Annotated in this window: 44 protein-coding genes and 5 pseudogenes (2 of these 49 cut by a window edge); 19 read left to right on the top strand and 30 right to left on the bottom strand. The window is 70.3% G+C overall.

What is annotated here, in order from left to right; genetic code table 11:
• Together ACIBEA_RS07105 and ACIBEA_RS07100 are read left to right on the top strand one after the other, a co-directional pair.
• On the top strand, positions 1 to 1568 hold the 3' portion of the coding sequence (locus tag ACIBEA_RS07105; protein ID WP_399258793.1) for a hypothetical protein. The gene continues 169 nt to the left of window position 1, outside the view; only the last 1568 of its 1737 coding nucleotides appear in the window; its start codon lies off the left edge, out of view; it ends in the stop codon at positions 1566 to 1568.
• Positions 1565 to 3148 (top strand): hypothetical protein, encoded by a 1584-nt coding sequence (locus ACIBEA_RS07100; protein ID WP_399258792.1) that lies wholly within the window; start codon positions 1565 to 1567, stop codon positions 3146 to 3148. The genes ACIBEA_RS07105 and ACIBEA_RS07100 overlap by 4 nt, the downstream gene beginning before the upstream one ends.
• An 81-nt stretch (positions 3149 to 3229) precedes the next feature.
• On the opposite strand, the gene rfbB is transcribed toward ACIBEA_RS07100, so the two are convergent.
• From rfbB to ACIBEA_RS07060, 8 genes are all read right to left on the bottom strand, one after another.
• Entirely contained in the window at positions 3230 to 4204 is a 975-nt protein-coding gene (rfbB, locus tag ACIBEA_RS07095) for a dTDP-glucose 4,6-dehydratase (protein WP_399258791.1), read from the bottom strand.
• A 10-nt stretch (positions 4205 to 4214) separates the two neighbouring features.
• Positions 4215 to 5084, bottom strand: a complete 870-nt coding sequence (gene rfbA / locus ACIBEA_RS07090) for a glucose-1-phosphate thymidylyltransferase RfbA (protein WP_399258790.1) — start codon at positions 5082 to 5084, stop codon at positions 4215 to 4217.
• A 656-nt stretch (positions 5085 to 5740) separates the two neighbouring features.
• Positions 5741 to 5893: a hypothetical protein gene (locus ACIBEA_RS07085; protein ID WP_399259082.1), complete on the bottom strand. Its 153-nt coding sequence runs from the start codon at positions 5891 to 5893 to the stop codon at positions 5741 to 5743.
• Complete coding sequence (locus ACIBEA_RS07080) at positions 5893 to 7038, bottom strand: substrate-binding domain-containing protein (protein WP_399258789.1); 1146 nt, start codon at positions 7036 to 7038, stop codon at positions 5893 to 5895. The genes ACIBEA_RS07085 and ACIBEA_RS07080 overlap by 1 nt, the downstream gene beginning before the upstream one ends.
• Before the next feature lie 31 nt (positions 7039 to 7069).
• Positions 7070 to 8116 (bottom strand): ABC transporter permease, encoded by a 1047-nt coding sequence (locus ACIBEA_RS07075; RefSeq protein WP_399258788.1) that lies wholly within the window; start codon positions 8114 to 8116, stop codon positions 7070 to 7072.
• Positions 8113 to 9678, bottom strand: coding sequence for a sugar ABC transporter ATP-binding protein (locus ACIBEA_RS07070; protein ID WP_399258787.1), 1566 nt, complete (start codon positions 9676 to 9678; stop codon positions 8113 to 8115). Before ACIBEA_RS07070 ends, ACIBEA_RS07075 begins: the two co-directional genes overlap by 4 nt.
• 97 nt (positions 9679 to 9775) lie before the next feature.
• Entirely contained in the window at positions 9776 to 12583 is a 2808-nt protein-coding gene (locus ACIBEA_RS07065) for a SpoIIE family protein phosphatase (protein WP_399258786.1), read from the bottom strand.
• Positions 12584 to 12682: 99 nt separating this feature from the next.
• Positions 12683 to 13618, bottom strand: coding sequence for a cyclase family protein (locus tag ACIBEA_RS07060; protein ID WP_399258785.1), 936 nt, complete (start codon positions 13616 to 13618; stop codon positions 12683 to 12685).
• A 675-nt stretch (positions 13619 to 14293) separates the two neighbouring features.
• On the opposite strand from ACIBEA_RS07060, the gene ACIBEA_RS07055 reads away from it, so the two are divergent.
• On the top strand, positions 14294 to 16402 hold the full coding sequence (locus ACIBEA_RS07055) for a SpoIIE family protein phosphatase (RefSeq protein ID WP_399258784.1): 2109 nt from the start codon (positions 14294 to 14296) through the stop codon (positions 16400 to 16402).
• A gap of 112 nt (positions 16403 to 16514) precedes the next feature.
• Positions 16515 to 16793 (top strand): annotated as a pseudogene (locus ACIBEA_RS07050) (integrase core domain-containing protein); the annotation flags it as partial.
• Between the two features lie 292 nt (positions 16794 to 17085).
• Here the strand turns inward: ACIBEA_RS07050 and ACIBEA_RS07045 are convergent.
• The 4 genes from ACIBEA_RS07045 to ACIBEA_RS07030 form a co-directional block, all read right to left on the bottom strand.
• A complete protein-coding gene (locus tag ACIBEA_RS07045) occupies positions 17086 to 17514 on the bottom strand; it encodes a hypothetical protein (protein WP_399258783.1) in 429 nt (142 codons plus the stop codon).
• 274 nt (positions 17515 to 17788) lie between these two features.
• Complete coding sequence (locus ACIBEA_RS07040) at positions 17789 to 19018, bottom strand: GNAT family N-acetyltransferase (protein ID WP_399258782.1); 1230 nt, start codon at positions 19016 to 19018, stop codon at positions 17789 to 17791.
• 373 nt (positions 19019 to 19391) lie between these two features.
• A complete protein-coding gene (locus ACIBEA_RS07035; protein WP_399258781.1) occupies positions 19392 to 20018 on the bottom strand; it encodes a hypothetical protein in 627 nt (208 codons plus the stop codon).
• Positions 20012 to 21523 carry a hypothetical protein gene (locus ACIBEA_RS07030; protein WP_399258780.1) on the bottom strand — a complete coding sequence of 504 codons (1512 nt, stop codon included), beginning with the start codon at positions 21521 to 21523 and terminating at the stop codon, positions 20012 to 20014. The genes ACIBEA_RS07035 and ACIBEA_RS07030 overlap by 7 nt, the downstream gene beginning before the upstream one ends.
• Before the next feature lie 523 nt (positions 21524 to 22046).
• Between ACIBEA_RS07030 and ACIBEA_RS07025 the strand changes: the two genes are divergently transcribed.
• From ACIBEA_RS07025 to ACIBEA_RS07005, 5 genes and pseudogenes are all read left to right on the top strand, one after another.
• A complete protein-coding gene (locus tag ACIBEA_RS07025; RefSeq protein WP_399258779.1) occupies positions 22047 to 23291 on the top strand; it encodes a sensor histidine kinase in 1245 nt (414 codons plus the stop codon).
• Positions 23288 to 23856, top strand: a pseudogene (locus ACIBEA_RS07020) (response regulator transcription factor). The gene ACIBEA_RS07025 and the pseudogene ACIBEA_RS07020 overlap by 4 nt, the downstream one beginning before the upstream one ends.
• Before the next feature lie 235 nt (positions 23857 to 24091).
• Entirely contained in the window at positions 24092 to 25306 is a 1215-nt protein-coding gene (locus ACIBEA_RS07015) for an alpha/beta hydrolase (protein ID WP_399258778.1), read from the top strand.
• A 1214-nt stretch (positions 25307 to 26520) separates the two neighbouring features.
• Positions 26521 to 27720 (top strand): NAD(P)/FAD-dependent oxidoreductase, encoded by a 1200-nt coding sequence (locus tag ACIBEA_RS07010; RefSeq protein WP_399258777.1) that lies wholly within the window; start codon positions 26521 to 26523, stop codon positions 27718 to 27720.
• A 19-nt stretch (positions 27721 to 27739) separates the two neighbouring features.
• On the top strand, positions 27740 to 28693 hold the full coding sequence (locus ACIBEA_RS07005) for a sigma-70 family RNA polymerase sigma factor (RefSeq protein ID WP_399258776.1): 954 nt from the start codon (positions 27740 to 27742) through the stop codon (positions 28691 to 28693).
• Here the strand turns inward: ACIBEA_RS07005 and ACIBEA_RS07000 are convergent.
• Positions 28677 to 30080, bottom strand: a complete 1404-nt coding sequence (locus ACIBEA_RS07000; RefSeq protein WP_399258775.1) for a glycosyltransferase 87 family protein — start codon at positions 30078 to 30080, stop codon at positions 28677 to 28679. The two genes, ACIBEA_RS07005 and ACIBEA_RS07000, sit on opposite strands and share 17 nt — an antisense overlap.
• A 114-nt stretch (positions 30081 to 30194) precedes the next feature.
• Here ACIBEA_RS07000 and ACIBEA_RS06995 point away from each other — a divergent pair.
• Positions 30195 to 30383, top strand: a pseudogene (locus ACIBEA_RS06995) (molybdopterin-binding protein); the annotation flags it as partial.
• Between the two features lie 297 nt (positions 30384 to 30680).
• Entirely contained in the window at positions 30681 to 31292 is a 612-nt protein-coding gene (locus ACIBEA_RS06990; RefSeq protein WP_399258773.1) for a zinc-binding dehydrogenase, read from the top strand.
• 120 nt (positions 31293 to 31412) lie between these two features.
• Here ACIBEA_RS06990 and ACIBEA_RS06985 read toward each other — a convergent pair whose 3' ends face one another.
• Genes ACIBEA_RS06985 through ACIBEA_RS06975 form a run of 3 tightly spaced genes read right to left on the bottom strand, consistent with a single transcriptional unit; the run spans position 31413 to position 33402 of the window.
• Positions 31413 to 32072 carry a methyltransferase domain-containing protein gene (locus ACIBEA_RS06985; protein ID WP_399258772.1) on the bottom strand — a complete coding sequence of 220 codons (660 nt, stop codon included), beginning with the start codon at positions 32070 to 32072 and terminating at the stop codon, positions 31413 to 31415.
• The gene (locus tag ACIBEA_RS06980; protein ID WP_399258771.1) at positions 32069 to 32689 is read right to left on the bottom strand and encodes a DUF2064 domain-containing protein; all 621 of its coding nucleotides are present in this window, start codon (positions 32687 to 32689) and stop codon (positions 32069 to 32071) included. The genes ACIBEA_RS06985 and ACIBEA_RS06980 overlap by 4 nt, the downstream gene beginning before the upstream one ends.
• Positions 32686 to 33402: a glycosyltransferase family 2 protein gene (locus tag ACIBEA_RS06975; RefSeq protein ID WP_399258770.1), complete on the bottom strand. Its 717-nt coding sequence runs from the start codon at positions 33400 to 33402 to the stop codon at positions 32686 to 32688. Before ACIBEA_RS06975 ends, ACIBEA_RS06980 begins: the two co-directional genes overlap by 4 nt.
• Positions 33403 to 33509: 107 nt before the next feature.
• Between ACIBEA_RS06975 and ACIBEA_RS06970 the strand changes: the two genes are divergently transcribed.
• Together ACIBEA_RS06970 and ACIBEA_RS06965 are read left to right on the top strand one after the other, a co-directional pair.
• Complete coding sequence (locus tag ACIBEA_RS06970) at positions 33510 to 33911, top strand: sensor histidine kinase (RefSeq protein WP_399258769.1); 402 nt, start codon at positions 33510 to 33512, stop codon at positions 33909 to 33911.
• 170 nt (positions 33912 to 34081) lie between these two features.
• The gene (locus tag ACIBEA_RS06965) at positions 34082 to 34654 is read left to right on the top strand and encodes a dihydrofolate reductase family protein (RefSeq protein ID WP_399258768.1); all 573 of its coding nucleotides are present in this window, start codon (positions 34082 to 34084) and stop codon (positions 34652 to 34654) included.
• A 61-nt stretch (positions 34655 to 34715) separates the two neighbouring features.
• On the opposite strand, the gene ACIBEA_RS06960 is transcribed toward ACIBEA_RS06965, so the two are convergent.
• The 4 genes from ACIBEA_RS06960 to ACIBEA_RS06945 all read right to left on the bottom strand — a co-directional run bounded on the left by ACIBEA_RS06960 (position 34716) and on the right by ACIBEA_RS06945 (position 37899).
• Positions 34716 to 35780, bottom strand: a complete 1065-nt coding sequence (locus ACIBEA_RS06960; protein WP_399258767.1) for an NAD-dependent epimerase/dehydratase family protein — start codon at positions 35778 to 35780, stop codon at positions 34716 to 34718.
• A gap of 125 nt (positions 35781 to 35905) precedes the next feature.
• A complete protein-coding gene (locus ACIBEA_RS06955; protein WP_399258766.1) occupies positions 35906 to 36316 on the bottom strand; it encodes a nuclear transport factor 2 family protein in 411 nt (136 codons plus the stop codon).
• 5 nt (positions 36317 to 36321) lie between these two features.
• The gene (locus tag ACIBEA_RS06950; RefSeq protein ID WP_399258765.1) at positions 36322 to 37254 is read right to left on the bottom strand and encodes a pyridoxamine 5'-phosphate oxidase family protein; all 933 of its coding nucleotides are present in this window, start codon (positions 37252 to 37254) and stop codon (positions 36322 to 36324) included.
• A gap of 93 nt (positions 37255 to 37347) precedes the next feature.
• Entirely contained in the window at positions 37348 to 37899 is a 552-nt protein-coding gene (locus tag ACIBEA_RS06945) for a carboxymuconolactone decarboxylase family protein (protein WP_399258764.1), read from the bottom strand.
• Between the two features lie 155 nt (positions 37900 to 38054).
• Here ACIBEA_RS06945 and ACIBEA_RS06940 point away from each other — a divergent pair, with 155 nt between their 5' ends.
• Both ACIBEA_RS06940 and ACIBEA_RS06935 read left to right on the top strand, forming a co-directional pair.
• Positions 38055 to 38711 carry a CGNR zinc finger domain-containing protein gene (locus ACIBEA_RS06940; protein ID WP_399258763.1) on the top strand — a complete coding sequence of 219 codons (657 nt, stop codon included), beginning with the start codon at positions 38055 to 38057 and terminating at the stop codon, positions 38709 to 38711.
• A 15-nt stretch (positions 38712 to 38726) separates the two neighbouring features.
• Positions 38727 to 39170 carry an SRPBCC family protein gene (locus ACIBEA_RS06935; protein ID WP_399258762.1) on the top strand — a complete coding sequence of 148 codons (444 nt, stop codon included), beginning with the start codon at positions 38727 to 38729 and terminating at the stop codon, positions 39168 to 39170.
• A 9-nt stretch (positions 39171 to 39179) separates the two neighbouring features.
• On the opposite strand, the gene ACIBEA_RS06930 is transcribed toward ACIBEA_RS06935, so the two are convergent.
• On the bottom strand, positions 39180 to 39509 hold the full coding sequence (locus ACIBEA_RS06930; protein ID WP_399258761.1) for a TfoX/Sxy family protein: 330 nt from the start codon (positions 39507 to 39509) through the stop codon (positions 39180 to 39182).
• A 91-nt stretch (positions 39510 to 39600) separates the two neighbouring features.
• Here ACIBEA_RS06930 and ACIBEA_RS06925 point away from each other — a divergent pair.
• Positions 39601 to 40712, top strand: a pseudogene (locus ACIBEA_RS06925) (sulfite oxidase).
• Here the strand turns inward: ACIBEA_RS06925 and ACIBEA_RS06920 are convergent.
• From ACIBEA_RS06920 to ACIBEA_RS06910, 3 genes are all read right to left on the bottom strand, one after another.
• On the bottom strand, positions 40713 to 45599 hold the full coding sequence (locus tag ACIBEA_RS06920; protein ID WP_399258760.1) for a DNA repair ATPase: 4887 nt from the start codon (positions 45597 to 45599) through the stop codon (positions 40713 to 40715).
• A gap of 121 nt (positions 45600 to 45720) precedes the next feature.
• A complete protein-coding gene (locus ACIBEA_RS06915; protein ID WP_399258759.1) occupies positions 45721 to 47787 on the bottom strand; it encodes a flotillin family protein in 2067 nt (688 codons plus the stop codon).
• A gap of 73 nt (positions 47788 to 47860) precedes the next feature.
• Positions 47861 to 48472, bottom strand: coding sequence for a hypothetical protein (locus ACIBEA_RS06910; protein WP_399259055.1), 612 nt, complete (start codon positions 48470 to 48472; stop codon positions 47861 to 47863).
• A gap of 566 nt (positions 48473 to 49038) precedes the next feature.
• On the opposite strand from ACIBEA_RS06910, the pseudogene ACIBEA_RS06905 reads away from it, so the two are divergent.
• A pseudogene (locus ACIBEA_RS06905) lies at positions 49039 to 49260 on the top strand (hypothetical protein); the annotation flags it as partial.
• Positions 49261 to 49418: 158 nt separating this feature from the next.
• On the opposite strand, the gene ACIBEA_RS06900 reads toward ACIBEA_RS06905, so the two are convergent.
• From ACIBEA_RS06900 to ACIBEA_RS06875, 6 genes are all read right to left on the bottom strand, one after another.
• Positions 49419 to 49577: a hypothetical protein gene (locus tag ACIBEA_RS06900; RefSeq protein WP_399259081.1), complete on the bottom strand. Its 159-nt coding sequence runs from the start codon at positions 49575 to 49577 to the stop codon at positions 49419 to 49421.
• An 89-nt stretch (positions 49578 to 49666) separates the two neighbouring features.
• The gene (locus ACIBEA_RS06895; RefSeq protein ID WP_399258758.1) at positions 49667 to 49990 is read right to left on the bottom strand and encodes a hypothetical protein; all 324 of its coding nucleotides are present in this window, start codon (positions 49988 to 49990) and stop codon (positions 49667 to 49669) included.
• Positions 49987 to 50553, bottom strand: coding sequence for a hypothetical protein (locus ACIBEA_RS06890; protein ID WP_399258756.1), 567 nt, complete (start codon positions 50551 to 50553; stop codon positions 49987 to 49989). The genes ACIBEA_RS06895 and ACIBEA_RS06890 overlap by 4 nt, the downstream gene beginning before the upstream one ends.
• Positions 50550 to 52748 (bottom strand): DUF6571 family protein, encoded by a 2199-nt coding sequence (locus ACIBEA_RS06885; RefSeq protein ID WP_399258755.1) that lies wholly within the window; start codon positions 52746 to 52748, stop codon positions 50550 to 50552. The genes ACIBEA_RS06890 and ACIBEA_RS06885 overlap by 4 nt, the downstream gene beginning before the upstream one ends.
• A 54-nt stretch (positions 52749 to 52802) precedes the next feature.
• On the bottom strand, positions 52803 to 53264 hold the full coding sequence (locus tag ACIBEA_RS06880; RefSeq protein ID WP_399258753.1) for a hypothetical protein: 462 nt from the start codon (positions 53262 to 53264) through the stop codon (positions 52803 to 52805).
• 635 nt (positions 53265 to 53899) lie between these two features.
• Entirely contained in the window at positions 53900 to 54325 is a 426-nt protein-coding gene (locus tag ACIBEA_RS06875; RefSeq protein ID WP_399258751.1) for a MerR family transcriptional regulator, read from the bottom strand.
• Positions 54326 to 54641: 316 nt separating this feature from the next.
• Here ACIBEA_RS06875 and ACIBEA_RS06870 point away from each other — a divergent pair, with 316 nt between their 5' ends.
• Both ACIBEA_RS06870 and ACIBEA_RS06865 read left to right on the top strand, forming a co-directional pair.
• Positions 54642 to 56129: a SulP family inorganic anion transporter gene (locus ACIBEA_RS06870; protein ID WP_399259054.1), complete on the top strand. Its 1488-nt coding sequence runs from the start codon at positions 54642 to 54644 to the stop codon at positions 56127 to 56129.
• A gap of 742 nt (positions 56130 to 56871) precedes the next feature.
• A protein-coding gene (locus ACIBEA_RS06865; protein ID WP_399258749.1) for a universal stress protein crosses the window boundary here: on the top strand, positions 56872 to 57142 show its 5' portion. 230 nt of this gene lie beyond the right edge of the window; the window shows 271 of its 501 coding nt (coding positions 1–271); the start codon lies at positions 56872 to 56874; the stop codon falls past the right edge of the window.

Here is a 57142-nt window from a genome sequence, read left to right as displayed (position 1 = left end):
CCGCCGCGGCAGTCGTCGGGTTCGTGGCCCAGCTGGTGGGCCGTGTCCTGAGCAAGGAGGCGGGGGCACGCACCCAGGACACACTGCTCCTCGCGGTCACCGGCAGGCTGCGCGGAGCCCGCGCGGCCCGACCGCTGCACGCCGCCTGGAAGGAGCACGGCACCACCCTGGGCCGTGACATCGTCTCCATGGGCGTCATGGTGGGCCGAGCGGGATCGGAACTCCTCTCGGCGGTCCTGGCGTTCGTCCTGTCGATCGGCTACCTGTTCTGGGTCGACTGGTTGATGGCGCTCATCACCCTGGCTCCGATCCTGCTCGGCTTCGCCGTCTTCGGCTTCATCTCCGCGCGCTTCTTCCGCGAGATGGCGAGCGACTACGCGGCGAGCATCAGCGGCATCGACGCGGTACGCCCCACCGTGGGCCTGCCGCGCCGCATCAACCCGGCCGGCACCCGGGCCCGGACCGCCGCCGCGACCCGGCGCTCCGCCGCCCGACTGGCCGACGTCACGGATGAGTTCAGCGAGTTCTTCCGGGTCCGCATCGGCTCGCTGCTGGGCGGCCGGGCGCTGGCCGAGATCGCCTTCTCACCCCTGACCGTGCTCGTCTTCGTCCTGTGCGGGGGAGCCCTGCTGACCCGCTCGGAGTGGCTGGCCCCCGCCGACCTGATCCCGTTCCTGCTGGTCGGCGCGGGACTGGCCGCACCTCTGCTGGCCATCACCTACTTCGTCGAAGAATGGGGGGAGGGCAAGAAGGCCGCGGCACGCCTGAGCCGGTTCGCGTCCGGGAGCGTCCCGCCCGTGGCGGCCCCGGCGGGCTCCGCGGACGAGGCGGGCACGTCCGCCGCCGCGGACGGCGCGGGAACGTCCGACACCGCGGACGGCGTGGCACCGGAGGCCGAGCCGGTCCCGGGCCCCGCCCTGGAACTGCCCGAGCGCGGGGTGCTGACCGTCGTCGCCACCACCGACGCGGGCGCGGACTCGGTCATCGACCGGCTGCTCGCCGATACCCCCGCGGAGCGGCTCGCCGCGGTGGAGGCCGACCCGGCCGTCGTGATCGGCCCCATCGGCGCGTACATCACCGCCGACCGCACGGACGGGCGCACCGCGGAGGCCGAACGCGTCGCACGCATCGCCGGCTGCCACGACACGATCGCCGCACTGCCCCGGGGCTACGACGCGATCGTGGGTTCCGAGGCGCCGCAGTCGTATCCCGAGCTCCAGCGGCTCGCGCTCGCCCGGCTGCTCGCCGCGGACCGCGAGGTCGTCCTGCTCGACGAGCGGGCCTTCCCCGGCTCCCCGGACACCGTCCGGGCAGCGGTCGCCGACCTGCGCGGCCGGGCGGCCGTGGTGGTCGTCTCCACCGGGCCGCCCGCGGTCCTCGACGGCGGGCTCGTGGTGACCGAAGCCGGGAAGGTGGTGGCGTCGGGCACCCACGAGGAGCTGACCGGTCCCGGCAGCCCGTACGCCGGGCTGCTCGACCCGGTCGGGGGGCCGCGCCGCGCCGCGGACCCCGTGGCCCTGTCCACCGGGTCCGCAGGGTCCCCCGCGTTCCAGGAGGTGCCCCGATGAGGGCCGTGCTCGCTCGTTTCTTGCAGGTCTCGGGGAAACAGGGGCTGACGTCGCTGTGCCTGTTCCTGCTCCTGGGCGCCGTCGTCCAGGGCGTCGCCTTCACCTTCGTGGTGCCCATCACGGAGAGCCTGCTCACCCCCGGTGCGGCAGCGCCCTGGGCCTGGATCGTCGCTCTCGCGGTCGTCGGCTTGGTGTACGCGGTGCTCCACTACCGCAGCGTGCCCCTCGGCAACGAGCTGGGCGCCGAACTGGTGACCACCCTGCACAGGGAGGTCGCCGAGCACACGGCGAAACTGCCCAACCGCGCCCTCGGAGTGGCCCGTTCCGACCGGCTGGCAGCGCTCGACGGCACCGCGGTGGTGGTCCTGATGGGACTTCCCGCCCATGTCATGCGGCCGATGGTGGCCGCGGCCGCCACACCACTGACCGTGATCGCCATCAGCGCCTTCGTCAACCTGAAGATCGCTCTGACGCTGGCGGCGGGGCTGATCGTGCTGGCGCTGTGCTCCCTCCTCGTGGCCCGGCTGCTGTCCCGCGGCGAGGAGCCCGACGGGGCGGAGTGGCTCCGCAGGAGTTACGAGCAGCGGGGTGCGGGACGCTCGGGCGGCATCCTGGCGACCGCCACCGGCGAGGTGTTGCTGTGGCGGGCGGTCGAACTCGCCGCGTGCGCCGCTGTCGGCGTCTGCGCGGCGGCCGTCTCCGGCGACGGGCTCTCGGGAACCAGGGGCGTCGCACTGATCGTGTTGTCGGTACTCACGTACCGGCCCATGATGGAAGCCGTCCTGCTGACCAGCACCGTCATGAACGCACGTGAAGTGATGTCCACCATCGGCAAGTTGCTGGACATCGGGGAGTCCGGGTCGCAGGAGGTCCGGCCGGGCGCCGACTGGCCCGACAGCACTGACCTCGTCTTCGACGGCGTCAGCCTGCGGGTGGAGGGCACGACCGTGCTCGACACCGTCTCGTTCGAGATCCCGGGCGGTACGACCACGGCGCTCGTCGGAATCCCCGACGGCACCCGACTGCTGCTCGGCGACCTGCTGACCGGCGACGTCACGCCGACGTCCGGACAGGTGCGCATCGGCGGGGTGGACGTGAGCACCCTCGCCCCGTCCGCCGTGGAGCGGCACATCGCCCGGGTCCGCCCGCAGGACTCGGGGCACACGCGGGAGGAGGCCGGCAGGCTGCTCGACTCCTTCCCCGACCGGCTGGCGGACCGGCCCGGTGTACAGGACGGGCTGAACCGGCTGCGCGCCGCGGTGGCCGCGCAGGACATCGCTTCCGGGCCGCTGACCGAGCCGCTGACCAAGCCGTCGACCGAGCCGCTCTCCTCGGAGGACCGCTGGCGGCTGGCGCTGTTGGGTGCGCTGGCCGGCGATCCTTCCCTGGTGGTGGTGGACGCGACGGCCGGTACGGACCCGTTCGCCGCCGACCTCCAGCTGGCCGCGCTGTTCACCGGGCTCTCCCAGGACCGCACGTGCTGGCTCCTGACGGGCATCGGAGGCGAACCCCCGGCGTGTGACCGGCTGGTGGAGGTCTCGGGTTCCCGGTCCACCGCACGCATCGCAGTGTCGGGCTGAAGGAAAGGAGGGGGCCGGGTCACAGCCATCACGGCTGTGACCCGGCCCCCTCCTCGTGGAAGCGGGGCGAGACCGGCGAGACTATGCGGCGTCGCGCCAGAGGCCTTGGTGCCGGCGGTACCAGTCGACCGTCGCCGCGAGGCCCTCGTCGAACTCCACTGCGGGCCGGTAGCCCAGGGTGTCCGAGATCTTGGAGATGTCCATCGCGTACCGCCGGTCGTGACCCTTGCGGTCGGCCACCCGTTCCACCATCGAGCCGTCCGCGCCGAGCAGTTCGAGCAACCGCTCGGTCAGCGCGCGGTTGGTCAGTTCCGTGCCGCCGCCGACGTTGTAGATTTCCCCGGACTTTCCGCCCGCGGCCACCAGCGCAATGCCCCGGCAGTGGTCGTCGACATGCAGCCAGTCACGAATGTTCTCGCCGTCGCCGTAGAGCGGCACTTTCTGTCCGGCCAACAGGCGGGAAACGAACAGCGGAACAATCTTTTCCGGGTACTGGTACGGGCCGTAGGTGTTGGATCCCCGAGTGAGGCACACCGGCAGCCCGTGGGTGCGGTGAAAGGCCAGCACCATGAGGTCGGCGGACGCTTTCGACGCGGCGTAGGGGGAATTGGGGGCGAGGGGCTCCTCCTCCGTCCACGGCTTTTCGTCGACGTCCAGGGAGCCGTACACCTCGTCGGTCGACACATGGACGAATTTGCCGATCCCGGTGTCCGACGCGGCGGTCAGCAGTGACTCCGTCCCCAGCACATTGGTCCGTACGAATTCCCCGGCCCCGGATATGGAACGGTCGACATGGGACTCGGCGGCGAAGTGCACGACGAGATCCATGCCCCGCATCAATTCCGCCATCAGTCGCGTATCGCAGATGTCGCCTTCGATGAAACGCAGGCCGGGGCTCGCGGACACCGGTGCGAGATTCTCTCTTCTTCCCGCGTAGGTCAGTTTGTCGACCACCGTCACCTCGGATCCGGCCAGCTCCGGGTAATTGTTCTGCATGGTCTGCCGGACGAAGTGCGAGCCGATGAACCCGGCACCTCCGGTGACAAGTATGCGCATGGGCCACCTCTCAGTTGTGGCGGGAAATCTCCATCAGGTACTTCCCGTAGTCCGTCTTCGCCAGCTGACTGCCGAGTTCGTGACACGCCGCGGCGTCGATGAAGCCCATGCGGAAGGCGATCTCCTCCAGGCACGCGATCCGTACTCCCTGGCGCTGTTCCAGCGTCTGGACGAACTGCGAGGCCTGCAGCAGCGAGTCGTGGGTACCGGTGTCCAGCCAGGCGAATCCGCGCCCGAGGTTGACCATCCTGGCCCTGCCCTGCTCCAGGTAGACGCGGTTCACATCGGTGATCTCCAACTCGCCGCGCGGCGAGGGGCGCACGTTCTTGGCCACGTCCACCACGTCGTTGTCGTACACGTACAGACCCGTGACGGCCAGGTCGGACTTGGGCGCGGCCGGCTTCTCCTCCAGGGAGATCAACTGCCCGCCGGCGTCCACCTCGCCGATGCCGTAGCGCTCGGGGTCACCGACGGAATAGCCGAACAGTACACAGCCGTCGAGATTCTGTATCTCCGCCTGGAGCAGTCTGCCGAACCCGGGGCCATGGTAGATATTGTCGCCCAGTACGAGCGTCACCGGATCTGAGCCGATGAAATCTGAGCCGATGAGAAAGGCCTCGGCAATGCCGTTCGGCTCCGCCTGCTCGGCGTACTCGATATTGATCCCGAGCTGGCTGCCATCTCCCAGGAGTTCCCGGAAGGCGCCTATGTGCTGGGGTGAGGAAATAATCAGGATGTCCCGGATCTTTGCCAGCATCAGCACCGAGAGCGGGTAGTAGATCAACGGCTTGTTGTACACCGGAAGTAATTGTTTCGATACGGCGTGTGTTAATGGATATAACCGGGTGCCGGTGCCTCCGGCCAGAACTATGCCCTTCATGCGACCACATTTCCGTAAGTGACTGGAGTAATGGGGTAGGGGAAGTCGGCTCAGGGCGACTTGATCTTTCCGTTGCTTGAACGCGAGCGTAGAGTTCCGGCTCGCCGCTGTCAACGTGATCTTGGCCTCTCTCCGGGCGGCCTGTGCGACGGCAACTCGTCATCTCTCCGGGTAATTTGGCGTCCGGTTTCCACTCCCTGACCTTCCTGCGGTCGGGGTTCGGCAGGACGCGTCCGCGCCCTTCAGGGCAAGCGGTTCACGTCGCGCCGGATTTCTCTCCGACTCCAACTCCAGCCCGGTCAGCGGATACCAACTGTTCATGTCCGCGTCGAGCGGGACGTGCCGACGGCGCCTGACGGGCAAAAGCCCAGATCAGGCGCCGCCTTTTGGGCTCCTAGAAGAAGCCGAGCTTCTTCGGCGAGTACGAGACGAGGAGTTCTTCGTCTGCTGGTGGTACATGGCCCGCATGCCGCTTGACCAGGTCCCATCCCCGTGGCGGGCGCCGTACTGGCCCTGCTGGTCCGTGAATGGCCCGGATCTTGGTGCACCGTGGGGACGGGTCGATGTCCTTCCCGCCGGTGGCGGGGATCGTCCCGGATGCGAATGCGGTGGACCTGGTGGCCGGGGAGGTGGCCTGATGGCGGGGAACGGGGATCTTACACTTCGAGGAAGCCGCCGCCGAGGAAGTGGACCGTTCCCCGCTCGGGGCCGGTGCCGAACTCGCGGTGGACGGCGAGCCCCAGGGGGGTCGCCGTAGAAGGCGCGCGAGCGTCCACGCGGTGCAGTCCGGGGTCGATGACGTAGGCCACTACGACTCCCCGCGCCAGATTTTCTGATACGCCTCCCGGTAGCCCCGCGGGTCCCAGGACGTGGCTCCGCCGCTGTTCTCGGCCGTCACCACATGAACGGGTGCGACGTAGCCACTGGCGGGCCGGTCGGCGAAGGCGCGGTTGAACTCGTCGATGATCTGCCAGCCCTGCTGGGCCAGCGGCTCGGGGACGGTGGCGGCCTGGAACCGCCCGCTGCTGATGCGCTGGAAGGCGGAAGGGTCGCCGTCGCCCGCACCGATGTTGAAGGGCGGCCCCGCGCCGGGGCGCCCGGCGGCACGCAGCGCCGGGGCGGCGTCGGCGAAGTAGAGGTCGTTGATCGCGATCGAATGGGTCCACCGGTCCCCGAAGCGGGACACCAGGGAGGAGACCTGCTGGGGGGTGCGCTGACTCGCGTCCGGGATGGGGATGTTCTCGGTGGCCAGCAGCCTCACCCCGGGGCAGGTGCCCAACTGCCGTTTGATCAGCTCGGACTTGGTCCGGGCGAACGGGATGGAGTCGTCGGTGAAGACGACGACCCCGGCGTCTGCGTCGGACCGGGCGATGACCCAGTCCGCGCTGATCCTCGCGACCTCCTCCACCTTCGTGGTCACGTTGGTGAAGAGCCGGGGACTCGTGCTCGGCCCGGGGGAGTCCACCGCGTGCCAGCCGATCAGCGCAATGCCCGCGGCCTCGGCCCGCGCCGCTTGCTGTGCCGTGAGCCGGGGATCGAAGCCTCCGATGACGATGCCCGAGGGCTTGAGAGTGACCGCCTGGCTGACCGCGGCCTGGATACCCGCGGGGGTGCCCTCCCCGTCGATCACCCGGACCTGCCATCCGATGACCGCCGCTGCCTCCCGAAGGCCCTTGGCGACTCCGGCGACACCAGGGTTGGTCATGGTCTGGGCGACATAGACGATGGTTTTGTCGGGAACCGCCTCGGGGCCGCCCGTGGGACCGCTCCAGGAGAGGTCCGTACGTTCGGCTCCCTCGACGGCCGCCGCCGCCCGCGCGAGTGCGGCCGGGCATCCGGCGGCCGAGGGCGAGGCCGAGGTCTGCGACGAGCCGCCTCCGCAGCCCGCGACGAGGGCGGACGCGGCCGCCCACAGGGCCGCGGCCGCGAGGACGCTGGTGCGGTTCGGGTACACGGTGCTCCTGACCGGGGGTGCGCTGAAGGGTCTACGGGGAGTCGGCTGCCGGCGACGCCGACGGCGCGGGCGGGTCGTCGGGCGGGTGCCGGTCACTCGCGCCGCGCGTGCGCAGCCGCCGCCTGGCCGCGTAGCCGGCCAGGCCGACCGCCATCAGCAGGGTGCCCCCGTTGAACAGCGGGGTGGCCCAGAACTGGGCGCCGAGCTGGCCGATTCCGGCGAGCCCGACGGCGAGCACGCTGACGGCCACGAGGGTTCCGAACGCGTTGGCGCGGCCGGGCTTGATCGTGGTGGAGCCGAGCAGCGCGCCGACGAAGGCGGGGAGCAGATACTCCAGGCCGACGCTCGGGTTGCCGATCTGCTGCTGCGCGGCGAGCAGGACCCCTGCGAAGCCCACGACCAGGCCCGATCCGGCGAAGGCGTAGACGGAGTACCTGTGGGTGGGGATGCCGATGATGCCGGCGGCACGGGGGTTGGAGCCGGCGACGTACAGGTACCGGCCGAACGGCAGCCGCTCCAGCACCACCCACAGGGCGGTGACGGCGGCGAGCACGTAGAAGGCGGGCAGCGGCAGGCCGAGGAACCGGGAGTCGTAGAGGGCCGTGAAGGAAGCCGGCAGGCCGTCCGGACCGGGCACGATCCTGCTGCCCTCGGTGAGCCATCCCGTGACGGCGTACATGATGCTCCCGGTGCCGAGCGTGGCGATGAAGGAGTCGATCCGGGCGAACTCGACGATGACCCCGTTGAGGACGCCGACCAGCGTCCCGCCGAGGACGACGGCGAGACAGGCGAGCGGCCAGGGCGTCCCCTCGTCGACGATGAGGCGCATCACCAGGACGTGCGCCAGCCCCAGCCCGTAGCCGATGGACAGGTCGAACTTGCCGGTGGCGATGGGGACCGTCGCACCGAGTGCGAGGAGGGCGGGGATCGACTGGTTGGAAAGGATCGAGGACACGTTGTCCCGGGTGGGGAAGGTGTCCGGCAGGGCGACGGAGAAGACCAGGAAGAGCAGGACGGTCACGGCCGGCAGGCCGTAGCTCCCGATGAAGTGATGCCCCCTGGGGGACCAGCGCGTCACGGGCCCGCCGTGCTGCCGGTGATCGAGGGCATGGCCGAGGCGGCCCGGGTGAGCTCGGTCGGCGTGAGCGCGGCACCGGCCGGCTCGGCCGTTACCAATCCGCCCACGAAGACCAGCGCACGGTGGCAGAGCCCCACCACCTCCTCGAAGTCGGTGGAGACCAGCAGGACCGCCAGGCCCTCGGCCGCGGCGTCTTCGAGCAGCCGGTGGACCGCCGCCTTGGCGCCGACGTCCACGCTCGCGGTCGGCTCCTCCAGGATCAGCAGCCGCAGCCGCCCGCGGAGCGACCGGCCGAGGATGACCTTTTGCTGATGGCCGCCGGACAGGGTGGCGAGGGGCACCTCGCTGTCGCGGGGACGCACCGAGAACCGTTCGATCAGGGCGGCCGCCTCGCGCCGCTCACGCCGGGGGCTGAGCCAGCGCCACGCCGGCACACCGGCCGCTCGGGGGTTGGCCAGGAAGTTCTCCCGGACGGTCAGATCGGGTGCGCAGCCTTCCTCCTGGCGGTTGGCGGCCACGAAACCGACTCCCCGGCCGAGGGCGGCGGCCACGGAGCGCGGGTGGTACGGACGGCCGTCGAGCAGTGTCCGCCCGCCGAGCAGCGGCAGCGCGCCGGCGAGGGCGCGGCCCAGATGCATATGGCCGGCGCCGGTCCGCCCGACCAGGCCGAGGATCTCCCCGGGCGCCAGTTCGAGGCTGACGGGCCCGGTGCGCTGCGTCCTCACGGCGTCGAGGCTCAGTACGGGAGGACGGCCCGCGGGCACGGCGGGGGCAGGACCGCGCCCCGCCGGTACGCCGCCCGCGATGTCACGGACCAGACGGGCGGGGCCGTACCCTTCGATCGGCCCTCCGCTGACCAGCCGGCCGTCGCGCAGGACGGCGAACGCGTCCGCGACCCGGTACACCTCGTCGAGCCGGTGGCTGACGTACAGAATGCCGTGCCCCCGGTCGCGCAGGGTGTGCAGCACGTCGAAGAGCCGGGCGCAGTCCGCGGCGGGGAGCGTGGCGGTCGGCTCGTCGAGGACGAAGAGCTCCGCGCGGCGCGCGAGGGCCCGGGCGATGGCCACCAGGGAACGCTCGGCGGGCGCGAGGTCCGTGATCCGGGCGTCGGCGCCCAGGTGCCCGGCGACGATCGAGAGGGCCTCGGCGCACTGCTCCCGAGTCCGCCGCCAGGAGATCAGGCCGTGCCGGCGCGGGTAGCCCTTCCCCAGGGCGATGTTCTCGGCGACCGTCATCCACTCGACCAGGCCGAGGTCCTGATGGATGAAGGACATCTTCCCGGAGGCGGCTTCGGAACCGAGCGGGTGCCCGGCCACCGTCACCTGGCCCTCGTCGGCCCGGTGGACGCCGGCGAGCACCTTGATGAGCGTGGACTTCCCGGAGCCGTTGGGGCCGAGGAGGGCGAGCACGCTGCCGCGGTGGATGTCGAGGCTCACGTCGTCCAGCGCGACGGTGCCGCCGAACCGCTTGACGAGGCCGTGTACCCGCACGAGCGGTTCCCTGGCGGAGCGCCGGGGCGGGCGGCTCGTCGAGGTGTCGGAAGTGTCATGGGCGTCATGCACGGACGTCTCCGGGGGCGGCCTCGGATCCCCCTCTCGGGAGGCTGGGACAGGGGGGATGTTACTGGCAGCAAAGGAGCAACACCGTGTATGACGTCGGTTATGCCGAATCCAGGGCGCATTCGGCCCAGATGACCTTGCCGCCGGGTGTGTAGCGGGTGCCCCATGCCCGGGCCAGCTGTGCGACGAGGAACAGGCCCCGGCCGCCCTCGTCCGTGTTGGCCGCCCGCCTCAGGTGCGGGGCGGTGCTGCTGCCGTCGGAGACCTCGCAGATCAGTGCACGGTCGTGGATCAGGCGCACCTGGATCGGCTCGGTGCCGTAGCGGACCGCGTTGGTGGCCAGTTCGCTCAGCAGCAGCTCGGCGGAGAACGCGAGTTCGTCCAGCCCCCAGTGGGCGAGCTGGCGTAGCGCGGCGGCTCGGATGGCGGATACCCGCGCGGGATCGGCAGGCAGGTCCCAGGTCGCGATCCGGTCGGCGGGCAGGACGTGGGTGCGGGCGACGAGCAGCGCGATGTCGTCGGTAGGGTGCTCGGGCGCCATGGCGTCCATGACCGCCTGACAGGTGTCCTCGGGAGTCCGGTCCGGGTGGGCCAGGGTCCGCCGCAGCTGGTCGAGGGTGACGTCGATGTCCCGGTGGCGATCCTCGACGAGCCCGTCGGTGTAGAGGACGAGCGTGCTGTTCTCGGGGAGCTCGATCTCGGCCGTCTCGAAGGGCAGACCGCCCAGGCCCAGCGGGGGCCCCGCGGGCAGGTCGGGGAAAGACGCGGTGCCGTCGGGATGGACCAGCGCCGGTGGGAGGTGGCCGGCCCGGGCCATGGTGCACTGTCGCGAGGTGGGGTCGTAGACGGCGTACAGACATGTGGCGCCGACGATGCCGGTGCTGCCCGTGGGGTGGTCGTCCCCCTCCTCACGGTCCAGGCGCACCAAGAGGTTGTCCAGGTGGGTGAGGAGCTCGTCGGGGACGAGGTCCAGTTCGGCGAAGTTGCGTGCGGCGGTCCGCAGCCGCCCCATCGTGGCGGCTGCGTGCAGCCCGTGGCCGACGACGTCGCCCACGAGGAGGGCGACGCGGGCGCCGGACAGGGGGATGACGTCGAACCAGTCGCCGCCCACGCCGGATTCGGCGGGCAGATAGCGGTGGGCGACCTCGACGGCGCCCTGCTCGGGCAGAACGCGGGGGAGCAGGCTGCGCTGCAGGGCCAGGGCCAGGGTGTGCTCCCGGGTGTAGCGGCGGGCGTTGTCGAGGCACAGGGCGGCGCGGGCCGCGAGTTCCTGGGCCAGCCGGCTGTCGTCGTCCCCGTAGGGGGCGGGGTCCTGCGAGCGGTAGAAGCTCGCGATGCCGAGCAGGACCCCGCGGGCGAGCAGCGGGACGGCGATGAGGGAGTGCACGCCGTGCGCCATGACCCGCCGGGCGCGCTCTGGGTCTTGTGCGATCCAGCCCGGCGCGGACCTCAGCTCGGGTTCCAGGAACGCGTGCCCTTCGCTCAGGCAGCGCATGAGGGGATTTCCGGGGCGGAGCTCCACATGCCGTCCAACCGGGTAGAAGGGGCAGTCGTCGCGGATGCCGTGGACCACCGTCCGGTACAGGTCGGTCCCGGGACCGGCGGGGTCGTCGCCGCGCAGCACGGCGTCGGGCAGGTCGACGGTGACGTAGTCGGCCAGGGCCGGGACCGCCATCTCGGCGAGCTCCCGGGCGGTGCGGCTCACGTCCAGGGTGGTGCCGATGCGGGTGCTGGCCTCGGCCAGCAGCTCCAGGCGCCGCCGCGCCTCGATGGCGTACCTCCCGACTTCGGGCTCGCCCACCAGGACCAGGCCGCGGACCGTGCCGGGTCGGGGCCCGGTGGCGGGCGTTGGTCCTTCGGGTGCTGGTTCGGCGGGCTGCGGTCCCTCGGGCGCCGGTCCGGCGTGGGAGGGGCCGGTGTGGGGCGAGACGGAGAGGTGGTGGACCGGCGGCGTTCCGCTGCTGAGCACGGCCTCGACGACCATTCCCTCCACCCCGGACCGGCTCGTGACCGGGCGGCTCAGCAAGGTGGCCTCCCGGCCGTGGGGGAGTGCCACGTCGACGGCCGCCCGCCGGAACGAGGAGATCAGCTCGGCCGCCCTCTCCTTGAGGATCGTCTGATCGTGCGGGTCCAGCTCGAGATCGACGAGTTCGTCCAGCTGGTCCAGCCCGGCCGACTCGGTCGGGACCGCCCGGACGGTCGGCCCGACGTGGTGCCGGTCCGGAGCGCCTGCGTCCGTCAGAGCGCGCTGTTCGGCATCGACGTACGCCCGCAGCAGCCCGCGCTCGCGCGCCGAGCTCTGCTCCGTCAGCCGCCGTTCGATCGTCTCGGCTGCCCGGCGGAGCAGGACGGGGAGGGCCGGGTGCTCGTAGGCGTGCGGGTACCCGAAGCAGAGCACGCCCGCGATGCGCCCGCTGAGCTGGTCGCGGATGGGTACGGCGCAGCAGGCGTTCGACTGGGCGCGCTCGGCGAAGTGTTCCGCGCCGTAGACCTGGATGGGGCCCCGTTCGGCCAGAGCGAGGCCGATGCCGTTGGTTCCGGCGAACCGCTCGGCGAAGACGAAGCCGGGCACGCTCTGGATGGGGGGCAGGGTCCGGGCAAGGGAGAGCTCGCCGAAACGGCGTTGCAGCACCGTGCCGTTCGCGTCGGCGAGCGAGACGTTCATCCGGCTGCCGGAGAACCGGGACTGCAGCTGGTCGAGGACGGGTCCGGCGGCACGTACGAGCCTGCTGTCCGGATCGAAGTCGTCCCGGTACGGCAGCTCGGTCTCGTCCGGCGATAGTCCCAGCAGCCGGCAGCGCAGCCACGAGTCGAGGATCGGACTCCGGACCCCGGTCTCGACCGAATCGCCCACCAGGAAGCGCTCACGGGAGCGTGCCGGGCCGATCTGCTCTCCCGTGGCCCCCATCTGCATCACTTTCCTTTGCCGGGTGTGCTGATCAGTAGCGATCCGTCCGATGAAAGTTGAAGAAGTGCGTTTTGAGTATATTCCCGGCCATCTGACCCGTCACAGGAGAGCGACCGGATTGACCGGCGATCCCGTCCCGCCGGGGATGTCGAGGGGTGTCACGACGATCATGAACTCGTAGCGCCCCGCTTCCGCGCACGCCGCGGACAACGCCTCCAGGTCCAGGTTGTCCAGCAGGGGCACCCCCATGGCCGCGACGGCGAGGGCGTGGACGGGGGAGTGGAGGCCCTCGACCGGGGATGGCCGAACGTCGCTGTCCCCGTCCGCACCGAGCAGGCTGACCGCGCGCTCGGCCAGCAGCGGCATCGCGTCCACGTGGAAGCCCGCGCTCGCCACGTCGACGTCCCAGGGACCTAGTTCGCGGCGGCGCCGGAACCGGCCGGAGCGCAGCAGCACCGCACATCCGTCGTCGATCGCGACGCCGAGCGCCCGCTCGGCGGCGATGACATCACGGGCACGGACCGCGTGTCCGGGCTCCAGCCAGGCGGCCCCGATGACGGCGGGCAGGTCGAGGAGCACGCCCCTGGTCACGAGCGGGCCCAGCGCCGCCACCGAGCCGAAGCGGGCACCTCCGGAGCTGATGACGTCCTGCGCCGGGTGACCCCCGTAGAGCAGCCCCCGGTAGGCGATGTGGGACAGCGCGTCCAGGTGGGTGACGGCCTTGCCGTGGTAATCGACGGCGAGGAAGTCCTTGTGGGTGGCCGGTTCCGGCGGCTCCACATCGCCGAGGTCGGACATGTAGTGCAGGGCGGGCTTGGTGTTGTCGGGGCCGGGCCGGGTGTTCCAGGGCCGCCCCAGCGGCACCGTCGTACCGTCCCTGACCAAGGCGGCGGCCCGCCGCACGTGGTCGGGGGTGACCCGGTTCCAGGCGCCCCGGTCGGCCGGGGCCCAGCGGCCCCACGTGCGGACCGCGGCGAAGAGGGCGTCGAATTCCTGACGGGAGACCCGGGGAACCTCCGGGGGGTGGGTGCTCATGGCTGCGCGGCCCTCCAGGTGTGCGGGGGCGGCGGCCCGCCCTTTCGCATCCCTGCCCGGTCCTGGCAGCGGTCGGACACCCGAGGGGACGCGTCGACCGGAGTGGTGGCCCTGCTGCGGCCCGTCCGGCCCGGCTGGGCCCCCTAAGGGCGGCTGGCTGACTTCGGAGGTGCCCGAGACGTGGCGGGACGGGGGCCCGAGACGTGGAAGGACCTACGAAACGGGCTCCCTGCGCCGGCATTGTCCGGATCAGGTGATGGGGGTCGCCTTCAGGTCTTCCGACCCTCGGGCCTCTCAGCCCTACCGTCGACGTCGGCCACGGCGGACAACAACAACCTCTGGTTCCGCCTCAGTCGGCTACTCCGGTCGAACTCCCTCGCTCGCCTCGTAGGCCTACCAGCAGCATTGCCCGCCAGTGCCGGAATAAACCCTACTTACCCGCTTTTATTAGGTTCTCTTGTCCGTCGGTTGGGTGGGCCCCCGGCGCGCGGCATCCCTGGCTGCCCGCACGCGTGCAAGGGCGAGGGTAGAGGCATCACGAGTGCCTCCGGATGGTGCGGTCGGTCGTTCCGGGGGGACGATGGAAGCCGAAGCGCCCACAGACGCAGGAGGCAGGCCAGGTCCGGCGTCAGGGGACGGCCCGCGCCATGCCGGCAGGTGAAAGGAGAGCCTGCGATGAGCGCAACCGAGGGGGGTCGGGCCGATTCCGGTCAGCCGGAGGGAAGTGCGTCGCAGCCGAGCGGGCTGATGGATCTCCTCGGTGTCGCGGCGGTGCTGCTGGATGCCGAGGGTCGGATCGTCTTGTGGAGCCCGCAGGCCGAGGAGTTGTACGGCTACCCCGCCGAAGAGGCGTTGGGGCGGTACGCGGCGTCACTGTTCGTACGCGAACAGCACTGGGAACTGATGATCAAGCTGTTCGCCCAGGTCATGGAGACCGGTGAGGGCTGGGCCGGAACGTTCCCCATTCGGCACAAGGACGGCACCACTCGCCTGGTGGAGTTCCGCAACATGCGGCTGTTGGACGACCGCGGTGACTTCTATGCCCTCGGGCTCGGCGCGGACGAGTCGACCTTGCGTGAGCTGGAGCGGGACGTGGCGCTGTCCACCCGGCTGGTCTCCCAGTCCCCCATTGGGCTGGCGATCCTCGACACCGATCTGCGGTACGTGACGGTCAACCCCGCCCTGGAGCGGATGCACGGCATACCCGCGAAGGATCACCTCGGCCGGCACTACCGCGAAATCATGACCGCCGCGAAGTTCGGGGTGCCCGAGGCCGCGATGAAGGAGGTCCTGAAGACCGGGCTGCCCATGGTCGACCAGTCCACCGTGGTCGGCCGCACACCCGGCGACCCGGACGAGCACGCATGGTCGATCTCGCTGTACCGGCTGGAGGACCCCCGTGGGCGGGTTCTCGGGGTCGCCGACCTGGTAGTGGACGTCACGGATCGTTACCAGGCGGCCATGGAGGCTGCCGAGGCCCGGCGGCGCCTGGCCCTGATCGCCGACGGCTCTGCTCGGATCGGCACCAGCTTGGAGGTGGAACAGACCGCCCGGGAGCTGGCCGAGGTAGTCGTCCCCGAGCTGGCCGACGTGGTCGCGGTCGACGTGCTCGACTCCGTCCTGGATGAGCGCCGCCCCGGCCCTGCCCCCAGGGACGGCGGCGCTGCGCTCTTTCGCGCGCTCGCGGTGAGGGCGGCCTACGCGACTGAAGCAGTCCAGGCTGCCGATCCGCCCGGCGAGATCGCTGCCTACGCCGCCGACCGCGTGGCCACCGAGACCGTACGCACCGGCCGCCCGATCCTGATCTCCCACGCGGATGACAACGACCTGGCGCGCATCGCCCGCGACGGCCACGCTGCCGCACTGCTGGCCCGCGCCGGCGTGCACTCCTACATGTCGGTCCCGCTCATCGCACGCGGTGACATCCTCGGCTTCCTGGGGCTCACGCGGGCCCGCAACCCGGTGTCCTTCGGCGAGGACGACCTCGCCCTCGCGGTCGAGCTGGCTTCCCGCGCCGCCGTGTGCATCGACAATGCCCGCACGCACCAGACCATGCGCAACGCCGCCGAGACCCTCCAGCGCAGCCTGCTCCCCAGCCACCCGCCGCACCTTCCCGGCCTGCAGATCGCCTCCCGGTACCGGCCCGCGCAGGCCTCGTACGAGATCGGCGGCGACTGGTACGACGTCCTCCCCCTCGACGGCGACAAGACCGCACTCGTCGTGGGCGACGTCATGGGCAGCGGCATCGACGCCGCCGCCACCATGGGCCGGCTGCGCACGGCCACCAGCGCCTTCGCCGACCTCGATCTCGCCCCCGATCAGGTCCTCCGGCACCTTGACAAGATCACCACAGGGCTGGAGCACTACATCGCCACCTGCGTCTACGCCGTCTACGACCCCCATCGCGCTGAATGCCGGATCGCCAACGCCGGCCACCTACCGCCCGCTCTGGTACGCAGCGGGAAGCGCCCCGAACTCCTCGACCTGCCCACCGGCACACCGCTGGGAGTCGGCGGTGTCCCCTTCGAGACCAAAACCTTCGGCCTCGGCCCCGGCGACCAACTGGTCCTGTACACCGACGGGCTGGTCGAAACCCGCCACGACCCGATCGACGAACGCCTCGGGACCCTCCTCGCCCTGCTCGACGTGCCCGACCGATCTCTGGAAGAGACCTGTGACCGGCTCCTACGCGAACTCCGGCGTCCCGAAGACCCAGACGACGTCGCTCTGCTCGTCTGCCAGACGCAACCCTTCACACTCGGCTCTGAGCCCCGTCAGCGGTGATCCCCGATGCCCCTGCACAAGGTTCCACCGCTAACGGCCGAGCTGGTGCTCAGTCGGCTGATGGCCTCCACACCGAGGCCGGCAACCACCGGCGTTCTGCGGAGTTGGTCCCTGGGCCTACAACAAGAACACCTGGCGCCAGACCTGCCGTGAGCTGGGCATCAGCCCACGATGGACCAGGCTCTGGCGGCCCCGGACCAACGGCAACGTCGAACGCTTCCACCGCACCCTGCTCGCAGCACGAGCCTGCCAGAAGCCCCACACCTCGGACCTGCAACGCCAGGATCCGTTCATCGACTGGCTGCGGTGGTACAACTACCACCGACCCCACACCGGCATCAGGGGCCAGGCACCCGCCAGCCGCGTCACCAACCTGTTCGGACAACACACTCTGCGCTCACTATGGGACATGCGCGCCACCCCGAAGCGGGTCACGGACAGCCGTGAGGCGGGCATCTCTCCAGCATGGGTGGAGTGTTCGGCGTTGAGCCGACGTCGGGTGGAGAGCGACCGCTGAACGCGGTGCATGAGCCGGATGGAGACGGCTCAGCACAAGCGGGCCTGCCCGACAGTCGCGGTGGGCGCAACGGAACAGAGTCCGGCCGTGGTCGCCTCCATCGGAACCTGACCTGGACGACCGCACCCGCGTTCCCGGGCGGGGACGTCCCGCCGGGTGCCTGGCACTACAACTCGGCGCCGGCCGGACCCTTCGCCTCCTGGGCTTCCGGTCCGTCGGCGGCGATGATCCTTCGTAGGGCTTCGTGGTAACCCGGCCAGTCCCTGCTGCGAATCCACCAATCCATATCGACGACGTAACGCAGGTGATTCTGCATGTCCCGAAGCGCCGTCTCCTTCGCCGCAGCCACAAGCTGCCGGCTCTCCTCGCTGTCGGTGGCACCCTCAAGGACGCCACGAAGGGCCCTCTGCCAGTCGTGGACCCATTCCGCATCATCGACCGCCTGGGGGCCGTTCATGTAGTAGCCGATGGCCAACAGATCTGACTGCTGGCGCGTCAGCTCTCCCCCGAGAGCCCAGGAAACAGCGACTGCGGCCGCTTCCTGAACCAACTTCACATCATCAGGACTGTGGTGGCTATAGTCCATCTTGTCCATGATCATCACCCTATCCGGGCCAGGGTCGGTGGCTCGCCGCCCACATCCATGGGCACTTCGTCCGCCAGTGCCATGGAGGCGCAGAAGCCCAGGCCTGGACTTGAGCGCCGGTGCTCCCGGCGCGGTCAGGCAGGGCCCCAGTAGCTGCGCAAGTCCCCGGGCAACGAGCTGCCGCAACGCGGCAAGCGACCCCGGCCCTATCGGCCCCGGACGAGCGGCAAGGTCGAACGCCTCGCTGCTCCTGCTGGAGGAGAACCCAACGGAAAGACGGAGGCTAGTACGGGAGGTAGTAGCTGAGTACGTCGGCGGTGAGTGGAGGGAAAAGCACCTGGAACAGCTCCTCGTCCGCGGAGTAGACGTCGGGGCGGATCCGGGTCAGTCCTTCCATCCCGTGCGGGCCGAACAGCAGGGCGGCCAGATGGTCGGGCGCCACACCGGCGCCTTCCACAGCTCCCGGCGACTGTATCGGGCCGCCGGTGGCGACCTCTCCGAGCCTGTTGGCGAGCACGGGAATCCGGTGGTGGGCGCCGAAGGTGGAGATGACGATGTCTTTGCCGGTGCGGTCGATCCCGGCCGCGGTGAGGCGCTGCCAGAACAGCGGACGCAGCCTGTCGAGGAGCGCTGCGACATCCGGGACGCGGATGTAGTACTGCTCTGCGTTCCGGTGCGGTTCGTGGTCGATGAACTCCTGCCACGCGTTGCCTGTCACGGTGCCTGCCCGGTGGACGATCCGTATCGGGTCACCGGGTGCCAGGGCGGCGACGCCGCTCAGGAGGTCCCGTGCCGCCGCCTCGTCGCGTGCCGCGGCCTCGGCCAGGAGCATTTCCTCACCGGGGGGCGTGGTGCGCGCGGTGGCGATGACCGTGCCGGCGTGCTCGAGAACCCAGAGGTTGCTCGCCTCGTGGTCCAGGAGCCATCGCCAGCACGCCGCCGAGTGCGGCATGGTCACATCGAACCCGCTCTGGGCCGAGGCTTGCAGGGCGGCCATGGAGGGGATGTCGGAGGGCCGGGCGGCACGGAGCGTGGCTGTTCCATCGCCGGGCGGCAGGGCGTTCACCTTCAGAGCCTGCGGTATGTCGATGGCGTACTCGTAGCCGAACAGCCGGTAGAAGTAGGGGATTCCGATCATGGCCTGGACGAGGTGGCCGCGGGCGGCGGAACGCTCGTGGGCCCAGTGCATGAGTGCCCTCACGAGCCCGCGTCCTTCGTATTCGCTGTCGGTGGCGACCAGTTCCACCTGGCCGGCGGGCAGGCGGACGCCTCCGATGCGCACCTCTTCGTCGAGGAGCGTCGCGGTGGACACGACCCGGTCGCCGTCGACGACCACGGCGCAGGAGGACAAGCCCGCGTCGGGGTCGGTGACCACCAGCCGGTGGTCGATGGCGTCGTCCGGCTCACCGCGCTCGGACAGGAGCGCGCCGATCTGGTCGAGATCTGCGGGCCTCGCCTGTCGCAGGGCGAGGCCGTCGAGCAACGAAACAGGTTCGGAATATTCGTTGGTCATGGTCACAGCCAGACTTTGGCATCGCCCAGCCAACCCGTCCAACAAGTTTTTCGCAGCTCGTCGTCAGCGCCGACGGGTACGGGGTGGTCAACCGCGCCGGCTGGCGTCTGCTCGCGGATCTGGCCGACGCCACCCTCGGCTGGATCTGGGCCGACCCGATTGCCGCCCTCGTCGTCCTTGCCATCGCCCTCAAGAAACGCCGCGATGCCCGGCAGGGCGAGGACTGCTGCGCACCGACTGCGCAGGCCGTCTCTCCGACCACCACAGCCAGCGTGATCAATCTCGGTGCCGACCTCGGTTCAAGCGACCCCCGAGGCCGGATGAGGACGGCGCCGCGCTGGGGAAGGCTGTCGTCACGGAGCACGCGGCGCTTCTACGCGCTGCGGAACAGCGGTTTACCCTCCCGCAGTCGGCGGCAGACCCGCTGGTAGCTCGGGCGGCGGAGCTTCGGCGGCCGTCCCTGCCTGGCGCGCCTCGCGCCGCCGTCGTACACCTGCGGGACGAAGATGTAGCGGGCCGCCCGGAGTTGCTCCTTGAGCGGGGAGTAGGACTCCACCTCCACCTCCAGCTCGCCCGCGCGGTAGGAGGCGGACTTGTCGCTCAGCACCAGCGCCCGGGCGTGCACCTTGCCCTCCACCTCGAAGGTGAAGTCGTTGTAGTAGCCGTAGACGATGCCCTCGGCCCGCAGGTCGCCCGCGACGTACACCGAGCCCCAGGAGACCAGGTCGCGCACCACCAGGTCGCCGAGCACCACCAGCATGCCGATGTCGGAGACGTAGTCGTCCAGGAAGCCGTGCACGATCAGGTCGCCGTCGACGACCAGCGCGATGTCGAGGTCGAGGTCCTCCGGAACCACCAGATCGCCCTGGTGGCGGTACCACGCGATGCTCGTGTCCTGGAGGTAGTCGGCCATGCTGGCGTGGGGGCCCAGCCGCTCGGCCACCGCGGAGGTGTCGGCAAGCCGGTCGAACCGGGCCCGCCAGGAGGACATGGTCAGCACGGGGTCTCCGTTCCGGCCCGGAGTGCCCCGACCTCCAGCATGGCGCGGGCCTGCGCGGCGTCCGAGGCGTCCGTGCCCGCCGCGATGGCGGCGAGCACGGGCTCGGGCAGGGCGGGATTCTTCAGCATGCCGTATTGGCGCACGCCCGCCTCGGCCCAGGCCAGCAGAATCTCGACCGGGGTCGCCGGGTTCTTGGCGATGTCGTTGAGGAGGCTGGTGTCCTCGGCGCGGGCGGGGTCGCGGACGAATTCGGCGAGCGCCTCCGGTGGGGTGTGACGGTTGGCGACGGCGCGGCGCAAGTAGTAGATCGGGCTGCGGGCCATGGCGGCGAGCACGTCCCCCAGCGGCTCGGTGTGCCGGGCGTCGTCGATCGTCGCGAAGCTCTCGATTTCCGCCTTGCCCGACACCGTGCCCGCGCAGTACGTCAGCCCGAACTCGACCAGTAGGTCCGCCGGCCAGTTCGGCTGGTCCATCGCGTTCCCGGGGTGGAAGTACGGCCACAGGCCCAGTGCGTGCAGCGCGCGCAGTGACTCGGGCGGGGTGGCGGGGTGCTCCAGTGCCGCATACGCGAGGCGCTGGACGTCCTGCTCCTGCCCGTCCGCGATGCTCTCGCTGTCACCGAACGAGCGCGTGATCGTGTCGACCAGCCGGGCGAGTGTCTCGGGCGGGGCCGTCGTGTTCTGGCTGATGGCGACGAGCACGGCCAGGCTCGGGTCGCCGGCCAGTTCGGTGAGCTGCCGGACGGGGGTGAACGCGTTGGCCGCCGCGGCAGCCCGGACGCACGGTTCGGGGTCGGCCGCGAGTCGGGCCAGCACGGCCGGGGTGCGGTTGTGGTACTGCTGGCCCATCAGCTCCCGGACGCGGGTGTCGGGATCCTGCGCCAGGGCGTCGAGCAGCGGCGCGAGTTCTCCTGCTGAGCGCTTGTTGACGGCGTTGCGGCGCACCCCCGGGTCCGGGTCGGTGAGGTCCGCGTCGCCGGCGTGGCCGAGTGCGGCCACCACCCGACGGACCCGCGCGTCCGGGTCGGTGGCGAGGGCCCACAGGTGCTCCGGCCGGGCGTCGATCCGCCGGACCAGGGTCAGCCGGACTTCGGCGGAAGTGTCGGTGACCAGCAGCGCGGCCGCCTCGCGCGGGAGTTTCTCACGTCCGGCCAGGGCCCGGCGCACCGCTGCCGATCCGTCCCGGGCCAGCGCTTTGAGTGCTGCCTTGGGGGTCGCGCGGTGCACTGCCACCACCCGGCGCACCGACTCCTCCGGGTGGGCGGCGAGCTCGGCCAGCCGCTCGGCCGAGGTGGCCGGGTGGGCGGCGAGCGCGCGCAGCACCCCGAACCAGTCGGGGCCGCCCGCGACGGCCCGAACGGCCACCTCCTCGGCCAGCTCGGCCGGCAGCCCTATCCGGGACGCCACGATCCGGGCCGGCCCCGGAGCCTGAGCTGCCAGCTCCCGCAGCCGTGACAGCGGTGTGGCCGGGCGCCACGCCTCCGCGACGTCGCCGTCGATGTCCATCCGCACCCCTTCTTGACGCGCCGCCCCGGGTGGGTGGCCCGGGCCGGGCGCCAGGCTGCCCCGGGTGCGCCCCGATGGGTCGCATCCGGGGACGGCATCGACGTCACCGACCTGGGGAGGATCCTGACACGGGGCTCTGACAGCGCCTCACACGGTCTGCCCGGATGGTCGGACCGGGCGTTCACACAACCGTCGGTAGCCCGTCGGCAGGCGTTGATCGGCTCCGGGGCGCAGGGCGGCAGCGCGGCGTCACGCCGTAGTCCTGTTCGACGAGCCTCTCGTCCCCCTGAAGAGCTACACGCTGATATGGCTCTCCAGCGGGATGCTGACCAAGGGGCCGGCCCGTAGGTTCGTTTGCGGATCTCGGAATGGAAGACGTCATGAACCAGTGAAACGATCTGCGCAGCTGCGGCGGAGGTTGCCGGCCATCTTCGTCACCGCGCCTGTGTACGTCGGCGCGTTCGCCGAACGCCTCGCTTTCGGACACCCCACCGGAGTACTTGCGATGTCCGATAATGAACACGTGTCCGAGACGACCGCCGCGATGGCGGACCTCCCCAGCCTTCGCATCCTGCGGGCTGACCTCATCACCATACGAGGCTGCCCTATGCCACCTCTGGCCTGGCCCCGTTGGCTACGCTGGCTACCCCACGGCCTCGTGTTGCTCGCAGCCGCTCTGACTGCCGCGGCGGCGGGCGCGACCGCCCCGATCCCGGCCATCGGGCACGCGGCCATGCTGCTGGTGGCCCTGCGCTGGCCGACGTCCGCCTGGTGGCTGTCGATGGCCCTCGTCACCGGTATCACGTTGGAGTATCCGCCCACCCACGACACTCAGATCTACGTGTGGATGGTGCACGCAGGGGTTCTCTTCTTTCTCGCGCTGCGGGTGCGCTTGCTCTCGGCGATCACTGCGGCCGTACTCAGCACCCTGCTGGCTGTTCTGCTGAAGCTGTCCGGCTGTTCCGTCGGCTCATGGAAGATGATCACCGGGGCCCTCGTGCTGTTCGCTCTGGCCGTGCTCATCGGAGCCGTGGTACGCGGCCGACGCGAGGACCACGCACGCCTCACCGAGCAGATCGCCGCCACGGCCCGGGAACGAGCACTGCGCACTGTCCTGGAAGAGCGCACTCGGATCGCACGCGAGCTGCACGACGTCGTGGCCCATCACCTGTCACTCATCTCCATCCAAGCCGATGCCGCGCCCTATCGGGTCCAGGCTCCACCACCAGAACTGGTCACTGAGCTGGCCTCGATCCGCGCCAACGCCTTGGAAGGACTGGCCGAACTGCGCCACATGCTGGGTCTGCTGCGGTCGAACGGCCCCGGCGACAGCACGACCGGCACCAGCCCGCAGCCCTCCCTGGCACAGCTTGACGGGCTGCTCGGCAACGTACGCGCTGCCGGCCTTCCCGCGACCACCCGGATCGAGGGCACTGCCCGCCATCTGCCCCCGGGCGTGGAACTGTCGGCCTACCGCATCATCCAAGAAGCCCTCAGCAACATTCTGCGCCATGCCCCCGGTGCCGAGACGAGCATCGAACTCGCCTATGCACGAGATGCGTTGGGTCTGAGGGTCGTCAACGGGCCTGCCGCGCTCCCCGCTGCCCCCTCACCCGGGGCCGGGCACGGTGTCATCGGCATGCGGGAGCGCATCGCAATGCTCGGCGGTTATTTGGCCATCGGCCCCACCCCCGACGGCGGCTACGAGGTCAGCGCGGCGCTGCCCACCTGTATCGCGCCCGCCGCCGGCAAGGAGATCTGCGCATGACCATCCGCGTGCTCATCGCCGACGACCAGGCCATGGTCCGGGACGCCTTCTCCGTCCTGCTCGGCGCCCAGCCCGACATCGAGGTCGTTGCCACCGCCGAGGACGGCACGCAGGCCGTCGCCCGGTCCGCGGAACTGACACCCGACGTGATCGTGATGGACATCCGGATGCCCGGCACGGACGGCATCGAGGCATCCAGCTCGCGGAAGCCGTAAGGGTAGTGGCCCGGGGCGAGGCTCTCCTTGCACCCGACATCACCATGCGGCTCATCGCCGAATTCTCCCGCGTGAGTCCTGGTGCCAAGCGGCCGACCGGCGTGCGCATCGATGCCCTTACCGACCGCGAGACCGAAGTTCTCGAACAGGTGGCACAGGGCCTCTCCAACGCGGAGATCGCCCAGGTGCTGGTCGTCGCCGAGGAGACGGTCAAGACGCACGTGGGCCGCATCCTGCGAAAGCTGCAGCTGCGCGATCGCACCCAGGCCGCCGTCTTCGCCTACGAATCCGGCCTGGTCGCCCCCGGCGACGCGGCCCGCTGGGCACCGTTGCTCCGGGCCGCCCCGTAGCCCTGCGTGCCCATGCCGCTCCCAGCCCCTGGACGGTCCCGACCTGGGACGGCATGCGGTCATGCCTGCCGACAGCCGGAACGGCTCCTCGGGCGTCGACGTAGCCCTGGAGAGCTACGCGGCAGGTTGGCTCCGCCGGGGGACGCAGATCACCGGCCCTGAAAGCGAACCTTGTGGCGTCCAGTCGGGAGGCACCGTCTGCCTCCCGCACCACGCCCACCCAAGGACCGCAACCATGTCCATAGCCCGACGCCCATCACTTGCCTCGCAGGCCACGCCTCCTGGCAAGATCAAGAGGTTTCTGCGTGTCGTAGCCGCTTCGATCGCCTCGATCTTGGCCTTCCTCACAGGCGCGATCATGCTGGGCGCATACGTTCCGACTGTCCCCAAAGCCGGCGTGATCGGCCCGGTCGTCGGCGGACAGTACCCCTTACACGTCGCACTCCTTGCCCTGGCCGGCGCTGCCCTGGGAGCCCTGGCTTGGCGCAGCGGCCTGGTGCGCTGGGGGCGTGTCCTCACCGCGGTGACCGCTCTGTCCACCATCGCCGGTCTGGTCGTCGGCAGCATTCAGTTCGTTGCCGCTCGCGACGCCGGTACGAAGATCTCCTTCAGCCAGGTCTTCGGCCAGCTCGCCTCCTCCGGGGGTGCCACGCCGGATACAACCCAGATGTATGCCACCCGTGACGGCGAGGTACTCGAAGCAGATATATACCTGGCCGGGAAAGGCCAGGGGAACAAGGCGCCGGCCATCGTGCTCGCCCGTGCCGGAGGCTTCCACACTTTCGACAAGAGCGACCTGCGTGGTACCGGCCGTTGGCTGGCGGACCACGGTGTGGCCGTGATAGCGGTCGACTACAGGCTGGCCTCCCCCGACCGCCCCACGTGGGACAAGGCCCCGCACGACCTCATGACCGCCCTGGGCTGGGTGCAGCACCACGCCGACCAGTACGGCATCGACAGCTCCCGCATCTCGCTGGGTGGCATGTCGGCCGGCGGCACCCTCGCCATGAACACGGCTTACCGCCTTCAGAACGGCACCATGCAAGCCACCGACGGGACCACCCCGAAGCCGCCATTCTCGGTGGTCGGCTTCTACCCCGGCACCGATGTCACCACCATGTGGAAGGACGACGCCGCGGGCACCCGCGAGGCCGCAGAGCTGTTCACGGGCGGCACGCCCGCCCAATACCCCGAGCGCTACCGCGAGGTCTCCCCGACCACCGACATCCGGACGGGTCTGCAGCGGACACTGCTCGTCGTGGGAGACCGCGACCGCAGCTCCCGCCCCGAAACCATCAAGGACTTCGGCGCCTCGCTCCGAGCCGAGGGCGTCGACACAACGGTGAATGAACTGCCCTTCACCGAGCACGCGTTCGACGACGCCTACGGCAGCCTGACCTCACAGACCAGCCGCCAGATCCTCCTCGACTTCCTCAGCAAAGACGCGTAACACCGCCCTGCGGTCGCGGCGGCACGATCTCAGCCAGGCCCTTGTGCGAAGTCAAGCTTGGGCCGGGCGGCTGGAGATTGGGCAATGGGCGCGCGGAGCGGTGCTGTACGGCCGCTGTCGTGTCCTCACTCTGGTCTTCGGACCAGGCGAGGTCGCCCCCGTCACCCGCGAGGCCGAACCGGACCGCTCGCGCGGCCCCCACGTCCACGTCGGCTGACCCCGGATCCGGCGTCAAGTTGCCGACAGGAATCGCGCTGGTCCCGTGTCTGCCCGAGTGGTCGGCGTGCCCGCCGGTCCGAAGACCTGCCCCTGCCCGTACGCGGACGATTCCGTGGGCGGGTCGGCGCACACATCGAGCGGCAGGTGCGGTAGTTCCGCGACGTGGGCCGCCCGTTGTGTCGTTTCTCCGCGTCCGCGTCCGCGTCCCGTTGCCGGGACGTTTCTGGACACGTCTCGCGAAGGAGAGTTCCGTGACAGCGAAGCCCGCAGCCGCGGCAGCACCCTCCCGACGTATCGAGGTTCTCGGTGCTCCGGGCCCTCGCTTCGAGGAGATCCTCACCCCCCACGGCCCTGGACTTCATCGCGCAGCGGGATGCGGCATTCGCCAAGCGACGCCTGGACATCCTCAAAGAGGCGTCATCATCCTCCCCGGGCTGCCGGGCATCGGCATCGGCATCGGCATCGGCATCGGCATCGGCATCGAGGATGTCAGGCACCGTGCTCAATTTCTTAGAAGAATCCGAGCTTCTTGGGTGAATAACTTACCAACAAGTTCTTCGTCTCCTGGTGGTACAGCAGGTGCACCCAGGCTGACCAGGAAAAATGACAGTTGGTAGGGCTTCTTGGACAGGGCTGGTCCGGAAGTGGTCCGGATCTTGGTTTGCGCTTCGTCGAACGGGTGGGCGATATGGCGGTGCAAGGACACCTGACTTCCCCCACGCCCCGGCGGCCGGGCAATAGTCCTGCCTCCCCGAGGGCTTACTGATCCGGAAGAAGCGGCCTGGAGGCGCCAGCGCCGGAGGGGAGCATGCCGAGGCAGGCGCCCCAGGGCCACGCGTTCAGCTCGGCCTGTATCTGCGCCTCCTCGGCGTCGCGGGCAGCGATGGACGACGCCATCGCGTGCTGTGGTCCATGTCACACGCGGGTCCTGTCAGCAATCGGGGCGCTGTTCCGCTCAAGTCGCTGAGAGGCAAGCGAACCGACAGGAGCATCAGATGAAGCACCGCATCGTCGTCCTCGGCGCCGGCTATGCCGGGGCCTACGTGGCCGGGACCCTGGCCCGTCGGCTTTCCCCGGCGGACGCCGAGATCACCGTGGTCAACGCCGAGCCGGACTTCGTCCAGCGGCTGCGGCTGCATCAGCTCGCGGCCGGCCAGGAGATCGAGGCTCCGAAGCTCGTCGACGTTTTCGCGGGCACGGGGATACGGCTGCGCCTGGGGCATGTCACCGCCGTCGACCCCGAGCGCCAGGTCGTCGCCGTGGCTGACGCCGACGGCGGCAGCCAGCTCGGCTACGACACGCTGCTCTACGCGCTCGGCAGCCGCGTCGCCGACCACGGCCTCCCGGGCGTGGCCGAGCACGCCTTCCACGTCACCAGTCGTCCGGCGGCGCTGCGCCTGCGCGAACGCCTGGACAGCCTGAGCAGGCGGGACGGAGGCGGGACCGTCCTGGTCGTCGGCGACGGGTTGACCGGCATCGAGACCGCCACCGAGATCGCCGAGTCCCGGCCCGGCCTGTCGGTGGCGCTGGTCGCCCGCGGAGAGCTGGGGGCCCCGCTCTGCGCCGGGGCCCGCGGCCACTTGCGCCAGGCCTGCGACCGGCTGGGCATTACCGTCCTGGAGCACACCAGCGTCGAAGCCGTCGAAGCGACACGGGTGCTGTGCGCCGACGGGACCGCCCTGGCGTCCGACGCGACCGTGTGGACGGCCGGGTTCGCGGTTAACCCCATCGCGGCCGCAGCCGGGCTGAAGGTCACCGACGACGGCCGGATCGTCGTCGACCGCACCATGCGGTCGCTCTCGCACCCCAACGTCTACGCCGCCGGCGACAGCGTCTACACCCTCGGCGAAAACGGCCGGCCGCTGCCGATGTCCTGCGCTTCGGCCGGTTTCACCGGCATGCAGGCCATGAAGGCCATCGTGGGAGGCCTGACCGGCAGCAAGGTAGCGAACGTCAAGCTGGGCTACCCGGGCAACCACATCAGCCTCGGGCGGCGGGACGGGATCCTGCAGATGGTCGACGGGGAAGCGCGGGCGAAGCCGAAGTACGTGGGTGGTCGGAAGGCCGCGCGGATCAAGGCGGGCATCGTCAGGATGTCGCTGTGGACCACCTCGCACCCGACCTTCGGCCTGCCCAAGCGCAAGCACCACCTGGCCGCCGCGCCGGATGGGGCCGCCGCAAAGGTGGCCGCGTAGTCCGCCTAGGGTAATCCCCGTGGAGAGCACCGCCATTGACCGCTTCGACACCAGTCGGTTCGAGGCCAGCCGCAACCGGCTGGCCTCGCTGGCGTACCGGCTGCTGGGCTCTGCCGCCGACGCCGAAGACGCCGTGCAGGACGCGTTCTTGCACTGGCAGGCCGCCGACCGGCAGCGGATCAAGGTGCCGGAAGCATGGCTGACCAAGGTCACCACCAACCTGTGCCTCGACCGGCTCCGCTCGGCACAGACCCGCCGCGAACGCACCGTCGGCGCCTGGCTGCCCGAACCGCTCCTCGACGGCGACCCGATGCTCGGCCCGGCCGACACGTTCGAGCAGCGCGAAACGGTCTCCCTGGCCGTACTGACCCTGATGGAACACCTGTCACCCCTCGAGAGGGCCGTCTACATCCTGCGCGAAGCGTTCTCATACGGCCACGCCGAGATCGCCGAGATCCTCGACATCACCGAGTCCGCAAGCCAGCAGCACCTTCACCGGGCCCGGCGCCACATCACCACGGCGCGCCGCGGCGGCGGTGAACTCGACCCGGCATCCGCCCGCAGGATCGTTGAGGAGTTCCTCGCCGCCGCCTCCTCGGGCCGCGTCGAACGGCTGGTGGCGATGCTCACCGACGATGCGACCGCGATCTCCGACGGCGCCGGCCTGACCAAGAAGCTGCTGCGGTACGACACTCCGGAGCGCATCGCCGTCATCGCACGGGCCGGCTTCAAGCCCACGCCCGCGAAGCAGCGACTCGCCGGTGGGGTCTCCGAGGTCCACTTCGCGCTCGTCAACGGCGCCCCCGCCATCCTCTTCGTACCCGGCGGCAAGGTCGTCGGCGCCGTGACGTTCGACATCACGGACGGCAAGATCGCAACCGTGCGCGGCATAGCCGCCCCCTCCCGTCTCGTCCGCTTCACCGAAGCCTGGCGGCAGCACGAACAGGGAACCCCGCTCATCGTCGAGTGGTGACCCGGCGCCGGCCGCGGAACCAGGTCAGCACGAGGACGAGGGCAGCCGCGGCCCCGTACGCGATGTTGCTCAGCGCCGGCTGGAAGTGGAACGTCGGGGCGAGGACGTAGACGGCGGCGCCCGCGAGGGGAATGCCGAGCCATTCCCAGCGTCCGTCCAGGGCGACGAGGGCGATCAGGAGGAGCGCGTACCAGGAGTAGCCGGGGGTGAGGAGCAGGAAGGCCCAGCCGGTGACCAGGAGGGCGCCGCTCCAGGGGCGTCGTGGGTCTCCGCGCCACATCACGTACAGGGACACGCCCGCGATGACGGCGAGCAGTACGGGGAAGGCCCAGGTGTCCGGTAGTACCAGGCGCAGGAGCGAGTAGCGGGACCCGGCCGAGGGGTCGTCGTAAGCCTCCTCCTCGACGTAGCCACCGAGGTAGCCGAAGACCGAGCCGTGCGACAGGAGAACGTACGGGAGGTAGGCGACTACGACGAAGGCCGCGGCGGGCAGTAGTACGGCGGCCGCGTCGCGGACGCGGCGGACCCCGGACAGCGCGCCGGGGAGGATGACGGCCGGCATCAGCTTCGTGGCGATGGCGGCGCCGATCAGTACTCCGCCCGCTGCCCGCCGGGTCAGTGCCTGGGAGGCGACGAGTCCGAGGCCGGTGACCGCGAGGAGCACGCCCAGGACGTCGGCGTGGGCGTTGTTGACCGCTTCGATGGGGACGGCCGGGCACCAGGCCCAGTACGCGGCCTTGCGCACGTCGTCGCCGCGCCGTCGCAGGATCAGCAGGAGCGCGCCCGTGACGCCGAGAGAGATCAGGGCGGCGCCGATCTGGAGCGGCTTGTGGCGGGAGTTGGCGGGGGAGAGACGGTCGACGGCCAGGAAGTACGCCTCGGCGACGGGCGGATAGATGGTGTGGACGGCGGGCCTGTTGAGGCGGGTGCAGTGGGGTGTGCTGCCGGTGTGGGGGATCGGGGCGAGGTCGGGGCCCGTGCAGGCGGCGCCGGTGGGGAAGAGCCAGGGGTCGCGGAGCCGGGCGAGCGCAGGGTCCTGTGGGGCGTGGTCGTACGGGGAGATGCCAGCGGACTGGACCCGGCCATCCCAGGCGTAGCGGTAGGAGTCGGTGCTGGTCCGCGGCGGCCCCAGCAGCCCGGTCAGCGTGACTGCGACGGCCCCTGCGGCGATCAGCCACGCGACGCGGCTGGCCGGGACCCGGCGCAGAGCCAGCAGCGCGACGCTGAAGAGCACCCAGCAGGCCGCGTACCAGCAGAACAGGCCGACGGGGTCGCTGAAATAGCCCCCGTACATGAGGGTGCGGGCGAGGAGCGTCGTGAGTGCGGCAGGGGCGAGGGCGGTGGTCACGAGAGCGGCGCGAGGGGTGAGGGCGGTAGGGGGTTTCACCTGCGGGATCGTTCCAGGGATCGGCTCTCCCTTGGGCCGCGCCGTCGCGGATGTCCGTGATTCGTAAGGTGTTCCGGCAGCCTGCTCGGGCCTCGCCGGGGGTGTGATGGGGGCATGCGTTTCACCCTGCCCTCCGGGCCGCCCGTCACCTTCAAGGCGCGCCTGCACGATGCCCGTACCGCGACCGCCATCGGCCGCTGGCTCGGCCTGGCCATGGCCGTCTGCTTCGCGACCGGTGTGCTGAGCCACTACATCCAGCACCCGCCCGGATGGCTGGCCGACTCGCTGCCGCCCGACCCGGTGCCCGCCGACGGCGAAGTGTTGATCCGGGTCGCGGCGTTCGGCCTCAACCACGCCGAGGCCTACATGCGCAGCGGCGCCTGAGGGAAGGTCGCCGCCGTCCCGGGGATCGAGTGCGCGGGCGTGGTGAAGGCCGACCCGTCCGGGAAACTCCCCGCCGGGCCCGGGTGGTGGCGATCCTCGGCGGCATGGGGCGTACCCACAACGGAAGTTACGCGGAGCTGGTGACCGTCCCGTCGACCAACGTGGTCGCCGTGAGTTCCTCGCTGGACTGGGCCCGCTCTGGCGGCCGTTCCCGAGGTGTACGCGGCCGCGTGGAGTGGCCTGTTCGGCAACCTCGACCTACGGCCGGGCGAGACCGTCTTGGTGCGGGGCGCGACCTCCTCGCTCGGCCAGGCCGCCGTCAACCTGGCGGTCGACCACGGCGCGACCGTCCTCTCCACGACCCGGGACCCGCGGCGGGTGCCGCTGCTGAAGGAGCTCGGAGCCACTGACGCACTCATCGACGACGGTGCCCTCGCCGCCCAAGTCGCCGAGCGGGCACTCGGCGTCGACGCGGTGTTCGACGTCGTCGGCAACAGCGTCCTGCGCGACTCGCTGGCCCTGGTCCGGCCGCGCGGCCGGGTCTGCCAGCTCGGCTTCCTGGGCGGATTCGAGCCCGTACGGGACTTCGACCCGATCGCCGACCTCCCCAGCGGAGTACGGCTCAGCTTCTTCGGCAGTGCCTTCGTCCTGGGCACCCCCGCCTTCCCGCTCAACGACGTGCCGTTGGACGAGATCTACGCCAAGGTCGAGGCCGGTGTCCTGCGGGCCCGCCCCACCCGGGTCTTCCGGTTCGACGAGATCGTCGAGGCCCATCGGGCCATGGAGGCCGGAGAAGCCCTCGGGAAGATGGTCGTCACCGTCGGCTGAGTCCCAGAGCTCCCGGACCTTCCTTCAGCCCGCCGAGGGACGCCTGGTCGAGGGTCAGCGACTCCGGGTGGGATCCGCACCGCTGCGGATCCCACCCAGCGGTTCGCTGCTCGGCAACCGTCAGTGCGTGAGGTGGATGAAGTACCGGCCCGCCGTCTGCCAGGTGTCGTACGGGGTCCAGCCCGCGGCCTCCGCCTCGGCGCGCAGGGCGCGGGTGCCGAGCCGGGCCCACCAGAAGGAGGCTCCGCGGCCGCCGTTGCCGTCCTCGACGTGGACCTCGACGCGTTCGTCGACGTCGGCGGTGGCGACCTCGACCAGCAGGGAGCCGCCGGGTGCTGTCAGTTCGGCGGTGCGGCACAGCAGGGCGGCGGGGTCGCCGCCGATCCCGATGTTGCCGTCGATGAGGAGGACCGTGCCCCAGGCGCCTTCACGGGGAAGCGGGTCGAACACCGACCGGCACAGGGCGCTGCCGCCCGCTCGTACGGTGCGGGCCACCGCTTCGGGGGTGACGTCCACGCCGAGCGCCGTGTGCCCGAGCCCGGCGAGGGCGGCGACCAGACGGCCCGGTCCACAGCCGACGTCGAGGACGGGCCCGGTACATCGGGCCAGGACGGTGTCGTCGGCCGCGTCGGGTTCGGCGCACCACCGCTCGACCTCAAGCGGCAACAGCCAGCCGTCGTGGCGACGGAGGTAGAGCGGGCCCCGGCCGCTGCGCAGGGCGTCGGCGTACGGGTCCGCCTGCCAGGTACGGGCGGCCGGTTCCGCGAGCTGGGCGGTCACCGGGTCACCGCGCACAGACCGTGGTGCAGGGCGGCGAAGCGCGTGTGCGGGGCCGCGGCCGCGACCCGTCGCGCGTCGGCGGGGGTGTCCACGTCGCACAGCTCGGGCAGGTCCCGTACGGAAAGTCCCGCATCGGTCAGCCGCCGCCGCTGGACCTCGCCGGTGTGTGCCACGGACATGGGGACGCCGAGCAGCAGGGCCGGGTCGGGGTTGGCGAGGCCGAGGGCCCAGAATCCGCCGTCGTCGGCGGGCCCGAACCAGGCGTCCGCCTCGGTGAAGTCGAGTCCGAGTGCGAGGAGCCCGGGGGTGATCTGCGGGGTGTCCATGCCGATCAGCAAGGCCGGTCCGTCGGTCAGGGCGAAGGCGGCCGCCAGTCGGACGTCGAGGCCGCCCGTCCCTTGCGGGACGGCCTCGATGCCGTCCGGGATCCAAGGACCCGGCTGTCCGTCGAGGACGAGGACGCGCCGGTCGGCCGGGGTGGCCAGGACTGTCGCGAGGGTGTCCCGGAGCGAGGCCAAGGCGAGGTCGGCCGATTGCTGCGGGGTGAACTGTGTGGTCAGCCGGGTTTTCACGCGCCCGGCGACGGGGGCCTTAGCGATGACGAGGAGAGTGCTCATGCGGAGATCCCCGCGGCCGGTGCGGGGTGGGCGCCCGGCGGCTCGGCCAGGACCTTGCGCATGTCGCGTACGGCATGCCAGGTGCCCCGCCAGGTCCCGGTGACCTTGGACTTCCCGGAGCGGGGCAGGTACGGGATGTCCGTCTCGGCCACCTTCCAGCCCGCGTCGGCGGCTCGCACGACCATCTGGAGCGGATAGCCACTGCGCCGGTCGGTCAGGTCCAGGCCGAGCAGCGCCTCGCGGCGCGCCACCCGCATCGGTCCGAGGTCGTGCAGCCGCAGTCCGGTGCGGCGGCGCAGCATCTGCGCGAGGGCCAGGTTCCCGGCACGGGCGTGGGGCGGCCATGCGCCGCGTCCCTGCGGACGGCGTCGGCCGAGCAGGAGATCCGCCTCGCCGGCCGTGACCCGCTCGGCCATGGGCGCGAGCAGACCGGGGTCCATGGAAGCGTCGCAGTCGCAGAAGCACACCAGCTCGGCGCTCGCGGCGAGCAGCCCGGCATGGCAGGCGGCGCCGAAGCCGCGCCGGGTCTCGTGCACGACGGTGGCGCCGAGGGATCGGGCGATGTCGGCCGAGCCGTCGGTGGAGCCGTTGTCGACGACGATGGCCCGCCACCCGGCCGGCACCCGCGCCAGCACCCAGGGGAGGGCTTCCGCCTCGTCGAGGCACGGCAGTACGAGGTCCGCGCGGGGCGGACGACAAGCAGAAGGAGTCACCCTCCACACCGTAGGAAGCGAAGGGCGAAGAAGGGCGCCCGAAGACCTTACGAAACGCGGACACCGCATCGCACGGCGGCAGGGCCAGGGCGACACGGCACCGCACAGTGTCACTCTCCGTCGCGCTCGCGCGCGAGCACGGAGTGCGCCTGGCAGGTGCGGGCGCGGCTCCGCTGCCGGTCGAGGTCGACGGAATGGAGATGACGCGGGTGCTGTCCAACCTGCTGGTCAACGCCATCCGTCACACCCCGGCCGACGGAACGGTCGCGATCGCCGCGGAACGCCGCGCGGACGCGGTGGTGCTGTCCGTCACCGACGCCTGCGGCGGCATCCCGGAGGAAGGCCTGCCCCGGGCCTTCGACACCGGCTGGCGCGGCAGTCAGGCCGTACCCCTCCCTCGGGTGCGGGCCCGGGCCTGGCGATCGTCCGAGGCCCACTCCGGGCGCGCGGACGTCCACAACGTGCCCGGCGGCTGCCGCTTCGAACTGACCCTCCCCGCATCTGCGTAGACCGTTACGGTCGGGTCGCGGAATCGAAATCGGCGACGACCGATGAATTCCTTCATGATCCACAGTCAGAGATCATGGTGGGTGTGCGACAGACGGGCATGTGCCCGGCGCGCATCGACCGAAACTGCCGACAACCGGACACCAGATACCGAAGATACCGAGGAACCCAGATGCGTACCTTGATCAGCACCGCCTTCATCTCCCTCGACGGCGTCGTGGAGGCCCCGGGCGGGGAGCCCGGCTACCGCAACTCCGGATGGACCTTCAAGGACGTCGAGTTCCTCCCCGAGGCCTTCGAGATCAAGGGGCGGGAGCAGCAGGAAGCCACCGCCATGCTGCTGGGCCGCACCAGCTACGAGGCCTTCAGCCCGGTGTGGCCCGACATGGAAGACTTCGCCGACTACAAGGTGATGCCGAAGTACGTCGTCTCCACCACTCTTGCCGAGGACGACTTGGTGTCGAACTGGGGCGAGACGACGATCCTGCGCTCGCTCGACGAGGTCGCCGCGCTGAAGGAGACCGAGGGCGGCCCGGTCATCGTCCACGGCAGTGCCTCCCTGAACCAGGCCCTCTCCGACGCCGGCCTGATCGACCGCTACCACCTGCTCGTCTTCCCGCTCCTCCTCGGAGCCGGCAAGCGGCTGTTCAGCGGCACGGACAAGGACACCCAGAAGCTGAAGCTCGTCGAGCACGAGGCGTACGCCAACGGCCTGCAGAAGAACGTCTTCGACGTCGTCCGCTGAGAAGGTCCTTTGCGCTCGACCTGCTGCGGAACCGGCCGACGAGGTCGGCCGGTTCCCGGGCTCAGCCGACCGCGCCCGCCGACGCGCGCTGACCGGCCCGGGCGAACTCGGCCATGCCTTCGGCGAAGCCGACCGTCGGACGCCAGCCCAGCTCCGTGCGCAGCCGGGCGGAGTCGGCGGTGATGTGCCGCACGTCGCCGAGGCGGAACTCGCCCGTCACTACCGGGACCGGTCCGCCGTGCGCCGAGGCAAGCTCGGCGGCCATCTCGCCGACCGTGTGGGGCTCCCCGCTGCCGGTGTTGTACGCGGTCAAAGCCCCGGCCTGCCGGGTACCGACCGCCTCGAGTGCCACAGCATTGGCCGCGGCCACGTCCGCGACATGGACGAAGTCCCTTCGTTGCGCGCCGTCCTCGTAGACCCGCGGGGCTTCGCCCCGGGCGAGAGCGGAGCGGAAGAAGGAGGCCACCCCGGCGTACGGGGTGTCGCGCGGCATGCCGGGTCCGTACACGTTGTGGTAGCGCAGCGACACCGCACGACCCTCCACACACCGGGCCCAGCTCGCCGCCAGGTGCTCCTGGGCCAGCTTCGTCGTCGCGTACACGTTCCGCGGATCCGTCGGGGCGTCCTCGCCGACCAGACCCGGCGCGAGCTCGGCTCCGCAGCTGGGGCAGAGGGGTTCGAACCGGCCCGCCGTCATGTCCTCGGTCCGGCGCGGCCCCGGGCGTACCGTCCCGTGCCGCCCGCACGTGTACCTGCCCTCTCCGTAGACCACCATCGACCCGGCGAGCACGAGTTCCCGCACCCCGGCGGCCGCCATCTCCGCCAGCAGCACTGCCGTCCCGAGGTCGTTGCAGCCGACGTAGTCGGGGGCGTCCGCGAAGTCCTTGCCGAGGCCGACCATGGCCGCTTGGTGGCAGACCGCGTCCACTCCGCGCAGCGCGGCTCTGACCGCCTCGGCGTCCCGTACGTCGGCGCGGAGGAACTCGGCGTCGGGCAGGGGCGGTGTGCCGGGGTGGGCTGTGGGCAGCAGGGCGTCGAGGACGACGGGGTCGTGCCCGCGGGCCTTCAGGGCGGAGACGATGTGGGAGCCGATGAACCCGGCCCCTCCGGTGACGAGTACGCGCATGCTCCGGACGCTACGCAGTGCGGAGCCTCCGGAGGGTCTCCCACGCGTGTACGTAGACTTCCGTCATACGGGAGCGCTGGGAACGGCGACGGGGGCGGGACGGCCGGGGGGCTTCGGGCGGGAAGTCAGTGGTGACTGAGGTGGTCGTGGTCCTTCCAGATGCCGCCGCCCGGCATGTCGAGGCGGGCGGTGAGCGGTCGGCGCCACGGGGGAGTGGAGGTGGGTTCGCCCCAGTAGTCGGTGACCCGTACGGCCCGGCCGTCGCGGAGCTCGGCGATGGTGACGTTGCGGTAGAGGCGGCCGTCGCCGTAGTCGCAGGTCCATTCCACGACGATGACATCGTCGTCGAGGCGCAGCCGTCGTCCCACCTCGAGCGTGAGCTCGGGGAAGTTCCCCTCGACCTCACCGATGAGCTTGCTGCCGCGGACGACCTCGCCCATCTGGGGCCATTGCCGCTCGACCTCCGGGGCGAGCGGAACCCCGAGGATGTACGCGAGGCGGGTGTGGCCGTTCGATTCCGGTGTCGGCTCGTTCATTGCCATCAGTCCTTCCTGTGCGGTGGGCGGCGGACCGGATGCGGCGCGTGTCGTGGTGCGCCGGAGCCGTCGGCCACGCTGCCGATGTGGAAGCGGACCCGGCGGCCGGTGCCGCCTTTATCGTCGTCGGAGCCATCAGGAGACCACTCCAGGACCGCGGTGCCGGACAGGTGCACGGTGTGCCCCGTGGCGAAATCGGCGAACAGCAGGGCCGCGGCGCTGTCGGCGGCCAGATTGCCGAGGCTGTTGAACATGTTGTTGCCCGGATAGTCGGGCCACCAGAGGCTGTCGCCCTCGACGCGGACGAATCCGGGCGGCCCACCGCGGTGCGAGGCGTCGTTGCCGCGCTCCGGGTGGGTGGTGCCCAGGAAGAAGGTGTCGGCCGTACGGATGAGGCGGGCCTGATCTGACGCCAATGAGGTGGCGTACCGCACCGGGGAGCCGTCCCCGCCCCCGGCGACGGCGGGTCCGGGTTGGAGGTGACGCCGCTGGATGTACTGGGGACAGTTGCTGTACGCCTGATCGACTTGGAGCGTGAGGCCGTCCTCGTCCGCGGTGGTGAGCGTCCCGTTGACCCGGAAGCGACGCCGGGTGGCGAAGTCGATGGCCAGCAGGCCGACCGGTTGACCGGGAGAGAGCCCGTGAAGCGGGTCGTCCGAGCCGGGTGAGGTGCGTACGTGCAGCGTGGATGCCGCGATGACGTCGAGGACGCCGGGCGGTCCGGTCAGCGGTGAGATCCACAGCCGGCCGGAGTCGTCGCGCGCCGTGAGCGCGGCGAGTGTGCGTTCGGCGAGGAACCTGGCCGCCCCGCCACGCAGGTCGGGTGGGCGGAGCATGCCGGAGAGCCGGGCAGCTTCTGCGCGTACGCCGGCCTGCTCCTGTACGGCGAGTTCGCCGGGGTGAAAGCCCAAGGGAGGTGTTTCGTTCGATCTGCTCATGACCGCCTCCTGAAGGTGGCGGGACGGATTGCCGATGGCACGGCGTGGCGGGTGCCCCGGCCCGCCCGGGAAGAGGGGCGGGCCGGACTCCGCTCAGGCGGCGTGCACGTGCGGGGTGACGACGGGCCAGTCGTTCTCCACCTGGGCGAGCACGTTGAAGTAGTTCGTGAGCAGGTTCAGCGCGATGTGGCCGACCACCTCGCCGATCTCGGCATCGGTGACGCCTGCGTCCCGCGCCGCCTGCACGATGCTGTCGTCCACGGCGCCCCTGCCGCGGACGACAGAGTCCGACAGTGCCAGCAGGGCGGCGGTGTGAGAATCGGATGCCTCGGCGTGGCGGGCCCGCTCGAGTTCACCGGGGTCGACCTTGGCGATGTGCTCACCGATGTAGGTGTGGGCGGACAGGCAGTACTCGCACCCGTTGTACTCGGCGGTGGCGATCGCGAGCTGCTCCCGGACGCCCACCGGCAGGTCTCCGCTGGCCAGGGCGCCGGAGAGCGCCAGGTAGCCCTTGAGTAGGGCCGGGCTGTTGGCCATCACCTTGGTCATGTTCGGGGTGAGGCCGAGGGACTTCTGCACCTGGGCGAGTAGCGGGGCCGCCGGGCCGGTCGCGGTGGCGGGGTCGATCGGGGTGAGCCTCGACATGTTCGTGGCCTTTCTGAGGGGAGACGGCGACACCTCCACCACAATTCTAATGGTTATGGTGCGCTTCTGTCGTTAGAAAGATAGGTAGCCATCTTCGGGGAAGTCAAATGGTGTAGAGCCTCTTCAACCATTAGGTGCCTGGTAAGGTGGGTCGCGTGGACAGCACAGACCCCGGTACGAGCGCACCGCTGCTCGGCGAACCGCTCCCGATCGAGCTGATGAACACGATCTGGGCCGATCGGGACGGCGTGCACGACGCGATCGCCGACCCCGACGGAGCCGTCGCGTGGCTGCGGGCCGTCGGCCCCCGACTGACACCCTCCGCTCCCGCGGTCGGTGCCTGGCTCGACGCCGAACGGCCTGCCGGAGCGGAAGAGACCGCCGCTAGGCTGCGCGGCTTGAGGGACGCATTGCGCAGGCTCGCCGCCGAGGCGACCGAGGACCCGAGGCCGGACGCGCAGTCGGCCATCGCCACCCGGGACGCCGCACTCGCGGCACTGAATGACGCGTGCAGCGCGACGCCGGTGTGGACGACGTTCCACTGGCCTTCCGGCGCGGACCCGACCCGCATCGTGCGCACCAGCGACCTCGCTGGGCAGGCGATGGTCGCCATGCTCGCCGGACAAGCCGTCGACCTGTTCACCGGCGACATGCGACCGCAGCTGCGTGCCTGCCTTGCGCCGGGCTGCGTGCTCTACTTCGTGAAGCAGCACCCCCGCCGCGAATGGTGCTCGGCCGGCTGCGGCAACCGCGCCCGCGTCGCGCGCCACTACCAGCGCCACCGTGCCACCAAGACCGACCCCGAGTCCTGAGCGGGAGGTTCCCCCATGAAGGTCGACGTGCTGACCGAGGCCGTGATCGCCGCCCCGTGCGACCGGGTCGCCGCCTACGCGGCCGACCCCACGCACGCACCCGATTGGTACGCGAACATCACCTCCGCCGACTGGCGGACCCCGCCGCCGGTGGCGGTCGGCTCCAAGGTCGCCTTCGTCGCCCGCTTCCTCGGCAGGCGGCTGGCCTACACGTACGAGATCACCGCGTACGAGCCCGGGCGCCGACTGGTGATGCGCACGGACGAAGGCCCCTTCCCCATGGAGACCACCTACACCTGGGAGCCGTACGGGGAAGGCTCGGACCGCACCCGCATGACGCTGCGCAACCGGGGCGAGCCCAGCGGATTCGCCTCCCTCGGCGCCACCCTGATGGCGGCGGCCATGCGCCGCGCCCAGCACAAGGACCTGTCGGCCCTCAAAGCGCTGCTGGAGCAGTGAGTACGGATCTCACTTGGGCGGCAGCGTGTCCGCGAACGCCACTGCCGTCGTGATCCAGTGGTCCAGCACGGCATCCTCCGCCAGGGCCGGGCCGCTGACCGTCACCCAGCCGCGCATCGGGCGACCGGTGAAGTCCATGGGCCGGGCCTCCGGGCGGGCGAGAGCCTGTTCGCTCCGGTCCGGGCCCACACGGACAGCGACCTCTTCACCGGACACGGCCATGGTCATGTTGCCGTGCAGCAGGAAAGCGAGACCGCCGAACATTCGCTTCTCGGTGACGGCGGGCCGCTCACCGAGCCGCTCTCGGATCCGCTGGGCCAGCCCTTCGTCGTACGTCATGCACCCACTGTCCTGCGCGGTACGGGTGCCCGCGCGCCAAGACACCGTCGCCGATGTGCCGGTGCGGGGCGGCGCACGCGACCATGGGGAGATGGAGCCGGCGTCACTGGGCGATGTCAGCACCCCCGGGCGGGTCGCGTCCGCCGGAGAGGGTGTCGGCCTGGACGAGCTGGCCCTCGCGGCCCGCAACCACGGTCTGCCCCTGGAAGCGCTCCGCTACGAGGTCACCCCGGCCGGGTTGCACTACGTACTGGTCCACTACGACATCCCCGCCGCCGACGAGGCCACCTGGCAGCTGACCGTCCGCGGCCGGGTCCGCAGGCATCTGACCTTGGACATGACGGCCCTGCGCGCGCTCCCCGCGGTGATGCACCGGGTCACCATGGAGTGCGCGGGCAACGGTCGGGCACGCCTGTCCCCGCGGCCTGTGAGCCAGCCGTGGCTGGTGGAGGCCGTGGGGACCGCCGACTGGACGGGAGTGCCGCTGTGCGTAGTGCTCGCGGAGGCGGGGGTGGAACCGGATGCCGTCGAAGCCGTCTTCACGGGCGCCGACCACGGTGTGGAGCGCGGGGTCGAGCAGACTACCAGCGCAGCCTTCCCATGCCGCTCGCCACGGGCACGGACCCGGAGGTGCTGATCGCCTACGCGATGAACGGCCTGCCCCTGCCCCCGCAGCACGGATACCCACTGCGCCTCGTCGTGCCCGGCTGGTACGGCATGGCGAACGTGAAATGGCTCCGGGACATCACCCTGACCGGCGCCCCGTTCACCGGCTTCCAGCAGGTCGCGGCCTACCGCCTGCGGCAGACGCCCGACGAGCCCGGCGAACCGGTCACCAGGATCGCGCCACGGGCCCTGATGATCCCGCCCGGCTTCCCCGACTTCATGTCGCGCACCCGTGTGGTGCACCCGGGACCCGTGTCGCTGGAGGGGCGAGCCTGGTCGGGGTACGGGCCTGTCGCGCGGGTCCAGGTCAGCGCCGATGGGGGCCGCACCTGGGCGGAAGCCGAGGTGGCACCGAGGGAGCGGCACGCGTGGGCATGGCAGGCATGGCACTGCGACTGGACGGCCACCCCAGGTACGCACACCCTCATCGCGCGCGCCACGGATGCCGAGGGGCACACCCAACCCCTCGAACAGCCGTGGAACCGTGGTGGCTTCGCCAACAACCTCGTCCAGCACGTTCCGGTCCTGTGCTGCTGATCACGGCCGTTCCGCGTCCGCCGGTCGCAGGGCGTGCCGCGCCGCGGGGTGGTCAGGCGTGTGCCGGGGGCCGGTAGCGCGGGTAATGGCGGACTCGACGGAGGCGACGCGGTCCGCCAGGAGTCCGAGGGCGGCGACCGCGCGGGTGAGCGGGTCGGATTCGGGGCCGCCGAGGGTCCGGGCCCGTACGTACGAGCTCTTGATCGCCGTCCAACGCTCTGCCTGCTCCCGGGTGAGGGTAGAGCGGAGCTCTGCGAGCTTGAGGAGGCCGGCTTCGGCACCTGTGGTGAGGGTCTGGGCCTCACCCGTGTAGTGGTCGTCGATGACCGCTGCCAGCTCGGCGTCGTTCATGACGGGGTCGATCCGGGCGGCGATCTTGTTCATGTTGCGGTACGAGCCCTGGAGGAGGAACGGCGGCTCGGTGCGGGCTTCCTCGTTCTGGGAGGCGGAGGCGATGTAGGCGGCGTTCACGGCCAGGACGGTGGCCCGGGCGGTCAGCAGGTGCCGTAGCACGGCCAGGATCTGCTCCAGCTCCGTCGGAGCGTAGGGGTGGACGAGCCGGTCGGCGTGGGCTGCGGGGTCGGCGGAGGCCAGGCGGACCAGCAGGTCGAGGTCCGCGCGGTCGCGGCCGGCGAGCGGGGCCAGGACCGGGTTCGAGGTGAGGGCGTTCTCGACGAAGCTGAGCGCGAAGGCCGGCTCCTTGCCGGTCAGGACGTCGCCGAGGTTCCAGACGTCGGCGCGGTTGGCGAGCATGTCGGGGATGCGGAAGCGCTGCCCGGACTCGGTGTACGGGTTGCCGGCCATGCAGACCGCGAACCGCTTGCCGCGCAGGTCGTAGGTGCGCGCCTCGCCGTCCCACACGCCTTCCATGCGGCGGGTGGCGTCGCACAGCGAGATGAACTTCTGCAGCAGCTCCGGCGAGGTGTGCTGGATGTCGTCCAGGTAGAGCAGGGTGTTGTTGCCCGACTCCAGCGCGAAGTTGATCTTTTCGACTTCGCGGCTGGCTGTTGCGTTCGGTGCCTCGGCCGGGTCGAGCGAGGTGACCGCGTGTCCGAGCGCGGGGCCGTCGACCTTGACCAGGACGAGGCCGAGCCGGTCGGCCACGTACTCCATGAGGGTCGTCTTTCCGTAGCCGGGCGGGGAGACGAGCAGCAACAGGCCGTTGCTGTCCGTCCGCCTGGTCTCGCCGGTGGTGCCGAGCTGCTTGGCGAGGTTGTCTCCGATGAGGGGCAGGAACACCTCGTCGAGCAGTCGGCCCCGGACGAAGGAGGACAGGACCTTGGGCCGGTACTCGTCCAACCGCAGGCGTGCGCGTTCCGTGGCGACCAGGGCCGCGCGCCGGCGTTGGTAGTCGCGGAATCCGGGCACGGTGGTCGTCGCGAAGTCTCCTGTGCGGGCCAGTAGTTCGTCGATCCTCACCGTGAGGGATCGCCCGCTGATGCGGGGGTGCCGCCCGAGGAGGCCCTCGACCGTCCCGGCCAGGGGCACATCCGAATCGTAGCGGTCCAGGCCCCGGCAAAGCTCCACGGCGACCGCCTCGGCGAGGTCGCCCGGGGCGATGGGCTCACCGGCCGCGGCGGCGTAGGAGGTGATCCACGCCTCGGCGAGCTGACGCCGGTCCGTCAGGGCGGGCAGTGCGCCGAGGTCCTCGTCGAAGGCAGAGGTGCCGACCGCGCGGCGGAACTTCTCCAGCAGCGTCCGGGCCTCGGCGCTCGTGACGAAGCCGCCCTGTCCGGAGGCCAGTTCCTCGAAGAGGTACTCGGCGGCCGACGCGCCGTCGGCCCCGGCGATGGCCGTGGCCAGTTCGGTCTGGAAATCGGCGATCGCGGGCGGTGCTCCGAAGACGTCCCGGACCCGGGCGAGCGAGGTCGCCCGGCGGGCCCAGGCAGTCCGCTCCTCGGCGGTGGTGCGGTGCGCCCAGAACAGCTGGGCTTCGGCGCGGGCCCGGGGCGGGTAGCGCAGCAGGCCGGCAGACTCGTGCAGGCGTAGCAGGACGTTCAGGATGACGGTGGCGTCGTGGTCGTGGACCCCGCGCTCGTAGCCCTCGTCGTACGCGGCTTCGGCGGCGTGGCGCACGAGGGCCGCAAGGTCCGGCTCCTCAGCGAGGGCGGCCGGGCCGTACTCGGCGAGCAGGCGGGCGGCGAGGTGTTCGGCGCGGTAGACGTCCGCGTTCTCCGAGGGCAGGGACTGGCCCCAGTAGGGCCGGGTGGCCTCGAAACCCGGGTCGGTGACGGCGGAGCGGTAGTCGGTGCCGGTGAGGGCGAAGACGAGGCGGTCGCCCTGCGGGACCAGAGTGAGGTCGAGGGGCTGGGTGTTGACGGCGAACCGGTGGCGGCCGAGGCGGACCGTCCGTCCGCCGTCCGCGTAGAGCTCGGTGCGGTCGCGCAGGGCGCGGACGGCCTCCTGCCGAGCGGCTTTCAGCCGGCCGTCGAGCTCCTCGGCCCGGGTGCGCTCGTCCAGTTCCCGCAGTTCAGTGGCCGTGCGGCGGACCTTGGCGACCATGGGGTCGGAGGCGAAGAAGGTGCTGATCGCGTCGACGCCGTCGAGAGCGGCGGCGCGGCGGGTGACGGTCTCCAGCACGCGCGCGGCCGAATCCGCCAGCCGTTCCGCCCGGCGGGCACGGGCGTCCTGCAAGGTCTGCTTACGGGATGAGAACGCCTCGTACACTTCCGTGCGCTTCGAGGCCAGGTCGGCGAGGAACGCGTCGGATTCCGCGAAACGGGACTCCAGTGTCTCCAGCCGCAGCAGGAGCCGGGCGAGCTGATCGTCGCAGGCGTCCGGGTTATGCGCGGCGGCCAGCGCCCCGGTGACCGCCTGGGCCAGCAGGGCGGACTCGGCGGCGAACTCGGCCCGGCCCTCGCGCGCCAGGAGTTCGCGGCGGTGTGCGTCGAGGGTGGCGCGGGCCCGGTTGACGCCGCCGAGCACCTCGGCGACCCGTTCCAGGATGGACGTACGGACAGTGGCGTCGCCGATGTCGAGTCCGGCGACGACCTCGGTGACCGTTTCCAGGCCCTCGCGCTGCTCGTCGAGACGGGCGGCGAGGGGGCCTGCCTCGGCAACGGAGACGATCGCGGCCGCGTCCTCGGCGAGCCGGTCGACGTCCTCGTGGTGGGCGGCGAAGGCGTCCTCGCGCGCCAGGAAGGTCACGGCCCGGCCTGAGAAGGAGGCGATGTCGGACTCGACCTCGCCGACCAGCTCGTCGACGCGGTCCGTGTCCGCGTACCGCAGCTCCTTGACGGTGAGGAGACGTCCCTGGGCGCGGCGCAGTTCGGTCAGACCGTCCACCCAGCCACCGGCGCCGCGGGGAGCCTCCCCGCGCAGACGGCGTACGAGCGCGGCGGTTCGCGCCGCGGCCTCGGCAAGCGCCTCGGCGGCCTGCCGGGTCAGGGCCCGTACGGTTTCGAACTCGGACAGCACCTGTTCGGCGGTGGTACGGAGATCGCTCAAAGGGGCGCGCAAGAGGCCGAGTTCGGGGTCACCGAGCCAGTGGTACCGGTCGGCGGCCCGGACGCAGGCCGCGACGAGGGCCGTGTACCCGGCGCCGGTTGGCGTGGTCGAGGATGCCGCACCAGCGAGGGAGAGGCAGTCCGAGATGCCGCGGACGAGATCGGCGTTGCCGACGCGTGTCAGTGCCCCACCTCCGGCGGGCAGCGCTGCCGCGTGGGTGTCGGAGACGTACGGGGAGCTCCAGCGCTGGAGCGGGTGCACTCGGGCCGGCCCGTCGGAGTCCGCGCGCAGCACCAGCAGCGCGCCGTCGTCGAAGAGGGCGTGGCCGTGGCAGGAGATCGGCATGGCGATCTCCTTGCGGATGACGTTGTAGGGGAGGAGCAGGCTGCGGCCTTCCCCCCGTGCGTGGAAGACGTACAGCACGTCCTCGCCGTTGGGGGAGAGCACCGTCCGCTCGTACTCCAGGCCATCGGTGGCGGTGTCGAAGGCCTTGGAGGTGCCGGTGGCGAGGCAGTAGCCGCCCGGGAAGACGATTCCCTGGCCGTCGGGCAGCGTGCGGGCGGCCTGCCCGATGCCGTCGAGGCGCACGGCGGTCCCGGTGAGGGTGTTGAACACCAGATGGCGCCGGACCTCTTCCTTGTACGGGCGTACCCGCAGCAGGATCAGCGGTCCGACGTGCGCGTACTCGATGTCCGCGTCAGCCAGGGACTGGAGCGGTTCGCTGACCGGCTCGGAGAAGAACCCCTCGGCCGTTTCGGTGTCGCCCTCGGCCTTCAGGGTGAGGGCCCCGCCGGCCGTGGAGACGAAGACCGCGCCGCCGATGGACACGTGCGGGTGGCGGCCGAGGACGTGGTCCTCACGGGTGGCGGCGGTCCACTCGAAGTCGTGGGAGGGCGGGAGGACGTGGTCGCGCTCGCCCCGGCCGTCCAGGAAGGTGGCGGTCCCGTCCGGGGCCAGGGCCCAGCGCAAGACGCGGATGTCCTCGCTCGTCTCGCCGGTACGGAAGACGGCGAGCAGTTTCCCCTCCACATGGCGTAGTTGCAGGAGACGGGCTTCGCGGTAGTAGCGGTGGAGGGCTGCGAACTCGCGGAGGAAGGCCGGGTCGTCGAGGAGGCCCGGGACGGCCGTCTCGGGAAGCGGCTCCAGGTCACGGCCGTGCAGGGCGAAGACGTCACCCACGGCGGTCTCGGCCTTCAGCGCGGTGGAGGCGTGGTAGCCGAAGAGCAGGCTGTTGCCGACGGCCGCGATGTCGCGGGGAGTGCAGGGGTGCTCGGTGCGGATGTGCTCGCTGGCATCGAGGGCCAGGCCGGTGGAACCGAACTCCTCGACGCGGAGGGTGTTGAGCGCCTCGGCCCGCCGGGCCAGCTCGCCGGCCTGCGCGGCGAGCCGGTCGCGCAGCACCTCGTAGGTGCCCGCGTCCATGGGGGACGTGGTGGTCATGGTGTGGCTCCCTGCGGATGCGTACGGGATGTGCGGTGATCGGGCCTGGAACGGGCCGGAGCCGCGGTGAGGTGTGCGGCGGCCCCGGCTGCCGGGAGATTCAGGTACGGGAAGCTCCGGATCAGGCCTTGGTCTTGGCGGCCGATCCGTTGAGGCCGGCGCCCAGCTTGGTCAGGGGCATGTCGGCGAGTCCGAGCTGGTCGGCCTTTTCCAACAGCTCGCCCAGGGGCCCGGCCTGGGCGTTCCCTCCCTGCATCAGCTTCATCAGCAGTGCGGACACGGTCAGGTTCTGCACGTCGGAGGTCGAGAACGAACCGAGGACGCGCGTGATGTCCTCGGTGAAGTCGGACGTGCCGTCCAGCCAGGGCTTGGCGAGCGCCTGCGCGGTGTCGGAGTGCTGGACGAACGCGTCGATGCCCTTGCCGAGCGAGATCGAGGACACGAGCCGGTCGAAGAACACCGAGTCGCCGCCGACGATGTTGATGTCGGCCTTCTCCAGCCCGGCCGCGACCACCATGGCCTGCGCCTCGGCGACCTGCCGCTGCACGTCGAGACCGGCCAGTCGGATCTCCTTCTCCGCAGCCAGCCGCAGCCGGTACTCCTCGTGCCCGCGCGAGGCCTCGTCCAGGGCGGCCATCGCCGCGGCCTTCTCCGTTAGGCCCGCGGCCTCCGCCTTCAGCTTCTCGCCGATCATCGCCGCGTCCGCGCCCGCCTGCGCCCTCGTCCCCTCGGCCTGCGCCTTCAGCCGCGCCTCGGTGGCGTGCGCCTCCGCCAGACCCGCCTTCTCGATCGCGTCCGCCTCCTTCTCACGGACCTGTACGGCGGCCAGCCCGGGCGCCGCGGTCTCGGCCTGGATGCCCTCCGCGAGCCTCAGCTTGGCGCGGGCATCGAGGTCGGCGGCCTTGACGCGGGCCTCGGCCAGCGTCAGCTGTTCGGCTGCCCGGTGCACTGCGGCGGCCTCCGCGGCCTCCGCCGCCTTGATGTCCTTCACCAGGTGTTCCTGGGCCTCGGCCTCGGCCGCGATGACCACGGCCTGCCGGGTCCGTTCGGCCTCCTCGACGACGCGGAGCTTCTTGATGGATTCCTCCTGCTCGGCGACGGTACGGTCCACCGCGATCCGCTCCCGTACGACCTCGGCGATGTCCCGCTTCTCGGTCTCGACCTCCTTGTCGGCCGCGATCCGCGACAGCTGGGTCTCCCGCTCCCGTGCGATGACCTCCAGCATCCGGTCCTTCTCGATCCGCTCGTTCTCCACCGCGATGACCCGCTCGCGGTTCTTCGCCGCGACCGCCACCTCACGGGCCTGGTTCTCCCGCTGGATGCCGAGCTGCTCCTCCGTCCTGAGGAAGGCACCCTGCGCGCGCAGTCGCTCCTCCTCCTGCACACGCGCGGTCTCGGCCTCCTCGCGCGCCCGGACGGTCTCCACGTCACGGCGCTGCTTGATCTCGGCTTCGCTCTGGCGCCGCTCCAGCTCCAGGATGGCCTCGCGGGCGTCGACGTTCTGCCGGGTGATCTCCTTCTCCTCCGTGCGCTGGAACTCGTTGGTGCGCACGTGCTCGACGGTCGTCAGCTCGGTGATTTTCCGGATGCCCTGGGCGTCCAGGATGTTCGCGGCGTCCAGTTGCGTCATGGGGGTCTGCTCGAGGAAGTCGATGGCCGCGTCGTCGAGGTGATAGCCGTTCAGGTCGGTGCCGATGACCTGGATGATCCGGTCCCGGAACTCTTCGCGCTTGGTGTAGAGGTCGACGAAGTCGAGCTGTTTGCCGACGGTCTTGAGGGCCTCGGAGAACTTGGCCGCGAAGAAGTTCTGGATCGCCGACTTGTCGCTGGCCGTCGCCGTGCCGATGGCCTGGGCGACCTTGATGACGTCCTCGACGGTCTTGTTGACCCGGACGAAGAAGCTGATGTGGATGTCCGCGCGGATGTTGTCCTGGCAGATCAGCCCCTCCCGCCCGGTGCGGCGGATCTCGATCGTCTTCACCGAGATGTCCATGTACTCGGCCTTGTGCAGCACCGGAAGGACGACGGCTCCGGTGAAGGTGACGTCCACCTTCTTGGTCTTGGAGATGATCAAGGCGCGGCCCTGCTCCACCTTGCGGAACAGCCTGCTGACCACCAGCAGCAGCGTGATCACGACGAGCAGGACGACGGCGACGAGTATGCCGAAGCCCAGGGAGATGGCATCCATGGTGAGGTCCTTGCGATGAAGGTGTGGCGAAAGCGGGTGTAGGGGGACTGAGAAGAAGGGCGAGCAGTGCGGCTCAGGCTGTGGCCCGTGGGTCGAGCGCCGGATCGAAAGGGGCGACCCAGAAGAACTCGCCGTCCTCGTCGAACGCGTACAGCAGGGCCGTGCTCCCGGACCGCAGGTCGTCGTGCCCGTGCTGCCGGACCTGGACCACCGCGGTCGAGCCGTCCGCCGCGGCGACCTCGGCCTGGCCGAAGCTCGCGGAGACTGAGCCGGTCCGGATGGTGCACGTCAGGCCGATGAAGTCGAGCCTGGACGGCGGTGGCAGGTCGGGGAAGAGGCCGCGAAAGCGTCGTACCACGAACCGTGTCACCCCCCAGGCGAGCAGCAGAGCCGCAGCCAGTACCCCGACGTCGAGTCCGGCCCGCACCGCATCGGGAGCCTGTAGACGAGCGACCAGAACCGAGCCGGTGATACAGGCGAACCAGGCGACGGCGACCGCAAGGGACACGGTGACCGTGACCGGGACACCGCCGACGCCGGCCGCGTGGCCGTAGGTGTGGCCGAGCGGACCGTCGTGCTCGGCGGCGCCGCACAGGACGAGCAGCCAGAAGGCGATCACGACGATGAGCGCCGCGCTGAACAGCGCGGCGGGAAAACCGAACGCGGCAGCGGTGAAATCGCTCATGGTCCCCCCCATCGTCAGTGCGTGTTGCGTTGAGTGACAGGACGGCGGTGTACCCCGGTTCCGTTTCCGAAGCTCGGCATCGCGGCCTGCCACGGGCTCCTTGAAGCCCATCCTGGCGGGCAGGGCCACCCGCTCGCATTGCCGTACCTCGGCAGTCTTTACGCGTTCCTGATGCCGGAGGGGGGCGAGCCTGTACTTGGAGAAGTGCTCGGCGTCGAGGTCGAATGGGGTGGTGGACTCCTCGACGTGGAACAGCACGCCGGGCAGGCCCGGCTCCGCCTCGCGGATCGCGAGGTCCGCGGCGACCGGATGTTGAAGCGCAGGCCCGTAGCGGTTGAGGTGCCGAGCTCCACCAGCGCCATGACGGGGGGTGATCCTCGGGAGGACATGGTGGGCGAGAGCGAGAGCGCTGTATGACCACGTCTTCGTCCCGCTCCTGGACCCGCCCTTCGTCCAACAGCGCCTGTGGGCGAAGTCCTCGCAACTGACCTTGACCTATCGGGCGGCAACGTTCGGTGTCGGCTTCCCGTACGGCCGGAGCCTCCGGCGAGGAGACCGCGTCCCGGATGTCGCCTGCACCCGCGCAGACGGCACGCCGACCCGGCCGTACGCGGAACTGCCCACGCGATGGGCTCTGCTCGTATGGCCCGGTAGACCGCCCCCTGGACTGCGCGAGGAGAAGGCCCACACGCGCCGGACGGTCCAGGAAGAGGCGCTGCGCCTCCTCCTGGTCGAAGGGGTACCAGAACACCACCGTCGAGCTGATCGCCGCCGCGGCCGGCGTCTCCCGCCTGACCTTCTTCCGGCACTTCCCGACGAAGGAAGCAGTGGTGGAGTCCGATGACCGGGTTGACCAACCCCTGGTTTTTGAGAGCCGGTTCGTGCTTGCGTCCAGCCCCGACCTGTCGGCGACGCTTCCCGGCTCACCGCTCGTGCAGCGCCGACTTTATGCCTCGCAGTCGTATTGCTTGGCGAGATTGTCGACGGCCTCCAGGATTAAGGTGCGGGAGATCGCGGTGAGGGCCGCGTCGTCCCAGTTCTTTGCCACGACGACGCCGGGTGCGACCTTCAGCGTGAATGTGACGTACTGGGCGTCCGCCTTCATCCTCCTCGGGCACCCCGCGGGGAGCTGGGCCTAGCTCTGCGGGGGGCTGACCTATCCCGAGCGGCCTTCGGTGAGACGGGTGGCACCCTTTACCGGTCTTTCAGGGCCCCGCTGGCCCGGGTGTCATGGGTGTACTGGGGCCGCTCTGCTGCGTCGCCCTCCGGGTCCCGGTTGACGAAGCGGATGGTGGAGAAGGCTGGGTCCACCCCAGACTTGCCGGTCTTGTGCTCGTCGACGGTGACCCGGCCGCTCGTTCCGTCGGACGACAGACCCGTCGTGTTCTCGGTGAGCATGCCGAGGCAGAAGTTCTGCGCAAGCAGGTCCTTCAGCGGGCTGGGCCACAGCTGGATGGCGGCGACGACTGCCGCCACCACCACGAGCACGGTTGGCAGCACCAGGTACTTCTTGTTCATGAGCAGCCAGAGAGGCGCGCGAGGTTGGTCGCGCTCTCGCTCACCACCGTGGCACTGTTGCGGATCGCGGTGTCCCGGTCCACGATGCCCTTCTTCTCCTCCTGAAAGGGTGCGCTGAGACTCACCACGATGTACGGCGCGGTAGACCCCAAGCGGCCGGCGCAGCCTGCAGGCAGCTGAGCCTCGGCCTTGTCGGGGAGTGCCCAGCCGGCGAGTCCGCCGCCGAGCGGCACGGCGCCCCCCGGCAGCCCGGTGCCGCTCTTCGAATCCTGCATGGTCAGCGAGTAGATGGTTGTTCGGGTCGTGTCGCCATCCGGGTTGGTGCGCTGGGCGATGCACGAGCGGAAGAAGGCGTGGTCGCCCTGCCCCTTGCGTTCGAACTCCCCGAAGCCGACCCGCCCGCCCTGCCCGTCGTCGATGAGCCCCGCGGTCCGCTCGTCGAGCGTCCCGAAGCACAGGCGCTGCGGCGGTTCCGGCTCTTCACCACCGGACCACAGGGTGAACGCGATGGCCGCCCCGCAGACGATCAGTGCCGTCGGCAGCACGAGGTGCTTTCGGTTCACCGCTCGCCCATCTTCATATCGGCATCCTTGATGCCTGCCTGGTACCACTGCTCGGCGGTCGGCTGGAGCCCGTCTTCGTACTCCCCCGGGCTCGCGTCCAGCTCCGAGGGGTGGAGGCCCTTGGCTGTCGCCACATCGCGCATCGTGGTGTACATCTGGTTCTCGCCGTTTTCGTAGTGGTTGACCATGTTGTTGCGGGTCTCGGCGTCAACTTTGGCGTTGAGGTCAGTCATGTACGCGGCCGTGCCGACGTCGACTGAGCGCTGGAGCACGTCACCGACGACGGGGATGGCCGTCAGAGGCGCGCCGTACACGTGGTAATCCATCATCTTGTTCCAGCCGTTGACGTCCTTCTGCGCCTGCCCGAGGTCGTAGATGACGTCGCCGCGCACGCCGTCGAGGTGGCCGAGTACCGATGCTGACTGCTTGACCCACGCGCGCAGCTGGGGGTCTTCGTGGCGGTACGAGTCCTCGGGGAAGCGGTTGAGGCCGTCGGCGATGACCACGCTCTGCGAGTGGTGGATGACGCCGAACGCCTTGGGGTCCTCGGCAACGCCGCGGATGACGCGCGTAAGGTCGCCCCGGTCGACCTTGAGGTCGTTGAACTCGGTGTGCCCGTCCATGTTCTTGCCGAGTATCTGGTGCACGTCCGAGGCGTAGTCGCCGATCATGTTGCCCATGCTCGTACGCATGGGCAGGGGAACGGCGCTCTGGTTCTTCTGAGCCTCGTCGCCGCTGTACTCCTTGATGATCCGCTCGAAGATCGCTGTCTCCGCGCCGTCATGGTGGGCGGGGACGCCGTGCAGCGGGCTGCCCGGCTCGCGGCCCGTGGCCGCGGCCTCCATGGCGGCACCGAACTCGGCGCGGGCGGAGGTGCGCTGCAGGTCCTCGGGCATCTTGTCCTGGACGTCGCCACCCGGCCAGTGCCGGTCCTCCAGGAAGTACTTCAGGTTGTCCGTCGTGGTGGGATCGAAGTAGTGGGTGGCCGCTGAAGGGTTGCGGCTCATCGCGTTCATCAGACCCTTCATCGGGTCCTCCTGCGTCCCCTGCCAGTTCTTCATGACCCCGTCGTAGGCGTCCTTGTCGTGGGTTTCCCACTCGCGGATGCCGTTGCCGACCTCTTTCAGGAAGGCCTCGCTGTAAACGGGGTCGCCCTTGTCCTTCCGGAACGGACTGTCCTTGGGGTCCTTCGGGTCGTACGGCTTGTCCCCGGCGTCGGCGGCCATCAGGTCGGTCAGGGCGTTCCAGCCCGCCGTTCCGCCCTTGAGCTGCCCCGGGTGCTGGTTGGGCAGACCATTTCCGTTCCGGGCGGTGGTGATGAGCCGATCGGTCCAGGCCGAGGTCACGCCGCCGGGAGAGCCGATCGGCGAGTCGGGGCCGGTGGCGGTGGCGAGGCTGCCGGAGAGGGCCTTGTAGAGCCGGGCATCGGTGGCGGAGACCTGGCCGTCGCGGCCGCCGTGCTCCAGGCTGCTGGCGAGTAGCAGCACCGCTTCCTGGTCCTCGCGGCCGCTGTAGCTGAGATTCGTCATCAGCTCGGCGGAGAACGCTGGCGAGTTCTGGCCGCCTTCGACGAGCGTGAGGAGCCGCTCGCGCTCCTTGTCGTCGAGGTAGTCCCAGCGGGCGTAGAGCTTGGCGGCCTCGCGGCCGTTCTCCGTCTGCTGCTTCTCCTCGGCGCGCATCTTCTTGGCGTCGGCGACACCGCCGAGGTCGGTGCTCCCGAAGTCGTTGGGGTGGTTCTTCACCAGCGCGCGCAGCCCCCAGGCACACAGCTCGTCGGCCTCACTGGCCCGCTGCAGAATGCCTTCGATCTTGCCGCGCAGAGCGTCGAACTGCGCCTCGGTCGCTACCGGTTCGGTGCTGTCCTTAGACCGGCGGTCGGGGTGGGCACGATGGCTGAGCACGCCGTTCGGGTAGATGGTGATACCCGGTGGAGGATTCTCGTACGTTGCCTTGAGGTCGTCATAGGCGGTCTTGAACAGGGCGTGGGCATCTTGGAGGAGGTCGCGCACGGACTCGGCCTCGGTGACGGCATCACCGAATTCCTTGGCGGTCTTGGTGACGAACTCCTTCGTCACGGAGGCGTTCTCGCCTCTCCAGGTGGACTTGTCGGCCTTGGACTTCATGGCCGACGCATCGGTCTTGAGTTGCGTCAGTTTGGCGATCATCTCCGTCCATTGAGTGACCGCGGTGTCCATCGGGCCGAGTTTGGCATTCAGGAGCTGCTCGAAGGTGGGAATGGCTGTGGCTCCTTACCGGAAGAACTGGCTGATCTTGGACGCGGACACGGCGCCCTCACTGCCCGGCACAACGGGCCCGACGATGCGCAGCTGTGCGGCGATCCAGTCGTCATTGGCCTTGCTGGACTTCTTCGTGTAGTCGAGGTGATTAGAGATGTGCGCGCATGCCTGGAGAAGGGTCCTCACCTGCGTCTCCCAGATCTTGTTCACCTCCGACAGCGCGGCACCCGTATCGAAGCCGTCACCCTTCAGGCTGCTCCCGGCACTCTCGCTGGCCGCGCTCGCGTGTTTCCCCGCGGGCTCCAGGCCATTGAAGAGGCCGTGGGAGGCATGGCCGATCTCCCCGAGATCGTCGTCTTCGACCACGTAGTCGGCCGAGCCCGGCTTCGGCGCCGAACCGCCCGTACTGTCCACCTGGTTCAATCTCATGGTGACGGCTGCCTTGTCCGCGGCCCACTCTTCTTCGAACGACATTGTCAGCACCCCCGTGTTGCTGGTCGTAGACCTGCCCCGCAGGCCACGCTACCCACCTGGGTAGCGAACGGCCACAGATGATCGATCATACGTACGGGCTGCGCGCGATCGAACGCTACCCAGGCCGGAACAGTTCGCAACGCTGCCAGCCCAGTTGGGCGCCGCGTGTCGCACAGGCCGCGCCGCGTACGACGCCACCGCGCACCAGTAGGCCATGACGTCGGAGCAAGTGTCCGTGTTGCCGGACGTCGACACCGATGCCGCCGACCGCCCGGACGGTGAGTCTCCTGCTTCCGTCAGCGCCCGCGATGCCGGCCGACCAGGTCCGCCGCAGGCGGCACAAACCGGAGCCCGTGATCGGGGCGCAGCCTGCCTGCTGAACTATGCCGCCGCACCCGTCAACGCGATTCCGCGCCTGGCCGGCGCCTCTCCGGGCGCAACCTTGGTGTGTGCGGCGGTCGGTGTGAATTCGGCGTCGCACTGAAACTCGGCGTGGCCTCCTTCCGCCCAAGGGCCGATCGGGGCGGAAGACGAGGGAACTCGCGTGGTGGAGATCGCGTCGGCCTGGTGGCGAGGCGAGTTTCCGTTCGGCCGTGCTCGGAACGCCCATGGAGGGTCAGGGGGCGAGGGATGGATCAGTGGGTGCTCTGCCACTCAACGGAGTCGAGGCGGCTGCTGAGCGTCGCGGCGAAGTCCTGGGCCCGGTCCAGCTGGACGCGCAGCTTCTCCACCTGTTCGATCGCGGCCTGCTCGTAGGTCCTCACCCGTTCCAGTAGCTCGTCCCTCCGCGTCGCGTCGAGCGACTCGGCCGAGTCGAGGTGGTCGGTGGCCTCCAGGAGGTCGCGCATCTGGTCAAGCGTGAAACCGAGCGGCTTCATCCGGCGGATGACCATGAGACGGGCGACGTCGGTCTCCGTGTAGAGGCGGAAGCGCCCCTGCGAGCGGGCGGAGGGGGTGACCAGGCCGGTCTCCTCGTAGTGCCGGATGGTGCGCAGAGAGAGTTCCGTGCGTGCGGCGACCTCGCCGATCTGCATGTGCTTTTCGGCGTCCGCGCCAGTCATTCCGCTCTCCCGTTCCTCAACGCCGGAGTGTATCTCCACATCCACTTATACCTACTCTAACGTTAGGGTAGAGTTGTCGACATTGTGGCGCTGCGTAGCGCTCTGACGTTCACCGTCGGGCCGACGGCGCCCCGATGAAGACACCGGCACTTACAGGAGGCCGAGCGCGCAAGTCTGCGGCGTCCTTCCAGGTGTGCCCGCAGGAATCCGCGCGCTCCTGATACGCGCGGAGTGGCTGCACCCCGCTTCCGCGCGCCCCGGTCTACCGACGTGCCCGAGCCCGACAGGTTCTTAACCCTTGACCTCTGCATACTTCATGTCCTCGGCCGCGCGCATGAGGGCGCTACGTCCCGATTGGCTCTCCGATCCCCGGGTGTGGCGCACCGAGGTGCTGGCCGGCCTCGTCGTCGCGCTCGCGCTGATCCCGGAGGCGATCTCGTTCTCGATCATCGCCGGTGTGGACCCGGCGGTCGGGCTCTTCGCCTCGTTCACGATGGCCGTGGTCATCTCCGTCGTCGGTGGCCGACGCGCGATGATCTCCGCCGCGACCGGTGCCGTCGCCCTCGTGATCGCGCCCCTGAACCGGGAGCACGGTCTCGGCTACCTGGTCGCGGCGGTGATCCTGGCCGGTGTCTTCCAGATCGTGCTCGGGGCACTCGGAGTGGCGAAGCTGATGCGGTTCGTCCCCCGCTCGGTCATGGTCGGCTTCGTCAACTCCCTCGCCATCTTGATCTTCATGGCGCAGGTGCCGGAGATGAGCGACGTACCGTGGCCGGTGTACCCGCTCGTCGCCGCCGGTCTCGCGCTCATGGTGTTCTTTCCGAAGCTGACCACGGTGATTCCTGCCCCGCTGGTCTCCATCGTCACCCTGACCGTGATCACCGTCGCCGCAGGGATCGCGGTGCCCACCGTGGGCGACAAGGGCGCGCTGCCTAGTTCCCTGCCCGTGCCCGGCCTGCCCGACGTCCCGTTCACGGTGGACACGCTGACGACGATCGCTCCGTACGCCTTCGCGATGGCGCTCGTCGGACTGATGGAGTCGCTGATGACGGCGCAGCTCGTGGACGAGATCACCGACACCCGCTCCTCCAAGACCCGTGAGTCCGTCGGCCAGGGCGTTGCCAACATCGTCACCGGCTTCTTCGGCGGTATGGGTGGCTGCGCGATGATCGGCCAGACCATGATCAACGTGAAAGTGTCCGGGGCCCGCACCCGGCTCTCGACGTTCCTCGCGGGCGTGTTCCTCATGGTGCTGTGCATCGCCTTCGGGCCGGTCGTCTCCGACATCCCGATGGCCGCTCTGGTCGCCGTCATGGTGATGGTGTGTTTCGCTACCTTCGACTGGCATTCCGTCGCCCCCGCGACCCTGCGGCGGATGCCGGCCGGGGAGATCGCGGTCATGGTGCTCACCGTGCTCTGCGTTGTCGCGACGCACAACCTCGCCGTCGGGGTCGTCGCCGGCTCTGTCACGGCGATGGTCATCTTCGCCCGGCGCGTCGCTCGCTTCGCCGATGTCACCTCCGTCACCGACCCCGACGGGACCACGGTCGTCTACGCCGTGACCGGGGAACTCTTCTTCGCCTCCGCCAACGACCTCATCGGACGGTTCGACTACGCGGGGGATCCCGACAGGGTCATCGTCGATCTGTCGGCCGCCCACGTCTGGGACGCCTCGTCCGTCGCGGTCCTCGACGCCGTCGAGACGAAGTACGCGGCGCGGGGCAAGACGGTCGAGATCACCGGCCTCAACCACGCCAGCGCAGATCTGCACGCCAGGCTCAGCGGCGAGGTCTCCGGCCACTGACGCTTCGGGTGCCTCGCGCGGTCGGTCGGGTGTGCGCCGGTCGAGCTGGTTCTGCGGGTCGTCCGAAGGAATGGAGTCTCACCGATCGGCCAAGCCGCTGAGCAGCGCGCTTGCTTCCGCGGCGTCCAGCCCGTAAAGGGAGTGGGCTTAGCGGGCGCGCCGTTCGAATTGCTCGCAGAGCGGAGCCAAGGCTCCGACCTGCGAGCCTGTCCGGCGGGGTGGGTGCAGGCGATCGGCGCCGTGGGGCCCCGATGAACGGGTGAGGCCGTGGCTGGTGCCTGGCCTGCTGCGGATCGCGCTGGCGGGGTGCTCCCGCGAGACCGTCGGGCGGCTGGGGATTCGCCTCGCCCCTGGACACCGCAGCCGCGGTCACCGTCGTCGTCCTGGGCGACGGCTCTGTCTCCGACGCGAAGAAGATCACCTCCGGCGTATGCGCCGAGTGCCTGGCGCTGCTCGCGGCAGCCCTGGTCAAGGCCCGACTCTCCTGAACAGTCGATCGGCATGCCGGACGGCTGATCGGGGAAGACGCCGGGAGCCGAACGCCGACCGGGCCGGAGGGCCAGGTGTGTGGCCGCGTATCCGAATGAGGGACTTTGGGTCGGGTCGCATGCGGCTGCTGTTCTGAGCTGTGCCCGAGAGCATGGGGCCGCTGGGTCGAGACCCAGGACAGTGGGAGGAGGAAGGAGGAGCACACATCGTTCGGGTAGGCGTCCACGCGCCGAATGGAAGTGAGGTGCGTCGTATGGGCAGCGATGAGAGGACGCCGCTAGTTGTTGTAGGGGTGGATGGCTCCTCCACCTCCTACGAAGCCCTTCGGTGGGCGGTGCGCTATGCGCGGCTGATTGGTGCGACCGTCGTCGTAGTAGCGGCGTACGACGTGTCCAGCGGGCCGGGATGGGCGCCACCGTCGGAATCTGCGGATGTGAACACTTCAGGGATCAAGCAGGATCTGGCCGAACAAGTCGCCAGGGTGATCGCCGAAACCGGAGAGATGCCGCAGCTGGAACAGCGTC

The organism is Streptomyces sp. NPDC051555, from assembly GCF_044454405.1.
Lineage (GTDB): Bacteria > Actinomycetota > Actinomycetes > Streptomycetales > Streptomycetaceae > Streptomyces.
This window is presented reverse-complemented; position numbering and strand designations above follow the sequence as displayed.

Excerpts from the sequence above, each read along its gene's own strand:
- ACIBEA_RS07040 (WP_399258782.1), bottom strand. The coding sequence starts at position 19,018 with ATGACCAACGAATATTCCGAACCTGTTTCGTTGCTCGACGGCCTCGCC.
- ACIBEA_RS06955 (WP_399258766.1), bottom strand. The coding sequence starts at position 36,316 with ATGAACGAGCCGACACCGGAATCGAACGGCCACACCCGCCTCGCGTAC.
- ACIBEA_RS06880 (WP_399258753.1), bottom strand. The coding sequence starts at position 53,264 with ATGTCGTTCGAAGAAGAGTGGGCCGCGGACAAGGCAGCCGTCACCATG.
- ACIBEA_RS07045 (WP_399258783.1), bottom strand. The coding sequence starts at position 17,514 with ATGGACAAGATGGACTATAGCCACCACAGTCCTGATGATGTGAAGTTG.
- ACIBEA_RS06980 (WP_399258771.1), bottom strand. The coding sequence starts at position 32,689 with ATGAGCACTCTCCTCGTCATCGCTAAGGCCCCCGTCGCCGGGCGCGTG.
- ACIBEA_RS06895 (WP_399258758.1), bottom strand. The coding sequence starts at position 49,990 with ATGAACAAGAAGTACCTGGTGCTGCCAACCGTGCTCGTGGTGGTGGCG.
- ACIBEA_RS06930 (WP_399258761.1), bottom strand. The coding sequence starts at position 39,509 with ATGACGTACGACGAAGGGCTGGCCCAGCGGATCCGAGAGCGGCTCGGT.
- ACIBEA_RS07060 (WP_399258785.1), bottom strand. The coding sequence starts at position 13,618 with ATGAGCACCCACCCCCCGGAGGTTCCCCGGGTCTCCCGTCAGGAATTC.
- ACIBEA_RS06870 (WP_399259054.1), top strand. The coding sequence starts at position 54,642 with ATGTCCTCGGCCGCGCGCATGAGGGCGCTACGTCCCGATTGGCTCTCC.
- ACIBEA_RS06875 (WP_399258751.1), bottom strand. The coding sequence starts at position 54,325 with ATGACTGGCGCGGACGCCGAAAAGCACATGCAGATCGGCGAGGTCGCC.
- ACIBEA_RS06910 (WP_399259055.1), bottom strand. The coding sequence starts at position 48,472 with ATGAGCGATTTCACCGCTGCCGCGTTCGGTTTTCCCGCCGCGCTGTTC.
- ACIBEA_RS06935 (WP_399258762.1), top strand. The coding sequence starts at position 38,727 with ATGAAGGTCGACGTGCTGACCGAGGCCGTGATCGCCGCCCCGTGCGAC.
- rfbB (WP_399258791.1), bottom strand. The coding sequence starts at position 4,204 with ATGCGCATACTTGTCACCGGAGGTGCCGGGTTCATCGGCTCGCACTTC.
- ACIBEA_RS06950 (WP_399258765.1), bottom strand. The coding sequence starts at position 37,254 with ATGAGCAGATCGAACGAAACACCTCCCTTGGGCTTTCACCCCGGCGAA.
- ACIBEA_RS06900 (WP_399259081.1), bottom strand. The coding sequence starts at position 49,577 with ATGAAGGCGGACGCCCAGTACGTCACATTCACGCTGAAGGTCGCACCC.
- ACIBEA_RS07015 (WP_399258778.1), top strand. The coding sequence starts at position 24,092 with ATGTCCATAGCCCGACGCCCATCACTTGCCTCGCAGGCCACGCCTCCT.
- rfbA (WP_399258790.1), bottom strand. The coding sequence starts at position 5,084 with ATGAAGGGCATAGTTCTGGCCGGAGGCACCGGCACCCGGTTATATCCA.
- ACIBEA_RS06945 (WP_399258764.1), bottom strand. The coding sequence starts at position 37,899 with ATGTCGAGGCTCACCCCGATCGACCCCGCCACCGCGACCGGCCCGGCG.
- ACIBEA_RS07030 (WP_399258780.1), bottom strand. The coding sequence starts at position 21,523 with ATGGACATCGACGGCGACGTCGCGGAGGCGTGGCGCCCGGCCACACCG.
- ACIBEA_RS07055 (WP_399258784.1), top strand. The coding sequence starts at position 14,294 with ATGAGCGCAACCGAGGGGGGTCGGGCCGATTCCGGTCAGCCGGAGGGA.
- ACIBEA_RS06920 (WP_399258760.1), bottom strand. The coding sequence starts at position 45,599 with ATGACCACCACGTCCCCCATGGACGCGGGCACCTACGAGGTGCTGCGC.
- ACIBEA_RS06965 (WP_399258768.1), top strand. The coding sequence starts at position 34,082 with ATGCGTACCTTGATCAGCACCGCCTTCATCTCCCTCGACGGCGTCGTG.
- ACIBEA_RS07065 (WP_399258786.1), bottom strand. The coding sequence starts at position 12,583 with ATGGGGGCCACGGGAGAGCAGATCGGCCCGGCACGCTCCCGTGAGCGC.
- ACIBEA_RS07010 (WP_399258777.1), top strand. The coding sequence starts at position 26,521 with ATGAAGCACCGCATCGTCGTCCTCGGCGCCGGCTATGCCGGGGCCTAC.
- ACIBEA_RS06960 (WP_399258767.1), bottom strand. The coding sequence starts at position 35,780 with ATGCGCGTACTCGTCACCGGAGGGGCCGGGTTCATCGGCTCCCACATC.
- ACIBEA_RS07100 (WP_399258792.1), top strand. The coding sequence starts at position 1,565 with ATGAGGGCCGTGCTCGCTCGTTTCTTGCAGGTCTCGGGGAAACAGGGG.
- ACIBEA_RS06885 (WP_399258755.1), bottom strand. The coding sequence starts at position 52,748 with ATGGACACCGCGGTCACTCAATGGACGGAGATGATCGCCAAACTGACG.
- ACIBEA_RS06915 (WP_399258759.1), bottom strand. The coding sequence starts at position 47,787 with ATGGATGCCATCTCCCTGGGCTTCGGCATACTCGTCGCCGTCGTCCTG.